We start from the raw sequence: 57,671 nt of genomic DNA on the forward strand, positions 1-57,671 counted from the left end.
AATCAGTTCGCCATTCTGTTCGGCGAGCGATTCACCGCCGCGATGAGCTGAGATTTTTTAACCGACCTCAGCACACAAAATTCCTGACACCTCCGTTTGATCTGAAGTCTCAACGGCTCGCCGGCGACCCCGCGAATGGCTCTGCACCGCGCGCTTGCAGCCGGAAGCCACCGTCGCGAATGAAGCCATTGAAAGGGTAACGAGCGCGCTTTTCAGAATTCGATGCACGCTATCCCCCTGGCTTGCTCGCGTCTGGCCTTGACTGGACGACCATCATGCCGACAGTCGTTTTACCCGGTAAAGTGAGCGTAACTTCCTGTACTCACCTGCTGCACGCTTAGGCACGTCAGAGACCTTCGGACTCAAACCGTGCGCTACGACGCGGCACCCACTGTCCGGAGCAATGCGCAATGCCGCAACCGACGATACGGCTTGGGTCCGCGACCGCCGCCAGAGACACTCTAGCCGCGCGACTCAAGGCGCGCGTCGCGCTGCTCGCACTGTTCGTCGGCTCGATGTGGGCGGTATTCTTCCTGTCGGCTGCGTTGCCGTTCCTGAATTTGAATGCGCACGGCGTGGTGCCACGTTCGCTCAGCGGCTTGCAAGGCATCCTGTTCGCCCCATGGCTGCACGCAAGTCTGGGGCACATTGCGGCCAATACCGGCGGCCTGCTGGTGCTCGGATGGCTCTGCATGTGGCCTCGCATCTCGCTCCTCTGGGAGGCGACGGCGGGCGCGATGCTTGGCGCAGGCCTCTGCGCGTGGCTATTCGGTGCATCCGGCTCCGTGCACATCGGAGCGAGCGGGCTGGTATTCGGCTATGCCGGCTACCTCGTTGCGCGAGGTTACTACACCCGCAAAATCGTTTCGATACTTGTGGCATTGCTCGTTATAAGCAGCTTCGGTCTCAGCATGCTGCTCGGCGTTTTGCCGCTCTATCCCGGCCTGTCGTGGCAGAGCCATCTCGGCGGCCTGCTGGGCGGCGTTCTTGTAGCGCGCCTTGGCTCGTCCGGCCAATCACGTGCGTGACGACGCGGCGACCACGAGACAATCCATCATCGTCCTGCAGGCACCGCACTCGGATCAGGAGGCATCGTGAAAATACTTTGCGGGTCGGCTGGCTGGACGGATAAGACGCTCATCGCGTGCAAGCGTTTCTATCCGGCCGAATGTCGAAGCGCCGAGGCACGACTGCGGTTCTATGCATCGCAGTTCCCGCTGGTGGAGGTTGATTCCAGCTACTACGGCATGCCCTCTGCGTCGAACTCAGCGCTGTGGGCGGAGCGCACGCCCGACGATTTCACTTTCGATGTCAAGGCGTTCCGGCTGCTGACTGGACATCAGACCGCGCGGGAGTCTCTGACGAAGGACATCGCGATGGCGATCCCGGAGACGGGCAAAAAGAGCCTCTACTACCGTGATATTCCGGACGAGGTGCTTGATGAACTCTGGCGGCGTTATCGCGAGGCGCTCGCGCCACTGCACCGCGCTGGCAAGCTTGGTGCCGTTCTTTTCCAGTTTGCTCCATGGCTGACCTGCGGTCCTGAAGGAAGCGCCCACGTCGAAGAATGTGCGGACCGCATGCACGGCTACACGGTCGCGGTAGAGTTTCGGAACAATTCATGGCTGGACGACAAACACGCATCCAGCACATTAGACCTGCTAAGGCGATACAAGCTCGTACACGTCATCATGGATGCGCCTGTAGAAGTCACGAACCGTGCGCACACCGTGTGGGAAGTCACCAATCCTCACCTTGCGTTCGTACGGCTGCATGGTCGCAATGCGGATACGTGGAGCCCGACCGGTGCCGCGACCGCCTCGGTACGCTTCGACTACGACTACAGCGACGGTGAACTGACCCAGTTATCCGGACCCATCCGCGATATCTCGAGGCAGGTGGCAACGACGCACGTGATTTTCAATAACTGCCGCGAAGACCAGGGTCAGCGAAACGCGCGCACCCTTATGGCGATACTTGGCCAACGAGTACGAGGGGCATGGTGAAGCCCGAAAATCTTCAGGCCGCGGGCCAACAACTGATTGGGCTGTGGTCGAATCTATAGACAATCTCATCGAAGACCCAGATCTTGTCTCCTGGAGGCCCTCGCACAGCATCTTTGGGCACCGGCGGACACAAGGGACAACTCGTTGCTGAAGGCATCCGCCGATGGAAAGAGCCGAACTACCGCCGTGGTCGAACGCAGGATACTCACGGCGACGCAACCTCACGAGACTGCCTCTCAGAGAGGCCACTGCGTATGCTGTCTGGAATGCCGCTCTTTCCGCATCTCGAAGCAGCCCATCCAGGATCCTTTACACCATGTATTGGCACCACGGCCCAGCCTGAAATGTCGCACTCACAACGGCATCACACCCTCAAACGGATAGCACCCGTCGCCGGCGCCGTTGAAACATGGCACGGCCGCGTGTTGGGGACAACGGCGGGGGGCCAACGGCGCTCACTCCGCGCTCTCCCCACCCGCCGTCTGCCTGCACACAATGGCCGTCAGCACCATTGGAATGACCGAATGAACAGTCGCCGTGCTCCCCGCGCCGGTGAGAAGACGCTTGACCGAATCCGCCGAACCGAGCACCACCACACCGTAGACCGCGCCTGGCGCAGGATTTCCGTCGCCAGCTTTGAAAAGCGGATCATCCGGCTGATATCCGAAAACGGCATGAACGCGCAGGCCGAATGCAGTCAAACCTGCGCCGCTCGTCGGGCGAAACGCGTTCACCGAGTTTGCCTCGACCCGCATTGCGGGAACTGCGATCGACTGCGTATCGACGAGACTGGTGACGAATTCGTGCGCGGTTTCTCCGCACGTCAATTGATCGTCCAGGGCATGGCTGAATGCCGGCGCTGGAACCATAGCAACGATTGCCAACAACTTCGAGAGCGGTCGCATTTGCACATTCTTCCTTAATGTGATCCTGGAAACGCTCACCGCGTTTCGCCCCCTCCGGCGGAGGTGAGCCCACGATCGGGCGCTCCATGCGCTTGGGCACTCTCAAGCATCTCCCGTGCCACTCGCGCCTGTCGCCACCTCATATTTTAAACGGCCCCAGAGGAATGCGGTTCCTTCCTTGCCCCTTCGTTGGCTGGCGATGCCCTAAGCCCGATTGTGTCTGGGCAGGACAACCACTTCCGAACGGATGGCGCACGACTGCGCGAGCACGCCGTCCTGCTACCCGACGGCACCAACACCGTGCAGCCATGCCGCCGCATACATCCCCATTCTCTCCGAATCAGGAATGACCGGCGAACGAACCCAAACGTCCGACGCAGATCCTTTAGGCATTTCAGTCGCGATGCCCCACCCTGCATAAGGCACATACCAAAATTTATCGGCCCAAAAAAATGTGAATAGCCGAAGGTTTTTTTCCCGGAAATACTGGCTTCACCTCAAGCCGATGCCGGTTCCCACACTTGTGAGGATCGCTCGTGTGCTTGCCATCAAACCGTCGTCCTCCGGGAATTCGATGAGCAACGTCACTCTACAAACCGCCGAAACGCCCGCTGCGCTCCGTCCCATTCAGTCGAGTCCTCAGATACGCACGATCGCCGCCTGCTCGATCGGCAACGCGCTTGAGATGTACGACTTCACCGTCTACAGCTTTTTCGCCATGCTGATCGGCAAGCTGTTTTTCCCGGTCGATAGCGCGTACGGTTCCCTGCTGCTCGCGGTCGGAACCTTCGGCATCGGTTTCGTCATGCGCCCGCTCGGCGCGCTGGTCATCGGCAGCTTCGCCGACCGCCGCGGGCGCAAGGCTGCGATGACGCTAACGATCGCGCTCATGGTGGGCGGCACGCTGTGCATTGCCTTCGCACCCACGTATGCAACGGCCGGGACTCTCGGCACGCTCGTCATCGTATTCGGCCGCATGTTGCAGGGTTTCTCGCTCGGCGGAGAAATCGGCGCGTCGACCGCGATGTTGATGGAATCAGGCAGCTTCGGCAGCCGCGGCTTCCGGATCGGCTGGCAAGGCGCGAGCCAGGGATGCGCCGCCGTGCTCGGCGCATTGAGCGGTGCGGTGCTCTACGCAAGCCTGTCGTCCTCCGCGCTTGAGTCCTGGGGCTGGCGGATGCCGTTTCTGCTGGGGCTGCTGATCGCGCCCGTCGGTCTCTATATCCGCACTCATCTCGACGAAACGCTGGATGGCGATGCAGCGGAATCTCATCCGCTCACGACTTTGTTCACCGAGCACGGCAGCAAGATCGTGCGCGGTGTGTTGTCTATCGTCGCCGGAACGGTCGGCATGTACCTCGTCGTGTTCTTCATGCCGACCTATCTGGTACGCGTGCTGCACCTTTCCACCTCGCTGTCGTTGATGGCCGGCTGTGTGTCGGGTGCAACGATGACGGTCATGTGTCTCGTGTCCGGCCTGATCGCCGATCGGACCGTCTCTCGCAAGCCGATTGCACTCGCCTCCGTCGTGCTGACGACACTGCTCATCTACCCCGCGTTCTGGGCGATGAACATGCATCCGAGCATTCCGCTGGCCCTTGTCGTGGTCGCCATCGTCACGGCGGCGAGCAGCTTCGGCAGCGCACCGATGTTGCTGCTGCTCATGGAGATGTTCCCGGCCAGCGTGCGGGCGAGCGGACTCTCCGTCATCTATAGCATTGGTGTTGCACTCTTTGGCGGTGCCGCGCAGTTCATCGTGACCTGGCTGCTTGCAAAGACCGGCAATCCGATGTCGCTGGCGCTCTACATGATCGCCTGCGGAATCGTCACCGTGTGCGCGATGTCCAGCCTCCCCGAGCCGCGCAAGCGCGCCTCATAACAAACGGCACGGTCCGCCTTTGGGCGGCCGGACGCCGGACTCCAGGCCGATATTCATCCCGCTGAGTCAATCAGCATTCGCGTTCGAATGAGACGCGAGGGAGCGGCTCGCCCCGTTCACCCGCGCATTGATTAAAAACACGCAAGTGGAGATTTGCAATGAAAAAAACATTGGGTGCGCTGCTCGCTTCGCTTGGCACATTAGCGTGCTCCGGGGCATTCGCCGAAGTATCTCCAGGCGCGCCAGCCGACTCGGCCGCTGTTCTGTACGCAACCGGCTCGCAAATGCAGTCGATCTTCAGATACTGGGGCGCCGGCCTGGGGCCGCAGACACTGGGTGTCGCGTCACAGCGTACCTTTGTCACGCTCTACGGGACGCTGGACATGGGCATCAACTATACGAAGGCCGGTCCATACAGCATCACGCGCGTGCAATCGGGCGGCGCACTGACGTCGAAGTTCGGTTTCTACGGACAGGAATATCTGGGTAATCAATGGACCGTGTTCTTCCGGCTGGAAAACGGATTCCTCGGCAACACCGGCGCGGTTCAGGATACGACGTCGTTCTTTAATCGCGCGTTCTATATCGGGATGCAGAATCCCATCTACGGGCAGCTGACCTTAGGCCGTCAATATACGTCGGCCGGTGCTGCGGCGCTCGGCGCGGATCCGTTCCTCGCCGTCGCGCACGAATCGGTCTATACGTATTTTCTCGGCGTCACGGATCTCGGTCTCGGTGCGAACGGCGACGCGCTCGGCCGCCTGCCCAACACGTTGCGCTATATCTCGCCGCGCTTCGGCCCATTCGGCTTCGACCTGAGCTACTCCCTCAAGGGCGATCAATCGATCGGGCCCGCCGTGCACCAACGCTCGGCAATGGTCTCTTATATCGACAAACGCGCGGTGCTGTCGATCGCTTTCGGCCAAAGCTGGTGCGACCCGTCGATGACGAGCAGTTGTGTCGGCGACACCCGAATCGCGCCGACCAAGCGCACCGACACCTATCTGGTCTCGCTGATGTACGACGTCGGCCCGTTCATCGCGCAAGGCGCCTATATCCGCTATGTGCCGCAAACCGCCGACACGGCTATCGCAAGTCTGTATCTGCTCGGTTTGCAAAAATGGTGGGGCGTCAACTTGCTGCGCGCTTCGGTTGCGTATCGCGATACGACGAAAGCTCAGGACTACGCATACGGCTCGACCATCGGTATCGATCATTTTCTGTCGAAGCGAACGTCTGTTTACGGACGCGTCGGTCTGATGCGTAACGGGCCGAACTCCAGCGTCACCTACAACTACGACAGCGGCTCGCCCGCACCCGCTCCCGGACGCACCGTGTCGAGCGTCACGCTGGGTATCAACCATCAATTCTGATCGGATGCGCGGCCCTGTCGCGCATCCATTTTGCGTCACCCTACTGAGGAGATAATCCGTGTCGAGCGAACTGGTTCACGATTTCATCGAGAGCAGAAAAGACAAGTACATCCAGCTATCGGACGAAATCTGGCAGTACGCGGAGTTGGGCTACACCGAACAGAAATCGGCTGCCGCGCATATCGCGTTTCTGAAATCGGCGGGCTTCACCGTGCGCGAGGGTGTCGCCGGTATTCCGACGGCGTTCGTCGCCGAAGCCGGCTCGGGTGGCCCGGTGATCGGCATTCTCGGCGAATTCGATGCGCTGTCCGGCCTTAGCCAGGAGAGCCTCGCGCTCAGTTGCTGCCCGTCGAACGAGATCGTCAACGGTAACGGCCACGGCTGTGGCCACCATCTGCTCGGGACAAGCGCGCATCTGGCGGCCGTCGCGGTCAAAAACGCGCTGGAGCGCAGCGGCATCGAAGGCACGGTTCGCTTCTACGGTTGTCCCGCGGAGGAAGGCGGCTGGGGCAAGACCTTCATGACCCGCGCGGGTCTGTTCGACGATGTGTCCGCCGCGATCACGTGGCACCCCGGCGTCGCGAACACGATCATGAATATCGAGAGTCTCGCGGTCAAACAGGCGTACTTCCGCTTCAAGGGTGTCGCCGCGCACGCCGGCGCGTCGCCGCACCTCGGACGCAGCGCGCTCGACGCGCTCGAACTGATGAACATCGGCACGAACTTCCTGCGCGAACACATGATCCCTGATGCCCGTGTTCACTACGCGATCACCGACGCGGGCGGCGTCGCGCCAAACGTCGTGCAGCCGAATGCGGCGGCGCTGTACATGATCCGCGCGCCGCGCAATCGTGATGCTCAGGAACTGTACGAGCGGGTCTGCAACATCGCGCGCGGCGCGGCGCTGATGACCGATTGCGAGTTGGAAATCGAGGTTCATTCGGCCTGTTCGAACCTGATGCGCAACACGACGTTGAACGAGCTGATGCACGCGAAGTTGAAGGAGTTCGGCGCGCCACAGTATGACAAGGCCGAACTGCAGTTCGCCGAGTCGATTCATCAAACGACGCGCCCCGACGAGATCGAAATGGCGGGACGAATGCTTGCCGCAGCGTGGCGCCAACCGAAGGCGCTGTTCGATGGCGTCGATGCACTCGACAACGACCGTCCGTCGAAGATGGGCGGTTCGACCGACGTCGGCGACGTCAGTTGGGTCACGCCCACGGTGCAGTGCATGACCGCATGCTTTGCGTTCGGCACGTCGCCGCATTCGTGGCAGTGGGTTGCCCAGGGCAAGAGCGCGATCGCGCACAAGGGCATGGTGCTCGCGGCCAAGACGATGGCCGCCACCGCACTGGAGTTGTACACCAGCCCGCTGCTGCTCGCGGCAGCGCGCACGGAACTGGCGGAGCGCCTGGCCGTTGAGCCGTACGTGTGCCCGATTCCTGAGAGTGTGAAGCCGCCTCTGCCGAAGGCAGCGGGCTAACCCGCCACAACGACGCGCCGTGAGCATTTTTGTCCCGCTAAGCTATGCCCTTGAAAGATGAACATGAGAACTGGGGGCACTGTGAAGTTGAGACAACTCGACGCGCTGCGTGCGGTCGCCGAGGCCGGCAGTCTGCATGAAGCCGCTCGCCGTCTGTTCCTGACGCAGCCGGCGATCAGCCGCTCCATCCGGGAGCTGGAAGTCGAACTGGGCATGCTGTTGCTGACCCGATCGGCGAATGGCGCCACCTTGACGCCATTCGCCCACCAGGTGCTAAAACGCGCACTCGTCGTGCAGCGGGAAGTCGGGCGTATCGTGGAAGACGCGCAGACAGCGCGCGGAGAACTCGGCGGGCGGCTCACGCTCGCGGTCACGCCGCCGGCGTCGACGCGCGCGCTCGCCGACTCGTTGATCGAACTGACCGCAGCGCGCCCGGACGTGAACTTGCAGGTGATCGAATGGCGCGCCGAGAATATCGCGGACGGTTTGCGAAACGGCACGATCGACGTGGCGATCTTTACGCAATACGGCGAGCCAAAAAACGCCACGTTCGAATGGATGCAACTCTACGATCTCGACGTGCAACTGACCATCGCGGCGTCCTATCAAGGTAGCGAAACGCTGTCGATCGAACAGCTTCACGCGCTTCCATGGCTCCTGCTGGATTCTCCCAACGACGAATCCGGCTTTGTCGCAACGCTGTTCGGGGCGCACGGTATGCCCCCGCCGACGCGCACGACGCGCTGTTCAGCGATGAATCTCTATCTGGACCTCGCGATGCGGATGGAGGCGATCACGGTATTTACGTCGCTGGCGATGCCATTGCTGTCCCAGCGCGTGGATGACGGCATGCTCAAATTGCTGAGCCTGAGAGAACCAATGCCCAGGATCGGCATGTACCTCGCCTATTCCAGCGGCGAACTGCTGACCGCCACCGCGCAGGATTTCATCCGGCGCCTGCGAACCAAGCTCGACGGCGATGACGAGGGACGCATGCCTGCCGGCATGCGCTACAGCGACACGCGCCTTGCCGTCGGCGTTCGCTAGGCCACGTGTCGGATCATCTCTCACGCACACCGCGCGAGAGATGATCCGACCATGAGGTGCCTGGTCGATGCTACATCGCGCTCGCAACGGCGTGCGCCGTTGCCGCCGACAACGTCCAGCCCAGATGACCATGCCCCGTGTTGTAGAACACGCCGCGCCGTTTCCCACGGCCCACCTTGGGCAACATGCTCGGAAGCATCGGCCGCAAACCCGCCCAGGGAATGACGCGCGAAGTCGATACTTCGGGAAAATATCGCCGCGTCCAGTCCACTAGCGGTGCGATGCGGTCCGAACGAATATCGCGGTTAAAGCCGTTGATTTCCGCCGTGCCCGCTACCCGGAAACGATCCGCGCCGAGACGGCTCGTCACGATCTTCGCACTGTCGTCGAGCAGGCTGACTGACGGCGCGTGCTGCTGACTGGTTTTGTCGTCGAGACAGACGGTGATCGAATAGCCCTTCACAGGATAGATATTCACGTGATCGCCGAGCATCGCCGCGAAGTCGCGGCTCTTCACGCCGGCGCAGACGACGATGCGCTCGAAGGTGAACGGCTGCGTTTCGCCTTCGAGATTGACCATCAGCGAAAAACGGCCTTCGGCAGGCTGCTCGATCGACGTGATCTGCGCGTCGTAATGGAATTCGACGCCGTGCCGTTCGCATGCCTGCGCGAGCCCGCGCGTGAACTTGTGAATGTCGCCGGTCGAATCGGACGGCGTAAAAAAACCGCCATAAAAATCGCCATGCAACGCGGGTTCGATGCGCTGCAATTCGCTTGCACTGACCGGGTTGCGCTCGAGGCCGCCTTCACGCAGCAGGTCATTCACCTTGCTCGCGGCGTCGAATTCCCTGCTGGTCTTGTAGATATGCAGAATGCCGCGCCGTTCCAGATCGAAATCGATACCTTCTTTTTCAGCGATCGAAAACAGATGCTCGCGCGCGGCGAGCGCGAGCCGCACGGTTTCGACCGTATTCGCGCGATAGTGCGGAATCTGCCGCAGGAATTCGCCCATCCACGAATACTTGTGCCACGTGGGTAGCGGATTGAGCAGCAGCGGGGCATCGCGCGTGAGCATCCAGCGCAGGCCCTTGAGCACGGTCGCCGCGCTGTTCCAGACTTCGGCATTGCTGGCGGAAAGCTGGCCGCCGTTGGCGAACGAGGTCTCCATGGCCGCGTAGCGGTGGCGTTCGAACACGGTAACGTGATGGCCGCGCTGCGCGAGCGCATGAGCGGTCGTGACGCCGGTAATGCCGGCGCCGATAATGGCGATTCGTGACATGACATGGTCCAGAGTGGTTGAGCATCGCCGATGTCGATTTCGTGTTGACTGATTCGAAATCGGCGTCGATGCCCCATCTGTCCATGTACCTGAGAGTTTCTTCCCGCGCCGGGCAAGCAGGCGGGGAATCCCCTTCGGTGGGCGCGCGTGCGCCGCTCTCCAGATGTTCCTGCTGCGCGGTCCTTTTGCCTGAGAGTTTCCGGGGCGGTTGCTCCGTCGGCGTCGTCGCGAATCCTTGACGATCTCTCCCGCGCTGCATCGCAGAACGGCTCGACAATACCGGGCAAAAATATTTACCGCAAGTCTTTCGTGCAATGGTCGGCGGTCTGGATCAATCGGTCACCGCTCATAGCGAGTGAGCAAGTGCGAACTCTCATTCACGCGCCAGTAATTCGGAAAGACCATTCGAGAGTCCGGCATTGAGCTTGGGTGGCGGTTTGGCGAAACTGCCGCTCTGAGCGCGTATCGTTGCGAGACGGGTCAATACTTGCGCCTGGCACACCCCACTCGATACGCCATCGACAACCGGCACCGGCAGAAGGTCCGCCACACTGCGCGCCAACCCTGCGAGCGGCGCGCCAGCCAGAATCAGCACGTCCGCGCCGTCTTCTTCCACCGCGCGGCGGCTCAATTCGACCAGATAGCTGCCGTGATCTTCCCGGACCGTGGCGGGGTCACGCAGCGGGCGATCGAGATGACGGATTCCCGCCAGCCGGCTCAACATGCCGTAACGGTCAACGCATTCCCGATACCAGGCGGTGATGCGCCGCGAAATCGCAATGATCCCGATCCGCTGACCGAGTTGCGCCGCGGTCATCAGCGCGGCTTCGGTCATGCCGACAACCGGCACGTCGAGTACTTCCCGCAATTCGTGCAGACCGGGGTCGCCGAATGCCGCAATCAGCAGCGCATCGTATTGGCCTTTGCGTTCCCCGGCGATGCTCGCCACGGCGTGCGCACCGAGCAGCGCCTCGAAGCGGGTTTCGATGTAGGCCACACCGCTTGCCGCTGTCGCCATCTCGATCTGCACATCGGCTGACGCGACGCGGCGAGCTTCGGCTTCGATCAGATCGGTGACGCCGCGTGAAATGTTCGGGTTGACGATCAGCAGTTTCATGATGGCTCCAGCCAGGTGTCGCCGCGCGGCAATATCGCCAACAGCAACGGTCATGGTGCGATAGCAGTATCGAGGCGCGAGCAGACGCCGCGCGCACTCATCCAAAGATGGCCTGCAGATCGACCTCAGTGTCCTCGGGCAACGAGAGATCAAGCGTCGCCTCGATGTGATCGAGGTGTCCGACCGCCGCCGCTATCGCCGCATCGAGTTCGCCCTTCTCCATCAGCCCGACGATTTCCGTGTGCTCGTGATTCGGACAGGCGGGCACGTTGGGGGAATCGAACAGCAAGATGATGAGACAGGTCAGCGAAGCGAGTTCGCGCATCAGCTTGGTCAGCGGCGGACTCGCCACCATTTCGGCGATCAGCAGATGAAATTCCCCGGAGAGGCGAATCACCGCGTGCTTGTCGCCCTTCTCGCGGGCCGCACGTTCCTTGGCGACATGCGCATGGAGACGCCGAAAATCCTCGGCCTTGCCACGCTCGACGAGGCTGCGGATCAGCGCCGGCTCGAGAATGCGCCGCGCCTGGAAAATATGGCGCGCGTCCTGCACCGACGGGCTTGCGATGAACGCCCCGCGATTCGGGATCGTGGTGACGATGCCTTCGTGCGTGAGCCGCGCCAGCACCTTGCGAATTCGCGTGCGGTTGACCTTGAACACGCTGGCGAGTTTTTCCTCGACGAGTTTGGTGCCCGGAATCAGCCGGTGCTCCATCACCGCGGTGAGGATGCGCTCATAGATCGCATCGGAATTGTCTTCCGCATCGAGGATCTGAGCGGCCGGCCGCGCCTTACGCGAGCCGACGGATTCTTTGTCGATTAGCACGCTGGGTGTTCTCCACTGACCAACGATGGTTTTGCGTCATTGCAATTGTACATTGTGACAAAAATAAACTTGATTGTGGAAACTTGCACCATTCATGTCACCAGGCACTTACAGCGAACCCAGTCCGCACGCAACAGGTGCGGAATGCGTTGATATAGCAATGTCTCAGCCTGCTCGACCCATCAACGAATGGGATTGCGCCCATTTTCCCCGCCTGCCCCATGCGCGCCGCCGCTCGCGGCTTTGAGCCCCATACAGAAGTCATGTTTGAGCTTGCCGATGTTCTCCAAGTGATTCATTGGCACACCTGTTGCTTAGTTTTGTCACAAACATATTTCATTTTGTGACAAAACGGAGTCCACCTGATGCGATTTGCCCGTTCCTCTCTCGCCGTCCTGAAAAGCGCTGCGCGCGTGCTGTTTGCACCTCTACTGGTCGCCGCCGCGCTTGCGCCCGCGGCCGGCCACGCCAAGGACGCCGAACCGATCAACCTCGGCTATGCCAAGTGCGCGCACTGCACACCGTTGTCGCTCACCCCGCAGTACGCCACCGGCGTCAAGCTGACGACAACCTCGTTCAATACGGGCAACGACGTGCTGACCGCGTTGCTCTCGAAAAGCATCGACATCGCACAGGTCACCTATCTGCACTATGTCACGGCACTCGACAAGGGCTTCAAGGTAGTCGGCGTCTCCGGCCAGATCAACGGCGGCTCGCAGGTGCTGATCGCCAACAATTTGCCGGTGCAAGCGGGCGACTGGGACGGCTTGAAGAAACTCATCATGCAGTACAAGAAGGACGGCAAGCCGTTCCGCGTCGCCGCGTCGCGCGGTAATGCGCAGGACATTCATATGCGCGGCGCGTTCCTCACGCACGGCATCGACATCAACAAGGATGTGCAGTTCATCAACATCCCGAATCCTTCGGACCACGTTCAGGCGCTGCGCCGGGGCGAAGTCGAATTGATTACGTCGGTCGAGCCGTTCGCCACGCAAATCCGCGAGGTCAAGGCGGCCAAATTTTTTGCGTTTCCGTATGACCAGGCGGCCGGCAAGCTGACCAACCTGATCGTCACGCGCCCGGATGTGATCGAGAGCAATCCGCAAGGCGTGCTCGAAACGGTTCGCGCGATCGTCAAGGTGGACGACATGATGGCCGCGAACAAACCGCTTTTCGTCGACACGATCCAGAAGGTGACGGGGCTCGACAAGACCATTGCAGCGGGTGCGGTCGACAACCTCTATCCGGACTACAAAATGTACCGCACGTCCGCCATGTCGATTGCGAAGATGATGCACGACCTGAAGTACGTGAATTCGGACGTCAGCGATGCGGTGCAGAAGAATCTCGACTACAGCTTCCTCGAGAAGGTGACCGGCAAACCCAAGACCGAACTCGGTTACTGATCGGAACGCGCACCATGCCATCCCTGTTTTCCTCACGTTTCTACAAGCGGATCGAGCGTGGCATCGTGCCGGTGCTGCTGCTGGCCGGGTGGGAGGCGTTTTCCCGCTCGGGCATCCTGCCCGCCGCGTTGCTGCCGGCGCCGTCGCAGGTCGTGCTCGCCTGGGCCGACTGGATTTTCAGCACCGACGGCAACACCCAGACCTACTCCGGCCACTGGCTCTTCGATATCGCGGCCAGTTCCGGACGCGTGTTCGCGGGCTTCGCGATCGCCACGGTGCTCGGCGTCGCCATCGGCATGGCGATAGGCTGGTCGCGTTCGATCGAATCGCTGGTCGAGCCGACACTGCAAACGCTGCGCCCCGTGCCGCCCGTCTCGTGGATTCCGCTCGCGATCATCTGGTTCGGCATCGCCAACAAGCCGGCGATCTTTCTGGTCTTCATGGGGTCGTTCTTCCCCGTGCTGCTCAGCACGATTCACGGCGTGAAAACGTGCGACCGCAATCTGCTGCGCGCAGGCGCGATGACAGGCGGGACGTCGTCGATGCTGCTGCGTCACATCGTGTTTCCCGCTGCATTGCCGAGCATCTTCTCGGGGCTGCGCATCGCGATCGGTTCCGCATGGATGTTGACCGTCACGGCCGAGATGGTCGCGGTGAAGAGCGGCGTGGGCTACGTACTGTGGGATTCGTACTACTTCCTGCGCTACGACATCGTGATTGCGTCGATGGTCAGCATCGGTCTGCTCGGGTTCGTGAGCGACTACGTCATCAAGCGGATCGGCGGGCGCGTTCTGCGCTGGCAACGCGGTTCCACTCTGCAAGCAAGGGAAGGTTGACAGCATGGCCCTCATCACAATCGACAACGTCTCTCGCACGTTCGAAGACAGCACGCGCAAGCAGGTGGTCACCGCGCTCGACAACGTAAGCCTCAAGGTCGAGCGCAACGAATTCCTGTGTCTGCTCGGCCCGAGCGGCTGTGGCAAGTCCACGCTGCTGAACATGATCGCGGGTTTCGACAAGCCTTCGTCGGGCACGGTGAGCGTCGGCGGCTCGGTGGTCACCGAACCGGGCGCGGACCGCGGCGTGGTTTTCCAGCAAGCGAACCTGATGCCATGGCTGCCGGTGTGGGAAAACGTCGCATTTCATCTGAAGATGCGGAACGTCCCCAAGCCGGAGCGCCGCGAACGCGCCCAGCGCTACATCGAGATGGTCGGCCTGAAGGGTTTCGAAAACCACTTCCCGAGCGAACTCTCCGGCGGCATGAATCAGCGCGTGGGTATCGCGCGCGCACTGCTGATGAACCCGGAAGTGATTCTGATGGACGAGCCGTTCGGCGCGCTCGACGAGCAAACCAAGATGGACATGCACGCCGAGCTGATCCGTATCTGGCGAGAGAGTCGCAGCACGATCGTGTTCGTCACGCACGGAATCGACGAGTCGCTGGCGCTGGGCACGCATGTCGCGGTAATGTCGGCGCGTCCGGGCCGCATTCGCGAACTGCTGCCGATCGAACTCGACCGTCCGCGCGATCCGACCAGCGCCGAATTCAACGACTACAAGCGCCACATCCTCGCGCTGCTGCGTCCAGAAGCGGTGACGGAGTTTGCGTGAGATGACGACCTTCATCACCGGCAGCAGCGGTTTCGTCGGTCTTGCGCTTGCCGAGCGCCTGGTCGCCGGCGGCGAAACGGTGATCGGCTTCGATCGCAGCGCGCCGCGCGCGCAAGCGTTGCAGGCGTTCGCCGCGCTGCCAGGGCGTTTCGTTGCACTGACCGGCGACGTGCGCGACGCCGACGCATTGCGCGAGGCGATGCGCATGCATCGGCCTTCGCGGCTCGTCACGCTAGCCGCGATCACCGCGGATGCACGGCGTGAACGGCAAATGCCGCAGTCCATCTTCGAGGTGAACGTGGGCGGTGTGCTCGCTGCCATCAGCGCGGCGGCTGATGCGGGCGTCGAACGCATCCTGCATGGCAGTTCCGGCTCGACGTACGGATCGAGCGGCCGCGCGCCGCACCCGCTCCTCGAAGACGTCACGCCGTTGTTGCCCGAAGGCCTTTACGGCATCTCCAAACGCGCCGCCGAGGACGCCGCGATGCGTCTTTGCGCATTGCGCGGCGTGCCGCTCGTGATCGGGCGGCTCGGCACGTGCTTTGGTCCCTGGGAAGCCGACTCGGGCGTGCGCGACACCTTGAGCGCACCGCTGCAGGTGCTGTCGAAAGCGCGGCGCGGCGAAACCGCCGTGCTGCCGCGCGCGGGCCGCCGCGACTGGCTCTATGTGCGCGATGCGGTCGCGGCGCTCATTGCGTTGCTCGAAGCGCCGCACTGGCCTCACAGCATCTACAACCTCGCGGCGGGTTTCGAATGGAGCGTCGCCGACTGGTGCGAACGGCTCGCGCAACGCTATCCGACATTCACCTGGCGTATCGCGGAGCAAGGCGAGTCGCCGAATATCGACTACTTCGCCGATTACGACCGCGCGTCGATGGACAACGCGCGGCTCATCGCCGATACCGGTTTTGCGCCGCGGTTCGATCTGAGCGAAGCGGAAGCCGACTTCCATCTCTGGACAACCTCGCTGGGCGCATGAGCGTCTGCCCGCCACCGTTCGAGTAACGTCATGACTCCACCCTCTCCCTACCCGGCCGCGCGCCTGAACATGGCCGGCAAGGCCTGCATCGTCACCGGCGCCGCATCGGGCATTGGCCGCGCGATTGCGCGGCAACTCGCCGCAAACGGCGCGACAGTCGTGATTGCCGACATCACGACGGACGTGATCGAAGGCGGCGAACCGACTGCCGCATTGATCGCGCGCGATGGCGGCCTCGCGCACTTCATCGCTATCGACGTCTCCATCACGGCCCAGGTCGAAGCGCTGGTGGCACACACCGTCGAACGTTTCGGGCGGCTCGACGTGCTGGTCAACAACGCCTGCGTCCGTCATGCAAGGCCGTTGCTGGAACTCGATGACGCGCACTGGCAACGTCTTCTCGACGTCAATCTGACGGGCGTCCTGCGCTGCTGCCGCGCCGCCGTCCGGCAGATGGTGCAGCAGGCGCCCGAAGGCGGCGTGCGCGGACGGATCGTCAATCTGTCGTCGCAGCACGGCATGATCGCCGCGCCGGGCGACCTCGGCTACGGCACGACCAAAGCGGCCATCGACTACATGACGCGCCAGATCGCTACCGACTACGCGCCGCACGGCATCGTCTGCAATGCGGTCGCGCCCGGCAAGATCCAGACCGGCGCGGGTGGCCGCGCGGTCGATCCGGAGGTCCTCGAGCGCGCAAACCGGCGCACGCCCTGGCCGCGTCCCGGCCATCCCGACGACGTGGCGCGCGCGGTCCTGTTCCTTTGTAGCGACATGTCGACCTTCACGACCGGCACCACACTGATGGTCGACGGCGGCTGGATGGCGGCATGAGCGTGACCGGTTCGCTGTGCGCGAGTCGCTCGATACGCATTCAGCGCAGTCCCGGACTCGCTTCTTCACTCCTCTCCCATTTCAATAACGGTCTATGAGTCGACGCATCCGCCTGGGCATTCTGACGCCCTCCTCCAATACTTCTCTCGAACCACTGACGCAGGCGATGATTGCGGGTCTGCCTGAAGTCTCCGTCCATTTCTCGCGCTTTTCCGTCACGCAGATCGCGCTCAGTGCCGATGCGCTAGGCCAGTTCCAGCACGAACGCATTCTCGATGCCGCACGTCTGCTCGCCGATGCGCATGTCGACATGATCGGCTGGAGCGGCACGTCCGCCGGCTGGCTCGGCTTCGCTCAGGACGAAGCGCTGTGCGCCGCGATCACGGCAGCGACGGGCGTTCCCGCGAGCACGTCCGTGCTCGCGCTCAATCGTGCGCTGAAGGCGTTCGGCATCCAACGGCTCGGCCTTGTCTCGCCCTACCTCGCAAGCGTGCAGCAAAAGATCGTGGCGAACTACGCGTCGCTTGGCATCGATGCGGGTTGCGAAAGCCATCTCGAGCTTCAGGAGAATTTTGCCTTCGCGCTGGTCGACGAGGCGACGCTCGACCGCCAGGTGGCCGACGTCGTCGCGCGCGGCGCGCAGGCGGTGGCGACGTTCTGCACCAATCTATACGCCGCGCATCGCGTTGCGCACTGGGAAGCGCAGCACGGCGTGCCGGTGTTCGACACTGTCACCACGGTCGTGTGGGACATGCTGCGCCGCTGCGGCATCGATACACGACGTCTCGCCGGCTGGGGCCGGCTCGTTCAGGAAATTTGAAATGCAAGACTTCGATACCGTCATCCGTAACGCCCGCGTAGTCACGGCCGCGGACATTTTCACCAGCGACATCGGCATTCGCGACGGCCGCATCGCTGCGCTGGGGCTGCAACTCGGTGCCGGCGCGCGCGAAATCGATGCGGCTGGACGACACGTGACGCCGGGCGGCATCGACAGTCACGTCCATTTCGACCAGCCGACCGGCGACGGTTCGGTCATGGCCGATGACTTCCTCTCCGGCACCACGTCCGCAGCCTGCGGCGGCACGACGACGGTGATCCCGTTCGCGTGCCAGCAGAAAGGCCATACACTTCGCGAGGCAATCGACGACTACCATCGGCGCGCGGGCGGAAAGCCCGTAATCGACTACGCGTTCCACCTGATCGTCACCGACCCGACGCCCGAGATTCTGCGTAATGAGTTGCCCGCTCTGATCGCCGAAGGCTACACGTCGTTCAAGATCTATATGACTTACGACGCGCTCAAACTGAGCGATCGCGAGATTCTCGACACACTGTCGGTCGCGCGCAGCGAGGGCGCGATGGTGATGATTCACGCGGAAAATGCCGACTGCATCTCATGGCTGACCGAGCGGCTGCTTGCCGCCGGTCACACCGCGCCTCGCTATCATGCGACGTCGCGGCCCATGCTCGTGGAGCGCGAAGCAACGCATCGGGCCATCGCGTTTGCCGAACTGGTCGACGTGCCGATTCTGATCGTGCACGTATCGGGGCGCGAGGCGGTCGAACAGATACGCTGGGCGCAAAGCCACGGTCTCAAGGTGTATGGCGAAACCTGTCCGCAATACCTGTTTCTGACCGCCGATTCCCTCGGCTGCGACGACAGCTTCGAAGGCGCAAAGTGCATCTGCAGTCCGCCGCCGCGCGACAGGGCCAACCAGCAGGTGATCTGGGACGGACTCGAAAACGGCTCGTTCGAAGTGTTCTCGTCCGATCACGCGCCCTTTCGCTACGACGGTCCGGACGGCAAGAAAGCGCATGGCGAAGCAGTCTCGTTCGACAAGATTGCCAACGGCATTCCGGGCGTGGAGACGCGCATGGCTTTGCTGTGGTCCGAAGGCGTGCGCACGGGCCGCATCACGCCGCAAACCTTCGTTGCACTGACCTCGACCAACGCGGCGAAGCTTTACGGCCTTTACCCGCGCAAGGGCAGCATTGCGATCGGCGCTGACGCCGATGTCGTCATCTGGGACGAGAGCCGCACGTTCCCGGTGGAGAATGCAAGGCTGCATCACAACGTCGATTACACGCCGTATGAAGGCATGCATCTGAGCGCGTGGCCTGCGCTGACCCTGTCGCGAGGCGATGTGGTGTGGGATGGTGAAAAGCCATGTGGCGAGGCCGGCCGCGGCGAGTTCCTGCCATGCGCACGGCCCGATCCGGCCAAGCCCCGCCGCCGCAAGACCGAACTGCCGCTGTAGCGCAGGCAGCCTCGAAGCTTGCCGGAGCCATTCAGCCGGCAAGCGCAGAACCCGATTGCGTCGCGCGCGAGGCCAAAACCGGCCTTGCGGCGCCGATAGCCGACGCAGAAGTGGGATGCCACGGGCGGCCGGGCGTTACTTCGGCTGCTATGTCCGCGCCACTGTGTCGGGCGATTTTTCCGACCGTACGCTGGCGAGTGATGCGCACCTTCACACCTGCGATGCAGACACCCGTGGGTTTGATCATTGTGCCCTATCGCGCGAGGAAGCTGGCAATGCAAGGGGCTTCTGTTAATCCGTCATCCCGCATAGGCGGCTTTCAGCGTGGCGATGTCGAGCTTCACCATTTTCAACATGGCCTCGAAAACGCGCCTGGCCTTTTCCGGATCGGGGTCGGCAATCATCCTGAGTTGATCGGTTGGCGTGAGCTGCCACGAGACGCCGAAGCGGTCTTTCAGCCACCCACACGCCTCGGGCGAACCGCCGCCCTCGAGAAGCGCTTCCCAATAACGGTCGAGTTCCTCCTGATCATCACAGTTGACCATGAGGGATACCGAGTGGTTGAACGCGTCGGATCCGTCGGCGCTCATCGCGATGAAGGGCTGCCCAAAGAGAACAAACTCGACGACCTTCGTGGAGCCGCCGCTCGGCACCGGTGTGACCCGAGTGATGCGCGAGTCTGGAAAGATCGCCGCATAGAAGGCGGCGGCCTCCTCGGCTTGTGTGGAGTACCAAAGAAAGGGAGTGATCTTTTGAATCGCCATGGCAAATCTCCTGGCAGTGTTGGAAGGCGCAGCACCGGCCGCGTGCCACTAGTAGGACGACGAAGGAAGGCCATCACAATCGACACGGCGAGAATGAAAGTTTCATTTCAGCTCAAGGATCGGACCGGAGAAGCCATCTACGATCCTTGGCATCGGGTTGAGACCAGGCACTACGTGGTCCGTGACGAAGACGCGTACCAAGGCCGCGTCTTCGGAGCCTGCGGAGAACGCCAGATAACGGTCTCCGAAAACACAACGCCCCGTTGTCCCTCTTACCGGAGGCCCCGGGGCGTTTTCATTCGCTCAAGTCACTCTGCGATGCGTTTGAAACTGACGTAGTAATCGTCGGTGTAGTAGCAGTCGCCGGTCTGCTTGCGCGGTCCACCACATATGATGCGGCGCTGCCCGCGATCCTTCGAGCCGGGCGTGCGAACTGTGTATGTGTGGTAGTAGCCGCGCTCGTGCTGCGGCAGCAATGCCGCACTGTTGCGGAACAGGACGCCGTCTTCGCCAAACGGGTAAGGGCCGCCCGCTTTGATCAGACGCAGTGTTTCGGCTGCTTCCCCAGGCAACTGCGCCTTGGTGACGGTGGCCAACGCGCCCGATGCGGCAGGTGCGACGCTCGCGGCCTGCCCTGGCTGAGCCGGCGCCTGGCCCGCGGATGCGCCGGCTTCCGGCGTAGCGTTTTGCGATCCGTCCTTGCCGCATGCCCCGAGGATCGCGCTCAAGGCGAGGATGCAGGAGAAAGCCCACGCTCGCTTCATGAAACGGTGTCTCCGGGTTGACCAGCATTCGACGACCACGAACGATCTAAGGGTATCTCCAACGGCAGAGTGAATCAATGTCCGGCCGGAAATAGAAAGTGCTGGCGCCGCTGGCTCATTCGCTTGAGCCGATCACGGCGCAATGGCCGCAACGATAGCGGGCACGAGGGCCACGCTTGCACACAGCGGCGGACCGACCCAGCCAGCACGGCCGTAAAAACTGCCGAATTCATCGGCTATGCACAATCCATCAGCATATCGTTCTGACTGCGCCTCGAATCGCCGACCCCGCCCCGCCGCGCCACGAGAGTTCGTAGTTTTCAGACGGACGGAATGACAACACACTCCCAAAACTACGTGAAGGCCAATTGTCGGACGATTTAATCGCTTCTAGAATTGACCCACGTCTTGCGCTCGACGGCCCGCATTCCGATCGAGCGCGAGCCAGCTCCGTCCAGACTCGGCAAGCGTCTGAGGAGCGGCAAAGAGGAACATGAAGTTCCAGCGGAAAATCTATCAATGAGCGAAACGGGCGACGAGCAAACCGCTTTATTCACCTTCGGCGATACCCAACTCGATCACGAAGACGCACAGGCGGCGACGCAGACAACGCTGATTTCCGGCGGCCACGGGCTGGCCGGCATCGGCCGCCAGTTGCTCGAAGCGCCCGGCAGCGAGGAGCGGCAAGCGCTCATGCGCGAGGTGATTCAGCGCGCGGGGTTCGACTCGCTCTGTTATTGCCGCATCGTGCGGATCGGCGAATTCGTCAGCCGCGCCGCGTGGTTCGACACCTACTCGCCACCCGGCTGGGCCGAGCGTTACGGACACGAGCAGTTCTTCGGCATCGATCCACGCGTGACCTATGCATGCCGCTTCGAATGGCCGTTCGCGTGGGATCTGGAGTCGATGTTTTCCACGCCGATGGCCGAGCGCTGCGAAGTCTTCGCGCGCCGCTTCACACACGCGATGAAGCAGGCAGGCCTGCATAGCGGCGTGAGCTTCGGGCTCGCCACCGGCAACGCGCTCGAGCACTGCATCGTCACGCTGTCGAGCGCGCAAACGGGCCGTACCAGGATCGCCGACACCACGCTCGGCGAAGCGTACGCGATCGGTGTGGGCCTGCACGCGTTCATCGAGGCGCGCGCGCACAGCCTGATGCCATCGCTGACGGCGGAGACGCTCAACGACGTGCAGCGCTCGATCCTGCGCTTCGTCACCCAGGGCTTGAGCGATCGCGAGATGGCCGAATCCCTGTCGATGTCGGCGCACAACATCGGTTATCACTTGCGGCAACTGAAGAAAATCTATAACGCGCAGAACCGCGTGCAGCTTGCGTATATCGCGGGCTGTATCCTCGGCGACTGACGCAGTACGCTCGCGGCCGCTGCCTCGCAGACGGCCGCACCACCACTTGGCTACGGGAAATCCGGCGGCGCCGTCCGCCGCGGCCGAGGTGTGTCCATAACGACAACAGGGGGAGCGTATGACATTTGGAATGGCGGTTCTCAAGGAGCCTGCGGGCCTCGCGGTGTGCCGCATGGCGATGAGCGGCTACGATCCCGAGCGGTCGGCGCCGGCGAGCGAAGCGGCGGGCAGCGCGCAGGCCGCCGATACCCCGGACATCTGCTACTACGACGAAGCGGAGTTGCTGGGCACGATCCGCCGCGACGAGTTGGGCGGCGAAACCCACATCGCGGCGCAGCTCGGCGCCGCCCGCAATCTCGACGAGAGAATGCGGCTCGTGCGCGGCATGCTGCGGCTGGTCGGCTTCAGCGAACTCGGCTATCTGACCGTGAAGCTCGACCCGCAGGGCCGCCCGGAACGGCTGTACGTGCCGCGCAGCTACCTGTCGGTGAATCTCGCGCCGCACTATTTCGCAGCCGGTTATCACCGCCACGATCCGCGCTTTAGCTGGGCGCTGGCCGACAACTCCCCGCACGTGTGGGATATGCGCCGGCTCGTCGAGGCGTGGCGCCGCGCGGGCTCACCGCCGGGCATGCGCGCGATGTTCGACGAAATGCGCGACGGCGGCATCGGCAGCGGCCTGATCTTCGGCCTGCCGATTCCGCACACGCGGCTGCGCTCGATCATCAGCTTCGCCGCGCCGAGCGAGCACGCAAGCTGGATCACGGACAGCGTCGTGGTGCAGTCCCTCACACTGGGCCTGTCGGTTCATCAGCGCTTCTCGGCGTATGTGCGGGCGATCAACCGGCGCGAATCGGCCGCCGAATTGTCCGAGTTGCAGATGCGCATTCTCGGCTTTCTCGCAGCCGGCCTGTCCGACAAGGAGATCGCGTTGCGCATGCACACCACCGCGCACAACGTCGACTACCATCTACGGCGGCTGCGTCAGAAATGCGGCGTGACCAATCGCACGCAACTGGCGTTTCTGGCGGGACAGTTGCCGACCTCGTGAAGTCACCGCGCGCCCGGATGAGGCGTCGCGTCGCCACCATCGTGCGCACGCCGATGCATGTCCGCGCCGGCCGGCCGTGTGCGCGAAGCTTCGCGGATCACCCTTCACGTATCGTCGCCGGTGGCCCACTTCAGCACTTGCACGACCTCGCGGAAATGCGCACGGTCGATGAAATGCCCGAGCGGCACCTCCTCGTACAGCGTTTCGGCGAGGCCCGCATTCGCTACGGTCGGCCGCAGCAGGTCCCGCGCGACCGCGCGAATTCTCTGCGCGGCCTCGCCTTCGCCGCGCGCGACCACCATCGGCAGCGACGGCGCGCCGGTATAGCGCAGCGCCACCGCGACCCGCGCCGAATACACCACCGCCGATGCGCTGCCCACCACGTCCTGCAGCGAATTGAACTGCAATTCGCGCGCGAGTTGCGTGCGGCGTGAGCCCATCTGCGGATCGCCTTCGGTTTCGCGGTACTCGCGGCGGATTTCATCGGTGCTCATCCTGAGCTGGCGCATGTGCTGCCAGCGCTGGTGAGCGTAGTCGAACGCGGCGAGCGCCGCGTACACCACCGCGGCCCAGCCGAACAGCGAGGCGAGCAACTTGCCGGCGATGCCGAGAATGTGCGCGGGTGCGGTAAAGCCGGCCTCGATCACCGCGCCGAGCGAACCGCGGATCACCGCGTAGATGATCGCGGCAAGCGCGAGCGTCTTGACCAGTTGCTTCGCCAGGTCGATCAGATTGCGCAACGAGAACATCCGCGCAAGTCCGGCGGCCGGATTGAGCCGGTTCAGGTCGGGCCGGATGCGCTCCCATGCCATCAAGCCGCCTACTTGCGCGAGCGCGGCGGCCGCCGCTGAAATGCCGGCCACGGCGCTCACCGCGAGTACCAGCATCGCCAAGGCGCGCACCGCCGCGCTGATCAGCGGCATGAGCAGCGCGCCGGGATCGGGCGAGGCAATCAGTTGCGCGGCGGCGTCGAGCAGCGAGTGCACGACGCGCAGACCGATCGGTCCGCCGCCAATTAGCAGCGCCAGCAGCGCGATGAACTGCACGGCCGCGACGAGATCGGCGCTGCGCGCCACCTCGCCTTTGCGGCGTGCTTCGCGCAGCTTGCGCGCGGTGGGTCGGTGGGATTTTTCGGCCATGCGGGCAAGGCGTTCAACGCGCGCGCATCGCTACAACGTCGCGCGCAATAGCGCAAAAAGCGGGCTATCCGGTGCAAGGAAGGCTTGCAACGAGCCGTACACGAAGTACAGGAACAACGCCATCATCAGAAACGCCAGCGAGCTCTTCACCGGCTGCGACAGCATGAACACATTCATCTGCGGCACCGCGCGGCCGATCAGCCCGAGACCGAGTTCGGCGAGCACCAGCACGAGGATCACGGGCGTGGCGAGTTTGACGGTGGCGCGCAGCATCGAGTCGGTCGCGCGGATCGCGAACTGGTCGAGCACGCGGTGCGCATTCGGCGTCAACGCGTCGACCGGCCACAGGCGGTACGACTCCAGGAACAGCGTGAGCATCAGATGCAAGCCTCCGCCCGTGACGAACAGCGTGATCGCGAGAAAGTTGAGGAACGCGCCGCTCGGGCCGCCCTCGGCGCCCGACACCGGATCGAAGAACGCTGCGTTGCCCGAGCCGGTCTGGAAGTCGATCAGATGGCCGACGCTTTCGATCGCCCACAACACCGCACTGAACGTGAAGCCGAGCAGCACGCCGATCAGCGCCTCCTTCGCGAGAATCAGCATCCACAGGAGCGGAGGAATCGCGGCGAGTTCGGGCACATCGACGATCGGCGATGCAAACAGCGCGATCACGACGATCAGGCCGTTGCGCACGAGTCCGGTGAGCACGCGTTCGCCGAACACCGGCACGATCAGCATCATCGGCAGCAGGCGCGGCATCACGAGCAACAGCGGATGTAGCGCGGCCTGAATCGCGGCGAAGCTGTTATCGCCCATCGGTGTCCCGGTCGCCGCCGCGGGGACTCCACGGTTCATCGTTCGCCGTGTGCGCGTCGTCCAGCAGGCTCGCCGCCGCCGTGCCATGCCGGCGCAATGCCGCTTCGTCCGCTTCGTCATCCTCACGGGCTTGCTGCGCGCGCAGCGCTCCGCGGCCCGTATCGTTTGCGACCCGTTCGAGCTTGTCGAGACTCGCCTGCGCGCGATTGAGCCGTGTCTGCAGCTGCGCGAGCCGCCCCTCTTCCTGCCGATGCCGCTCGCCCGCACGCTGCGCCTCTTCATGCGCGAGTCCGGCCGCGCGCATTCGCGAGAGGTCCTCGAATACGGTGTCCTGCAGCGCGCGCGGCGACATGCGCGCCTGTCCTGCGTCGCTCGTCACGCGCTGCGCGAGCGCATGACGGGCCGCCAGTTCACGCACCATCCGCGCGCGCGCATCGGCGACCGACTGCGCCGTCTGTTCGGTCACGCGATGCTGGCGCATCCTGTCGATCGCCGCCTTGCGATGGCGAATTTCGCGCACACGGCGCAAGGCGTCGAGCGTGGCCTTAATGGCGTCGGGCGATGTCATGGAGCGTCGCTAGCGTTTCGTCGAACGGCGCGAGCGCGTCGGCGCGCTGCGAGAAAAAAGCTTCGAGCGGCGCCTTGGCGCGCAACGCGGCGTCCGCGAGCGGATCGGCGCCCTCGCGGTATTCGCCGATCTGCACCAGCAACTCGATGTCCTGATACTTCGATAGCAGCTCGCGCACGCGAGCAGCGTCGCTCACATGCGACCTGCCTGTCACTTGCGACATCACGCGCGACAGGCTCGCGAGCACGTCGATCGCCGGATAGCGGTTCGCGGTCGCGACCTTGCGCGACAGCACGATGTGGCCGTCGAGAATCGAGCGGACTTCCTCCGCGATCGGATCGGTTTCCTCATCGCCTTCCACCAGCACCGTGTAGAACGCGGTAATCGAGCCGCGTTCGCCCTGCCCCGCGCGTTCGAGCAGTTGCGGCAGCACCGAGAACGTGGACGGCGGGAAACTGCGCCGCGTCGGCGGCTCGCCGGAGGCAAGGCCCACTTCGCGCTGCGCGCGCGCGAAACGCGTGAGCGAATCGACCAGCAGCAGCACGCGCTTGCCCTGATCGCGGAAATACTCGGCGATCGCGGTCGCCACATGCGCGGACTTCACGCGCTCCATCGCGGGGCGGTCCGACGTCGATGCGACGATCACGGCCTTGCCGCGCGCCTCCGGCGACAGGCTGTGTTCGAGAAACTCGCGCACTTCACGGCCGCGTTCCCCGACCAGCGCGATCACGATCACGTCACATTCGGCGCCCCGCGCGATCATGCCGAGCAGCGTGCTCTTACCGACGCCGGACGGCGCGAACACGCCGATGCGCTGGCCCACGCCCACGGTCAACAGCGCATCGATCGCCCGCACACCGGTGGCCAGCGGCGTATCGATGGTTTGCCGCAGCAGTGGATTGACCGGCTCGTTGTGCGCGGAAACCAGCGTGCCGCCGGCAATCTCGCCGCGTCCGTCGAGCGGCGCGCCGAGGCCGTTCAGCACGCGTCCGCGCAAGCTGGCGCCGACCGCGAAACGATGGCCGCGTCCCGACGGAATCACTTCGGTCGAAGGCGACAAGCCGTCGGTGGCGCCGAGCGGCGTCAGCAAGGTGGTCTGGCGCGCGAAACCGACTACTTCCGCGAGCATCGGCGGCGCGCCGGGCGTGCGCAGTTCGCAGATTTCGCCGAGCCTCGCATGCACGCCGGAGGCATTCACCAGCAGGCCGACCGCGCGGCTCACCCGGCCGCGCATGCGCACCGGGTTGAACTGATCGAGACCGTGTTCGAGTTCGGCGGCGAGCGCATGGCGATCGAGGCCGGGTTCGGCATCGAAACCGTCGCGTGCGAGCCCGCCCAACGTATCGGTCAGGCTATCGGGCGACGGCGCGGCTTCGCTGTCCGCGCCGCTGAGCGGATCGAACGGCGCGTCGCTCATGACGTGCGTTGCCGGATCGCCGCGCGCAGCGCGTCGATCTGCGCATCGAGACCAACGTCGAGCGTACCGGAGGGCGTCTCCACGATGCATTGCTCTTCACTCAGCCGGCTGTCCGTGACGATGCGAATGGGCGACGCCGTACCGGCCCCCGCCGCCATTCGTTCCGGCCACACCTGCTGCAACGCGGCCGCCACCGCGTCGCGGCGCGTGGGCGCCACCCGCACCACCAGAAACGCCTCGTCGCGCACCAGCGCATCGATGCGCCGTAGCGCCGCTTCGTACAGCACGTGCGGATCGCTCTCGCCGACGATCGTACGCACCGCCTTCACGACGATGCCGGCAATCGTGTCGCGCAAGCCGTCGAGCGTGCGAGCCGCATCGAGCGCGGCGCCGCAGGCCTGCTCGGCGTACTCGCGCTTGCCCTGTTCGACGCCTTGCGCATGACCTTCGCGCAATCTGCGCTCGTAGCCCTGCTGCGCTTCGTCGAGCATCCGTTGGCGCTCCGCCTGCGCGGTGGAGAGCAGCGACCCCGCGTCGAGCAGCGCCGAATACTCGCTCTGCTTGAGCACCTTGCGCTCGGAGAGTATCTGCAGGTTTTCGCTGGTGATCAGAAAAGCCAGTCCCATTGCGCGAGCCTCTCGGGTATAAGGCATAGAAAGATCAGTTCAGCCAGATGCTGCCGATGCACCGGACTCAGTCCGTACGCCGGCTGCTCGCTGACGCCGCGGGCAAATTTCAGGCGCATGCGTTCGATGATCGCGTCGCCCTCCGGCGCGACGAAGTCCAGCAGCAGACGCGCGCCGCGCTGACGGATCGCGTCGACGGCGGCGCGCGGCGTCTGGCGAAACGGTTCGAGGCTTTCGCCGATTGCATCGAACGGCGGCGCACGATCGAGTACGAACGGCATCGCGTTGTAGCCGAACGCGTCGACCAGCGCCGAATGCGTGCGCCAGTTCGGCGCCTCCTGCAGCCACGCGCGATGCAGCATCAAACCGCAGTAGGCCGCGAGCGTCGTCAAGGCGCTGCGTTCGATCAACGCGATACGCGAGACCAGGGTGCCGAAGCCGAAGGCGTAGCGATCCGCGAGTCCGCTTTGCGCGAGCAGATGGCGCGCCAGCAGCGCGCGCCCGCGCACGCCGAACGCCGTGAAATCGCGGTAAGGGGCCGGCCAATCCAGCGGCAGCCAGCTCGGATCGATATAGCGGTCGAGCCGCAGATTGAATTCCACCGCAAGCCGATGCAGCCGCGCGGCGCGCGCCGGGTGGTCGGCGTGTGACGCGGCGCGGCTGCTTTCGCGCGGCGCTTCGCGTGCCGTATCGGCGTCCATCTCACTCGCCCCGCGTGGACGAACCCGTCGCCAGCGACGAGCGCGCGCCCATCGCATTGGCGATGCGCGAGCCGAACACACCGCGCCGCGCGCCGATCAACACCACCACCCCGAACGTGAGCAAAAGCAGCAGTGACGCGAGCCACGCGAACGGCGTGCGCAGCATCAGCAGGTTCGCCAGCCTGTCGCCGCCGAGTCCCGCCGGACGCTGGCTGGCCGCACTGTCGGCTTGCAGCAACAGCGACACGTTGTCGTACGAAAGGCCTTCGATGCTATGCGCCACGAGCTCCTTGACCATCGGCGCGGTCGCGTGAAGATCGATGCCGGGCCGGTACTTGATGTACACCGCCGCCGACGACGGCTTGATCTTGTCCGACAGCGGATCGTTCTCCGGAATCACCACCTGCACATGCGCGACCACCACGCCGTCCACGTCCTCGAGCGTGCGCGCGAGTTCCTGCTGCACGCCGTAGATGTAGCGCACGCGCTCCTCGGCGGGCGTCGCGACGAGTCCCTGTTGCTGGAACACCTGGCCGAGACTCGCAAGCGGCTGGCGCGGCAGACCGTGCGTGCGCAGCACCTTCAACGCGTCGCCCATCGAGCCGCCGTCGACGTTCACCTGCCATGCCGACGCGCCGTCGCGGCTCTCGACACTTTCCTTCGACGCGCCAATGCCCGCGTCGGCCAGCACCGAAACGACCTGATTCGCGTCCTTCTCGTCGAGCCCGGACACCAGCTCCTGCTCGCAGCCGGCCAGACACAACAGCAACACGGCCGCGCCGAGCCATCCGACAATTCTCGTCATCGCCTTTTCATCCTGTGCGCGGGCCTGCCGTGCTGACGCACGCGGGACGTCCGCGTTCGCTTATGCGCGGGCACGCCTTGCGATGCACTGGGGCGCACCCTTCAAACGGCCCGCGTTCGGCCCTGCGTTGAGCCACGCATTGAGCCCTGCGTCTAGCCTTTATCCGGCGTCAACACCGAGCGCGAGCAATTGTTCGCCGCCTGCGCGGCCGACAGTGCGAACTGGCAGCCGTTGGCCGTCATCGACAGATCCCAGTTGTATTCCATCATGCGCGCCATATCCATGCCCCAGTCGCCGGTGGGGCGCAGCGCCTCGTGACGAATGTTGGCGAGATCGCTGAAGTGCCGCCCCAGGCCGTCGAGGTAGTTCACCACGCCGCTCGCCGATACCGGTGCCGACGCCGTGGCCGCGTCGACACTGCGCGCGCCGCCCATCTGCGCGGCGAATTCCTGGCCTTGCGCGGCGGGCGGCGGCCCGCCCTGAGGCTGCGCGGACGCGGTCCATTGCGCCTGCTGCGCGGACTCGGCGGCCGACTTCTGCACTACCGCTTCAGCGCCGACCGGCGCTATCGCTGATCCAGTCATGTTTCAGCTCCGTGCTTGAAAACTGCATTTCAGGTCATGCCCGACTGCTGTTGCGAGGCGAATGCCTGCAGCCCGCGAGGGCGGCTTCGCCACCGCGGGTACGTCACCCGCGTGAACGCAGCGCCGCCGCTTAGCCCTGTTTGCCCCGCGAGACCTCCTTCAGCCCAGCCGGCCCGCGCTCGAATTGGCACCCCCTTCCGCCGAACTCATGTTGTTCAACACGCTGATGGTCTGGGCGTGCGCCTGCCCGACCATGCCGATCGACTGCATCTGCATTTGCTGTTCGAAGAGTTTCTCCTCGAATGCCTGCATCTGCGACGTGTTGTCCGGCAAATTCGACGAAGGGTTGGTGCCGGTGCTGGTTACGTTTGACGTGGTCATGATCGCTCCTTTGACTAACGAAATGCCGCTCGCGCGGCGCCTTGCCCTCGCACGCCCGACTGCGGCCTGCGAGACACTCCTGGAAATTCGCTCTGCCCGGTGCTGCAGAAAACGGGTGCTACGAACTCGGCATCGCGACACCCGCCGCGGCGGGTGCGGCCGAGGACGCCGCCGGCGACGATGCCGCGCCCGGCGACGGGACCTCATGCGGCCCGAGCGCCACCACGAACCGCGTGCCGTTGCGCTCGAACGTGACGCTGCCCGATCCGATCGACGCCACCATCAAGCCGCTCGGCAAGGTCGCGCCTTCGAAGAAATGCCGCCCGTCGCGCGTCACCACATAACGCGTACCGGTGTCGTCGCCGTACACGCCGGCGATGTCCACGGGCACCGCGCTGCCGCTCGCCGCGATCAGCGGGCCGCCCGCGTTGTCGTCATAGACGACCTGGTCGGTCACCTCGACCGCCGGCTTCGCGTCGCGCTTGAAGTTCTGCACGCGCTGCCACACCGCCCGCGTCGCGACGCCGCTGATCGTCATACGCCCGCGCCCCGTGTAGGCCACCTTCAGTTGCGTATCGCTCAGCGTCTGCTGCGCTGTCGCGAGCAGATCGTTGACGACGTACACATCACCTAGCGTCACGCCGTCGAAGCCATCGACGATCGCCGCCACCCGCGCACGGTCCCTGGCGTCGCGCACGTAACCGTCCACCGCGATCGCGTTGCCCTGCCCCGGCTCCACCGTCAGCTCGGGAAACTGCCGCAACGCGCCTTCCACGTCGCGCATCCGCTCGAAGCGGCTTTGATGCGACCACCAGAACGAGCCGCGCGTCGCGACGGCCACATAGCTGCCGGCCGCGATCGCGAACGCGCTCCACAGCGCCAGCAGCGCGAACATCAGGCGGCGGCTGCCGAGCCCGCCGAGCCACGCCGGCAACACCACCGACAGCCAGTGATGCGATTCGCCGTGACGCTTGCCGCCGACCGCGCTCGCCGCGCCCGCGGGCACCACTTGCGCGCCGGCCAGCCGCTCGATGCCGAACTTCACGTGCGCGACCGTCACCGTGTCGCCGGGCATCAGCGCGCGCCGCATCTGCGCGAGCGGCGTGCCGTTCAGCAGCACCGGCGCGCCGCCCTGGTTCTGCACCGATACCGCTATCGACCCGACGTGCAGACACAGTTGCCGCGCGGCGATCTCACGATCCGGCAGAATCACTTCGCAATCCGCGCCCGTGCCAACCCAGTTTTCACCGAGCTTGAGCAACAGCGTGCGGCCCGACATCGGCCCGTTCAAAAAACACAGTTGCCATCCGGACGCGTCAGGGGTGCTGCTGACCATTGCTGTCTCCCGCACCGGGCGCGGCAGGCGGTGCTGCTTGCGGCGGCATCGGTGTCGGCGTCACCTGGGGCGTCATGACCGGCGCAGTCGTGACCGGCGTGGCGGCCTCCGAAGCTGCGTTCGCACCCGCTCCATTCGCCGCCGCCGAACTCGCCGGCGCGGGCGGCGGCGCGATCGTCTGCGCGCGCGCGGTCAGCGAATCGTTCGACGGCGGCACCACCACGTTCTGCATCAGATCCGACGTGTAGTTCTCCGGCGCGCCCGTCGCCGCGTATTCAGCCGCGGGCGTGACCACGCGCGGCGTGATCATGTAGAAGCGCTCCATGTGCTGGCCGTTCTTGTTGGTGTACTTGAACAGATGGCCGATCCACGGAATATCGGAGAGCAGCGGAATACCGGTCTTGTCGAAGCTCTGCTCATCGCTGTTGAAGCCCGCGATCAGGAGGCTCTTGCCTTCGTCGATCATCGCCTTGGTGACGATGTTCCGCTGCAGGATCACCGGCACGTTCGACACCTGCTGGTTCGTCACTTCGCCATCCTGAATGTCGAGCGACATCATCACGCGCTGCGTGCCATCCTCCACGATCAGCGGCGTGACCTTCACGCTCTGGCCAGTCGTGATGCCGTACAGCGACGAGTCCTGGAAGCCCTGCACCTGCACGTAGAACTCCGTGAGGTTTTCGAGCACCGCCTCGGTGTTGTCGAGCGTCAGCACCTTCGGCTTCGAATACAGCTTGGCGTCGCCGGTGCGGGCCAGCGCGTTGATCCGCGCAAGCAGATAGTCGCGCAGCGACCCTCCTATCGACGCGGTCAGCGCGAGGCCCACCGGCGTGGTGGTGCCGGTTTGACCCGCCTCGGTGGTGCCGGCCGCGAAGGTGAGCGGCGGATTGGCGCCGTTGCCGAACTGGAAGTCGCCGTGACTCGTATGCAGCCGCCAGTCGACCCCCAACTGATCGAGCGACTGAAGGCTGATATCCATGATCGTCAGATTGATTTCAACGATGCGCGGCTTCACGTCGAGCTGCTGGATCAGCGGCGCGTAGCGTCCCATGTGATCCGGCGTGTCGCGAATCAGCACGGCGTTGATAGCCGGATCGGCTTCGATTTGCGGCAACTGGTCGGCGCCGCCGGACGCGTTGAGATCGCCGCCGGGGCCCTGACTCTGACCTTGGCCCTGTCCGTAGCCGTCCATATAGCCGCCGGCATTGCCGCCATTCATGCCCGCGAGCGGAATCTCGATGCGCGGCACGTTGATCGTATCGCCCGAACTCAGCTTGACCTGGCGGGTGGGACCGCCCAGGCGCATCGCGCCCGCGCTCGGCGCGTTGTTGCTCGCGCCGCGCCGGTAGAGCTTGCGCAGAATCGTCGCGACACCCGGGATCGTCACCTCCTTGCCCGAGCGATTGATCACGAAGTCCGCAGCCCAGTTGTACTTCAGCCGATACGCGCGGATCTCCGCGTGGTCGGTGCTCGACGCGCCGTTGCCCACCGAGTCGATGGCCTGACGCACCAGTTCCACGTAACGGCGCGGCCCGGACACGTAGACCGTGCTGTCGCGATCGCTGATCTGCAACGGGAAGCGCCTGTCGGTAATCTGCATCGACTGCATCGCCGCGGCCAGGTTCGACGCCGAGCCGCGCGGAATCGGCAGCACCTGGGTTTGCGCGTCGGACGCGCGTTCGATGTACAGAAACGAGCCGTCGTAGTACCACGTCAAGCCGTAGGTCGCGCAGACGCTATTGAGCGTGCGTGCCGGCGTGTCGTTGAAGCGCCCGCTGATGCTGCCTTCCACCTTCCCGTCTATCACCGCCGTGGTGCCCTGGGAGGCGGCGAGTTCACGCAGAAAATCGGCCAGCGGCCGGCCGTTCGCGACAATTTCGAAACTGCGGTTGCGCCACTGCAATTCCGCTGCGTGCGCGCGCGAAAGCGGCACCAGCAGGCATAGCGCGAACATCAGCAATAGCGTGCCGCGCATGCGTATCACGAGAACCGGATGGATTGTCTTTTTCAAGTGAAAGCCCTGTGGCGAGTTGATCACGACATACCTGGCAAAACGACGAACACCCGTTCGAGCGCCTGGCGCGCGAAGATCAGCAACTCGCGTCCAGCCCAGCCCGCCAGCACGATTACCGTCACCATCACGACGATCATCCGCACCGACGTGCCGATGCTCGAGTCCTGCACCTGCGTGACGGCCTGTGCGATCGCGACGAACACGGCCGTGCCGGTCGCCACCAGCACCACGGGCAACGACAGCATCAACACGAGCAGCAACGCCTGGCGCGTGATGTCGAGAATCGCGGCAGCGCTCATGCGGTTTCTCCATGATTCGGGCCTGGGTCCGGCCCGGGTTCGGTTCGAAGTCAGGGTCGAGGCTCACCGCGCGCTTCATGCCGGGTTCTTCACCCAGCCGATCGTATGCAGCCGCACGTCCTCTTCGATCTCCTGGTACGACAGCACCGGGACATCGGGCAGCACCGGCTCGATCATCGACTTCACGTAAAAGCGCACCGCCATCGGCACCAGCACGCCGACACGGCGCTCGCGACCATCGCGCGCCGCGCTGCGCAGCGACTCCATCACCGCGCGGGTCTGTTCGCCGACGTTGTCCTTCACCTCGCGCGCGAGGCCGAGAAACACGCCCTGCGGCGTCTTCGTGATGGCCGCCTGCACGCGGTCCTGCAAGCTCTGTTCGAACAGCACGACGTCGAGGCTGCGGCTCACGCCGCAATAGCGGTCGGTGATCATCCGTTTCAGATCGACACGCACCTGCTCGACGAGCGCGATGGTGTCGTCGGGCTCTTTCGGTGCCCACGTAATGAGGCTTTCGAAAATCACTCGCAAATTACGGATCGGAATGTGTTCGAGCAGCAAACGCCGCAGCACTTCGGTGATCCGCTGCAACGGCACGAGGCGCGTGAGTTCGGCGATCAGCTCCGGATGATCGCGGCGCGCCAGATGCACGAGCGCCTGGGTTTCCTGAATGCCGATCAGCGCGGCAGGATTGGCGCGCACGATCGACTCCAGGTGCTGCGCGAGCACCTGTTCATGCGTGAGCTTGCCGCTATTGCCCGTCTGCGTCGCGGCGCCGCGCGTTGGCGGCGTATGAGACCCGAGCCACACGGGTTGCGTAAATGGCCCGAACGGTTCGCCGGCTTCGCGTCCGAGATCGGCGGGCAGTGGCGAGCCGCCGTCCCACAACAGCAACCCGGGCCGCAGATAGCCGGTCGACGCGATCACGTCCTGCAACAGGATCCTGTAGCTATGCTGCGCGAGCGCCGGATCGAAGCGTAAATTCATGCGCGGAAACACCGGACCGAGATCGACGTCGACGCGCGCTTTCGCGTCGGATAGCGCCGCCTGCAATTGCACCAGGTTCAGATGCGCGCGCAGATCCCGGGCGAACACGACCGCAAGCAGCGCGGTCATGCCGAGCGGATGCACCTGCGAGCCGCCCGCGCCGAGGCCCGCCTCGCTATCGGCGGGCGCATCCGCGAGCGTGATCAGATTCAGCGCCGGGATGGTTTTGCGCCGCCGCATCAGGAACACGCCGCCCGAGATCATCGAGCCTGCCAGCAGGAGAAACGACCACTTCGGGAAACCCGACACCGGCACGAAGGCCAGCACGATCACGCCCGCAATCAGGATCGCCCGCGGATGATTGGCGATCTGCGTGCCGATCTGTTCGCCCAGGTGCCGCTCCTGCGCATCGCGTGACGCGACCCGCGTGGTCACCACGCCCGCTGCGATCGACACCAGCAGCGACGGAATCTGCGAGGCCATGCCGTCGCCGACCGTTAGCACCGCATAACGGTGCAAGGCCTGCGACACGCTCATGTCATGCATCAGCGTGCCGACTGCGATGCCCGCCAGAATATTGATGAACGCGATGATGATGCCGGCGATCGCATCGCCCTTGACGAACTTCATTGCGCCGTCCATCGCGCCATGAAGTTGCGATTCCTGTTCGAGCAGTTCGCGGCGGCGCTTCGCCTCGTCAGACGTGATGATGCCGGCGCGCAGATCGGCGTCGATACTCATCTGCTTGCCTGGCATCGCGTCGAGCGAAAAGCGCGCGCCGACTTCCGCGACCCGCTCGGAACCCTTGGCGATCACGATGAACTGCACGATCGCGATCACCAGAAACACCACGCCGCCGACCACGAAGTTGTTACCGACGATCAGCCGTCCGAAGGTATCAATGACATGTCCGGCATTCGCCTGCAGCAGAATCAGCTTGCACGACGCGATATTCAGCGCGAGCCGCAGCAGCGTGGTGAACAGCAGCAAGGCGGGAAACGAAGAAAAGCTCACGGCAGAAGGCAGATACGTCGACACCGTCAGCAGCAGGATGCTCAGCGCCAGGTTTAGCGAAATCAGGCCGTCGAGCACCACGGTCGGCAGCGGCAGAACGAACAGCGCGATCACCGCCGCGACGAAGAGCGCGAGCAGCAAGTCGTAGTTGCGCGCGAGCGGCAAGCGCGCGCCGCGTTCGCGCCAGCCCACGGCTTGCGCGCCGTTCCAGAGCTTGTTGACCGTATCGAAAGGCATGAACGTGTGTCCTTCGCAAGCGCGCCGCTGTCGAGCGCGGCGTGCTGCGAGAACAGCGCTCCATGAAAGCCAATGGTGCAGTCAGTTTAATGACGGCGCGTCGTGCCGGCACCGGGAAAACTCGTGGGATCCGGTGGTTTGAACACGCTCATTTCGCGTCGCACTACGGAACGTTGTAGTGTTCCGCGTCCGCGTTCGACATTACATTGGGATCACGCATCCGGACATGGAGGAGAGCTTGAAATCGAGCGAATGCGCCGAGGAGAGCTACGTGATGCTGGACGGCAGGCAGCGCTGTATCGCCGACCTCGCCAGCAAGCCGTTGCTGGCGGCGCGCTCCGCCGTCGCGAACGAGCTGAGCGGCGCGCGCACGCCGGCCCAGCGGCGCCTGCTGATCAGCGCGATGCTCGGCGCGATCGGCTTCGACTGGCTGTGCTACTGGCGGCTCGCGCGCGCCGGCGATCTGATCACGCGCGCGCTTTATGTGCGCGAGTACGCCGCGCCGGGCTGGCCCGACCGCTACGTGGCGCAGCGCTATATCGAAGTGGATCCGCGCATCGCCTTTGCGTGCCGATACGAATGGCCGCTGGTGTGGGACCTCACGTCGCTCGCACAAGCGCCTTACGGCAAGTCCGCGCAAAGCGTCGAGCCGCGTTTGCGGCACCTCCTCGACGACGCACATGAAGCCGGCATGCGCAGCGGCATCACGTTCGGGCTCGCGAGTCCTTCGAGCCCGCATCAGAGCGTAATCAATTTCAGCTGCGCCAATCTGTCCAGACACTGGATCGGCGACCGCGTGATCGGCCAGGCTTATGCGCTCGGTCTCGCGCTGCATGAATATCTGCTGAGCCACGCCGCCATGCCCGACGACGCGCCGCCGCGCGCGAAGCCTATTTCGCAGGTGCAGCGCCGCATTCTGAGCGCGCTGACCCAGGGCATGAGCGACCGGCAGATCGCCGATCAGTTGCAGATGTCCACGCATAACGTCGACTACCACTTGCGGCTTTTGAAGAAACGCTACGGCGCACAGAACCGCGTGCATCTCGCGTACCTGGCCGGCCAGCACGACGCGCGATGAACGCCCCCGCGATGATGCGCGAAGCCCAGGCGTTCGGCGGCGATACCGCGTTGCACGCGCTGACGGCGCGCGCGGCAACGATCAGCTTGCTGGGCGACACGACGCTGTTGCCGCGGCTTGTACCGGAAGCCGCGCGCGCCTTGCGGCGCGCCTATGCATGGCCGCGCCCGTTCGCGCTCGAAGCCGGCGGGGCCGCCTATGCGTTGCACTGGGATTTCAACGCGCGGCTCGCCGAGGGCGCGCCGCGCCGCTACCGCTTTCGCCTCGGTCCGGCATCCGGCTGGCTGCTGCTCGAGCCGCTCGCCGAACGGGAGTTGATCGGCGACGCCGCCGATCCGGCCGTGCCCGATGCGATTCGCTGCGCACTGGTGGCCGATGCGTTAGCGCCGGTATGCAACGCGCTCGCACGGCTGACCCGCCACGAAGCCATGCTGCTCGCGCCCGAACACGCCGAAACACCGGCTGAAACAGACGGCGTCGCCGAGCTTCGTTTCTCGGTCAGCAAGGTGGGGCAGAACGGGGGCGCCGACTGGCGCACGCATGGCGCGCTGCAGTTCGACGACGCGCGCTTTCTCGCGCTCGCCTGCCCCGCGGATCCGCCGCCGCCCACGCTCGGCCCGCACGATTTCGACACGCTCACGGTGCCGCTGTCGTTCTGCATCGGGACGACGCGGCTCACGCAACAGGAACTGAAAGGCCTGCAGCACGGCGACATCATCGCGATCGAGCGCTGGAAGTCCGCCGGCGCGGGTCTCACCTGTCACGCGACGACGCGCGGCACACCCGGCATCAGATTGAACGCGTGCGTGCTGGGCGCCGCCATCACCATCGAACAGATTCAGGGGACAGCCGTGACTGCAGCCACGCCAACGCCGGATCAACACGCCTCACCGGGCGACGAGGACAACCCCGCCGCCGCGCTGCCGCTCGATTCGCTCGAAGTCACGACGAGCTTCGAACTCGAACGCCGCACGCTCACGCTCGCGCAACTCAAGGCATTGCGCCCGGGCTTCGTGCTCGAACTCGATCAGCCGCTGAATCAGGGGGTGATCCGCATCCTCGCGAACGGTACGCTGGTGGGACACGGTCATCTGATCGCGGTCGGCAACAAGCTCGGCGTGCGGGTCGCGGAACTTGCGCCGGGGGCCGCGCAATCCCCCGCGCCCGCCCACGCCTCCACGCAAGCTCATCCGACGGACGACCGGCACGATGGGTAATCTGCCGAATCCCGTCGCGATGGTGGCGCTGCTCGCGGCGCTCGGCATCGCTCCGTTCGCGGCATTGATGGTGACAAGCTACACCAAGCTCGTCGTCGTGTTCGGCCTGTTGCGCAGCGCGCTCGGCATCCAGCAGGTGCCGCCGAATATCGTGCTGAACGGCATCGCGCTGATTCTCTCGGTGTACATCATGGCGCCGGTCGGCATGGATATCGGCGACAACCTGAAGCAGCAGAATTTCTCGGTCGGCAGTCAGATGAACGTACAGGACGTGCTGCAACTGTTCGACGCCGCCGCGCCGCCGCTCAAGGCATTCATGATGCAGCACACGCAGGAGCGCGAACGCAGCTTCTTCGTGCGCTCGGCCACCAGTGTGTGGCCCGCCGCGCGCGCGAAGAATCTGCAACCGGACGACCTGCTGGTGCTGGTGCCCAGCTTCACGCTGAGCGAGTTGATGAAGGCGTTCCAGATCGGCTTCGTGCTGTATCTGGTGTTCGTGGTGGTCGATCTGGTGGTGGCCAATGTGCTGCTCGCGCTCGGCATGCAGATGATCGCGCCGACGACTATCTCCGTGCCCTTCAAGCTGTTGCTGTTCGTCACGCTCGACGGCTGGTCCGTGCTGATTCACGGCCTGATTCTGTCGTATCGCTGAGGCCGGCACCGTGACGCGCGCCGTACACCGGCTCATGCGGATAGCGGCCACGGCGCTCGCCGCCATGATGCCGCTCTGCGCCGCCGCGCAGCAGACCCAGGCAGTCCGGCAGAGCGATGCCGCCTCGGCCAGCTTCACCGAACTCGCGCGGACCTGCGCGCCGCATGTCGACACGCAGACCCTGGCGGCGGTGGTACGCGTCGAGTCGAGTTTCAATCCCTATGCGATCGGCGTGGTCGGCGGCCATTTGCAGCGCCAGCCGCGCAGCTACGCGGAAGCGGTCGCCACCGCGCATGGGCTCGAGGCGCGCGGCTTCGATTTCAGTGTCGGGCTGGGGCAGATCAACGTGCGCAATGTGCGGCGCTTCGGCGAAACCCTCGAGACGATTTTCGAGCCGTGCCGCAACCTGCGAGCAAGCGGTGCGATTCTCGCGCAGTGCTTTGCACGCTCGGCGAGGCAATCGCGCGACGAGCAAGGCGCGCTGCGTGGCGCGTTTTCCTGCTACTACAGCGGCAATTTTTCGACGGGTTATCAGCACGGCTATGTGGCGCGCGTGATTGCCAGCGCTTACACGAATGCGCGGCAAGCGGCGCACGGTTCGGATGCGGCAGCATTGCCGATACCGGTGGTGCCCGCTGCGGGCGCCGGTGCGCCGGCGGCTCGAACGGCTCGCGCGTCCGAATCGACGCCAACCGCCGCGGCCATGCAGCGTGTCTCGCAAGCGCAAGCGTCGAATGCGCAGCCGGTATCCGCTTCACCTGCAGGCGTCGCGCAGCGAGCCAGAAGCGCTTCGCGCGCATCCGCCGCCACGCAGGCATGCCGGGCGGCGGACGCGCGGCAATCCATCACGATACGTTGCGCCGATAATTCCAACCGCTGGTGCACGCGCTGCCTCGGCATGACGACGCTCGCCGCGCATTAGCGTCGGACCATGCCGGTAACACAACAGCAAGAGCGGCATCGGTCGACTCAATTCAACCGCAAACGTCCCGCCAGATAGGCCAGTTCGGCGCGATTGCCTACACCATACGTTTTGCGCAACAGCCGCAAGTGGTAATCGACGTTATGCACGCTCGTATGCAGCCGCAACGCAATCTGCTTGTCCGACAGACCGGACGCGACGGACAGCAGAATCTCGCGCTGCCTCTCGGAGATCGCCGTCGCCGTGGACTGCCGCGCGATGGTGCGCCGATAGCCGGCGGCAAGCTGATGAAGCGATAAGCAAAGGCTGAGCGTCTGCGCGAGGATGCTGCTGTCGATCCAGGTGTTGCTGGGGTTCATCGACGTGAAACTGACGATCACCTGCAGATCGGTCGACGGAACCGGCAGGCCGAGCATGATGCCCGAACGCATGCCGTCGGCGTCCATCTCCTGCAGGAAGCGATTGGCGCGCGGATCGCGTCCACGATCGCGGCATGCCCTGTTCAGTTGCGAGAGATCCCATACGACCGGCGGCGCATGCACGCGGCCGATCACGAGACGGGGATCGACTTCGAAATAGCGCTCCTGGAAGTAGTTGCCGCGAAATTGCGCGGGTATCAGCCCCTCCATCATGAACGCGCGCGCCACCCTGTCGCCGACGACCTGCAGCGTCACGTAGGCGACCGTATTGAAGCCGATGATCCGCATGAGCCCCGCGAACAGCCGCATGCGCTCCGCCGGCGTGGCCGCCGACGCAAGCTCGCGGATCAGATGCGATTGCGCATCCGGGCGGCGCGCGCTGCGATCCGCCGCGAGATCGCGATCCGTATGCCAGATCAGTTCGGGCGGCGCGGCGGCGGGCTGTTCACCGGCCACACGGTGTTCAGGATCGGTCGGCTTCGGCTGTACCGAAGAAAAGCCATGCATTGGACTGCTCCGGTGAACCTGAGAGTCAGACGGCGCACGGTCCGCCCGCATCACACTCTCTCAGCATATCTTCGTGAATTGAAAGTAACATCGTCGGACTTCCAGGCGCTTGTCGAGTGAACCATGTTTGATACCGTGCTTCTGCGATCCTTCGTGACCGTCGTTCAGGAAGGCGGCTTCACGCGCGCGGCGAACCGTTTGCATCTGACCCAGTCCGCAATCAGCGCACACCTGCGGCGGCTCGAGGAACAGGCCGGAAAAAACCTGCTTTTTCGCACGACGCGCTCGGTGACGCTGACGCCCGACGGCGAATTGCTGATGGGCTACGCCCGCGCCATCCTGGCGCTCAATCAGGACGCGCTCGCGCAACTGACCCGCGTATCCACCCAGGGTCCGGTGCGCGTCGGGCTGTCCGAGGACATCGTCACCGCGCCGTTAATGGCGGCGCTGCACGCGTTCGCGAACCGCCATAGCGGCGTCACGGTCGACGTCAGGGTCGGCATTCCCGCGCACCTGCTGCAGACCATGGACGAAGGCGAACTCGATCTGGTGATCGGCGGACGCTGCCACGACGGGCGCCCCGGGCGTCTGTTGTGGCGCGAGCCGCTCGTCTGGGCCTTCGCCGAAGGCGCCGCGCTCGCACCCGAATTGCCGGTGCCGCTCGCGCTGTTTCCCGAGCCCTGCCCCTATCGCGAAGCGGCATTGACCGCGCTGGCGCAGGCCGGCGTCGGCTGCCGCATCGCGATGGTCTGCCCGAGCAGCGCCGGTTTGCGCGCCGCGGCGCTGGCCGGGTTCGCGGTGATGCCCGCCGTGCGTGGCCAACTGGGTCACGGACTTCGGGCACTGACCGGCGAGCCACGGCTGCCCGCGCTGCCCAAGGTCGAATTCACCGTGTTCGCCGCGCCGCATGCCGCGCCCGCCACCGTCGATGAAATCTGCAACGCGGTACTGCCGACGCTTGGCGATCCGAACTAATTCGGCCTCGCGGCACTTGCCCGGCTGCTGCCAGCATGACGCATCAAAAATCGCGCGCCAACGTGCGCGCGGCGCTGAGTGCGGCGGCGCGGTCCGGCTCGCCGTCCGCTCCGAAAAGGGTTTTCTCCACCACGACCGACTGTACGTCCGTCACGCCGACGAACTTCAGCCACATCTCCATGTAGGGCCGCTGCAGGTCGTATTCGCGCGCCGGTGTGAAAGACCCCGGCGACGCGTAGTCCAGCCCGCGTGCATACACCACGGCCGCCTTCCTGCCGGCCAGCTTGCCGCCAAATCCGTTGCCGTCGAACGTGAACAGCACGTCTTTCTGCGAAATCACATCGATCAGATGCTTCAGGCGATACGGTATGCCGAAATTCCAGAGCGGCACGCCGAACAGCAGCTTGTCGGCCTCGTGAAACGGCGCGGCAAGCGCTTCGATTTGCCGCCACGCCGACGCCTGTTGTGGCGTCAGCGTGGCGCCGCTCAAACCGGCGTACTTCGCCGCCAGCGTCTCGCCATCGAACTCGGGCAGCGTGAGCGCCCAGATGTCCATGGTCTCGATCGCGTCGCCGGGATGCGCCGTTCGATAGGCGTCGAGAAACGCATTGCACACTTCTATGGATGCCGAATGCTGCTTGCGCGGCGAGCATTCGATGTACAGCAGCTTGGTCATAACCCTACGCTCCGCTCCTGGATGAACCCGAACACCGGGATCGGGACGACAGCGTCGCCCGATGCGTAGAGGGTATGACCTGAGTCCGGTCCAAACAAACGAAGAAAAGCGGCTCGATTAAGTGAGTTTGATGATGAATGGCGTCTGGCCCCATGAGGGGATTGCCTGAAGCGCACTATCTGAACATCTTTGCGATGAAATTAAAACTACGGATCTTCGCTGAAACAGGCGATTGAAACGGCGCACGACAAGCGACCGCCCGTCATGCGGGACGCGAGGGGCGCGCGACGAACCGTACGAAGCCGCGCGCTAGTGTTGCGGCAACGGCACGTTCACGTGGTCGCCCGGCACGATCAGGTCGGGATCGCGCCCGTCGCGCGGCTGGCGCGCGCTGAAGGGGTTGCCGTCGAGCAGCGCCCAGTCGAACTGCGGATTCGGCGGCTCGAGCCTCGTGAGCGGTTCGCCGTTCGCGGCGGCGATGCCCCACAGCGTATCGCCGGGATGGACCGTCACTATGCGCACTTTGGGTGTCGGGGTGGGCATGGGGGTGGGCGTGGGTGTCGGAGCAGGCGTAGGCGTCGGCGTCGGCGTTGCCCCCGACGGCCCACTGCCCGGCTTCTTTTTCTTGTCGTCCGGCGGCACCGGCGCGCTCTGGTTCTGGAACAGCGGCGCGGCGACCCCGATCACGCTCGACGCGAGCGACCCGATCCCGAGCGCGAGCAGCACGGCAGGCTTTTTCCGGAATTTCGAATGCGACTCGACGCGCGCCGGCAGGCTGTCGTCCACGTTCGTCAGCTTGACCGGCTTCCTGCGCGCGCTGACGGTGGGACGGCTGGCATCGCGCGTCTTTTCGAGCAGACTGTCGCTCAGATCGCCGGGCTCCTTGCGCGACACGACGTAGGCATCGGTATCGAGGAACTTGCCGTGCGAGCCGGTCACGGTCAGCGACTCGGTGCTGACTCTCTGGCGCGGCAGGAACCCGCCGTTGCCATCGGCTTCATGCCAGTACAGGCCGCCGTCCGCCGAATATTTTGCATACCCAACTATATCGCCGGTTTCCAGCTTGCCGGCAGTCGACGGACGGAACACGTAGATGTGGTCGCCGCCCCGCGCGACGTAGTTCGGATAGTTCGCAAGCGCAACATTGAGCCCGCTGGTCGCGAGATCGGTGACGATCGTCATGGGCGATCCATGACGTTGAGCGGTCGCTACCGCATCGGTGAGATAACCGGCCACGAACATGTTGGTGCTCAGGGGCGTCAGCACTTTGTCCGAGAGCTTCCTGATCCTGGAAGACGGCTCGTGCGGCACACCGCCCGCCCGGGCACTCGATATATCCAGCGAACCGTCGACAATCGAACTGCCGAAGCCGATGGTGTTGAACACCGCGCCCCATTTGCCGAGGCCGCCGGCGGTGCTGATCTTGTGCACCGATAGCAGCATGCTGCCGCCCCAGGTCGCAATCACCGTCATCCGGATGCCGCCGCCCAGGCGGGTCGCCGAATGCAGACGGCTCACATCGGTCGTGGCAATGCCGCTTTCCTGCTTGACGATGTCGAAGTAGTCGTCGAGCGCGGTGTTCACCGTGTCCTGCGTGACGCCGGTTTGCGCTTCGCTTTTCGCCTGCTGCACGATGCCGAGCAGCGTCGACGTATGCGCCCTGACGCGCTCGATGGTCGCATCGGGCAGCCTGCGGGCGCGCATCCCTTTGCTCAGGAAGTTGAAGTGCGAGTTGATGATTTCGCACGCGTCATCCAGCCGGCCGTTGCGGATTTCCTCCAGCACGTGTTGCTGGAAGTCCTTGCCGAGCTTGAAGATGTTCATGAAGTAGCGCAAACCGGAAGAAGCCGGCCCGAGATACGGGTCCAGGAAACGCACGCTGCCGGCCCGGTCGTACAGGAACGCGCTGGTGCCTGCAAGACCGAACAGCCCCACGGCGCTCGCGGCAGTCTGCAGGTTCTGCACGGCCGAGCGATCGGACGCCTGGAACCACGTCACCTTGCCGTTCTTCACCTTGAAGTAGCCGAGCGGCGGACCCGCGCCGTCCGGCGCATAGGCGTACAGCCGCTCCTTCTTCGACACCTCGCCGTCGGCCACCATCTGCTTTGCCTTCGGCAAACGGAATTCATTGGCGTGGTCGAGCGGCGTTTGCAAAGCCTCGCGGACCGAGCCGGTGCGCTTCACGAAACGCAGTCCCTTGTAGTCGGCGGACAGGCTCAGATCGGCGGCACGCTCCGATGTCTGGACCCACGTCACCTTACCGTCCTTGCCCGCCTTGAAATAGCCGAGCGGCGCACCGGCACCGTCGGGCGCATAGGCGTAGAGGCGTTCCTGTTTCGGCACGTCGCCCGCCGTGCCCCACTGCTTTGCCTGCGTCAGCGTGATTGCGTTCGCCGGGTCGAGCGGCGCCTTCAGGCCCTTTCTGAGCGAACCTTCCCGCTTGACGAAATGCAAGCCGTTGAAGTCGTCGGTCAGAGCGGGACCCTCTTTGCTCGCGGGCAGCGAGATCGGCTCACGCGGCTTCAACGATTCGGGCTTCGGAAAGAACGCGGCGGTCACCGGCGCATTGTGTCCCGTTGCCGCCGCACCGCGTCGCAAGCGCTGCGCGGCCAGCACCGCCTGGGTGATGCGGCGGCGGAATAAACCCGCTTCGCCCTCAGGCAAGCCCGTCGCTTTTTTCCAGCCGAGGCGGCCGGTCATCACGACCTGGGGCGGCGCCTCCTGATACGCAGCCGGCAAGGCGGCCGGAGCGAACGGTTCGTGCGTGTATGGCGCGGCTTTTTCGCGCGCCGCGATCTGCCTCCTGATGTTGGCGATCACCACTCGCGCGGTTTTTTTGCGTTGCGTGAGACTGCCTTCGCCGTGCTCCTTCACCACGTCGAGAATCTTTTGCTCGAGCCCGTGATTGTCCAACTGGTCCTTGAGGAAATCGACGCTGCGGCGGTACTCCCAGTCGCTCATCGAGCCGTAGGCCGGCGCGGTCTCGTCGCCGTTCTTGAGTTCGTCGAGCGCGCCTGCCACGTCGCTCAGCGGCTTGAACGGCGTCTGTTCGCCCATGTTGTCGAAACCCATCGCCGAGTCGAGGTCGATGAAGAACGCCGCCGGTGCGCCGTCGGCGGTAGTGAGCCCGATGTTGCCGAAGGTTTCACGGCTCGCCGGCATCGCGCTGCTGCGGTTGCCCGCCACCGACACGTTCTGCAACGCGATATGGCCCGCCGCCGTCGCGAACACGCCGTTGGTCATCGAACGCTCGGGGTCGCCGAGCACGGCTTTCGCGTTCGTGGAGGACACGTCGATCTCGGCAAACGGCGTCATGATGCCGTAGTGCAGGACGCGGGTGTCGGGGTGCCTGAACGTGACGAGCCGCATGTCGGTCGCGCTGCCGTCGCCGTACATCGCGCGCATCAACTGACTGGTGGCGACCGCATTGCGGGCGCGCCCCTCGCCGGTGTCGCCCGCAACGCTCGCTTTCCACATCTGCTTGACGAGCCACAAGCCATTTGGGAGACCGAACTTTCCGGTGGTGTCGCGCATCACGCTGCCGGGCCACAAGCCGCCCTGCTTGGTTTTTTCGTCGACCAGGCCGTGTTGCTCGACCGCCTTGGTCAGCGACGAAGGCCGGCCGGAGCGCCCCTCCAGATTCGCGCGCGCGGCCTGTTTCGACGCCGCGCTCTGTTTCGCCCCCGCGCTGCGTTTCGCGGCGGCTCCGCCCGCGCCGCTTTCGGCCGCGCCGGCGACCGGCCATACCGGACGCCCGCCCACTATGCCGATCGCGCGCACGCCATTTCTGTTCACGGCGGCGAAGCCTTCGGGCAAGCCGTATTCGTCGATGCCGACGAGCTTGCAGGTGGTCCGGCCGGTGGCCGGATCGCGCTGCGCGACGGCGAACATGTCGACGCCGGCGGGCTTGACCTGCTCGCCGTCGGCGGTCGTGACACGCACTTGCGTGTCGAGCGCATAGCCGAGGTCCGACATGCGCGCGGCTTGCACGGGCGTGCCGCGCTCGACCGAATCGCGATTGGCTTTGACACGTGCGAGGAAGCGCTGCAACGTGGACGCCGGCCCGGTTTCGGCGGACAGGCTGGCGGCGTCTACGTACACGTAGTTCGACGGCGCCTCGCTTTGCAGATGATCGAACACACGCGTGAGTTCGGCTTCGCCGAGATGGACCAGCGCGTTCGCTGCGTTCGCGGCTCTGGTCGCGTCGGCCGGCGTCACCTCGTCGCGCTTTGCGGACTCTGTACCGCCGACAGCATCGCGACCGGCGTCGGGTTCCGTCTGCGTCACCGCTTCGGTCAACACGCCCGGCGCGGATTGCGCCGCGTTCTCGACGTTGCCGTTTGCCTCTTGCACCGCCTGCGAACTCGTGGCCTGTTCACGCTGATAGCCATGAATCTCCGGCACGAAGTCCTGCTCGGGCGCCTCGGGCAGATGCAGGTACAGACGCGTCGCCACCTGCGGGTCGTTGGCTGGCACGGCGATATGCCCGGCGGGCGGATGCAGGAGCAGCGCGCCCGTGCCGCGTATGCTGTTCTCCGTCATCGATGCGATCACCGGCGCCTGCAGTTCGTACGCCAGTTCGCGCGCCCATGGAAAACCGCCTGAGCCGAGGTAGCACCCGGTCAGCAACACGCCGTCGCCGGGTTGGTAGGCGGGATCGTTCATCAGTTTGCGCACGAACGCTTTCGGCGAGATCGTCTGGTTGTTCGCGCTCACCGCAGTGGTATTGTCCTCGGCGAAATTGGCGGGTGTCGAACCATGCGATTCCGCGATGCTGAAACCGGACACTTTCAGATACTTGCGCGCCGCCGCGTGTCCGAGCAGGTTGACCACACGCGAGCCCGGCACCGGGCGCAATTCGAGCGCGTTCAACCTGATCGGCTGCGCGCCGCCCGGCGAGAATTTGCCGCTCACATCCGGCTCGATCTCGAAGCGCGCCAGGCGTCGCGCCGGATTCGGATCGACGCGCCGCCAGCCTTGCGCGTCGCTCTCGCCAAGCCGTCCATACACTGGCGCCTGAATCAGGTCGGAGAACTGCTGCAGCAGCGCCGCGTCGCTGCCGCTGTGCGCGCCGTCGAGCGCGACCGGCGTGCCGGGCGCATAGCTGAACTGCGCGAGTTCTTCCAGCGCGACGGTCATGTCGAGCGCGCTCGCGGCCGAGCCGCTGCGCGGATCGACGATCGCGCCTTCGCGCGTCGGCACGCCCCATACGTAGACCTCGGCGGGCGCGCGGGCGCGGGTCATCGGCTGATCCGCGCCGGCGCCCCAAACGTGGGTCACCAGACGCGGTTCGACATCTTGCCAGTCGACGGCCTCGTCTCGTGGGGTCGCGGGTAAGGCCGATGCATCGGCATTGCTTCGCGAGCCGTCAGCGCTCAGGGCGCGTTGCGGTTCGTCGCGCGCAGCGGTCGCAGCGGGTTTCTCGCCGCCGAAACGCAGATAGCCGGCCTCCGGATCGAGCGCGTCCAGTTGCAAACCGGGATTGCGCAGATCGACGCCTGAACCGTCGGCCGTCACGAACTCGGCCTTCACGTCGGTCAGGCCAGCGGCTTCGAATTGAGCGACGGTGTCGTCGATCGCGGCGCGCGGGTTGGGCTCATCGAGCAAGCCGCTCGCCTGCCTCAACGTGACCGAACCACCGGGCTGCGTCACGCGCGCGACGTCGCCGAGAACGCCGGGGCGCTGCGTCAACGCATCGACGAAGCGGGAGCCGAGCGCGACCGAGCGATAAGTACCATCCGGAATCGGCGAGAAATCGAACGCGGGATTGTCGAGCGGCAGGTCGGTGACTTGCGGCGTGGGGCGCTGCGTCGCTCGTTGCGTCTTCGGCGTGGTTTGTTGCGTCGTTTGTTGCGTCGTATCCTGTGCCGCTTCTTGCGCCGTGCGGCCAGCTTGCGGTTCGAAATCAGCCGGGCGAGCGCTCGCCGCCCCTGTCGCATCGGCAAGCGCCTGCGCGCCGGCCGGCCGGTTCACGGGCTCGGCCCGGAATGCCTTCATCAATACCTTCGACGAGTCGACCTGACCGGTCAACGCGCTGCTGCCGCGTACCGTGACCGTGCCGTCGGGCTTGATCAACAGAATGTCGGGCGGCGCCCACACGGTGACCGGCCGCTGCGCGCGCTGCGCGAGCTGTTCGGCGAGCCGCTGCGCGAACGTGCTGGTGGAGCGGCCATGCGCGCGCGCCGACGCGCGCGTCGGGTCCGCGTTCGTCGAGCCCGAATAGCACGAATAGAGCGTCACATCCTGGCCGTCCGCGAGCAGCGGCGCGAGGCCTGCCGCCACATCGTCGACCGTGACCGGCAAACCGTCCGGCCCCTGCATCTCGTTGGCCGAGATGCCATGGCCCAACACCACGTGATGATCGGGCGGCGCCATCACGCCGCTCGCGCCGCGCGCATGCAACGGATCGCCAGGCGGCACGAGCGAGGTGTCGACCGGGCGCAGAAACTCGGGATGGTCGCCGGCGGCAATGCCGGTTACGTCGTTGTAGCCGTCCTGCCATACCGGCGCCTTGCCTTGTGGACGAGTCGTCAGAATGCCGGCGCCGCCCGGCATGACGGTGCGTTGCGTGTAGTCGAGGTTGGTGCGGTGAATGACCGTGCGTCCGCCGCCGTCGAAATAGCTGTCGTCCAGTGGGCTTTGCCGCCCTCCCGCCGTCTCGCTGCCGGTGGTTGCGCTGCCTTGCGCGGCATCGCCGTCCGCCTGCGCGTTCTGCTGCCGCGCGGCCCATTCGTCGCGCGTGAAGATCGCGGTGGGTTCGAGCACGAACGGTTCGGCCGCGTCGGCGGATTGGGCGAGTTGGGTGCCGGACACCGTCTCGGACTCGCTAGTCGGCGACAAGCGCGGTGTATGCAGCACGCCGTCGTCGACCTGGATCGTGTGCGGCGAAGGTGACAGCACGCTTTGCGGCATACCAGCGCCGGCGTTCGCTTGCGCGTTGGCCTGCGCATTGGCCTGGACCGTGCGCGCATCGGCCTGGCGGCGCGCGTGCTGATCCGCTTCGCGCTGGGTGTCCGCATGACCGCGAGCGGCGACGAAGCCCACGCCCATCAAGCCCGCCGACGACGCGAATTGCGCCCAGTCCTCGCCGGTCGCCGCACCGTTCGACGTCGCCAGCCGATGCCCCTGCAACACCAGCGAACCGAGGTTCGTCGTCAGCGCGCTCACGCCGATGCCGCGAAGCGCGAGCGCGGCGGGATTGGCCACGCGCAGCGACGCCACCCGTCCGAGCAGTTGCACGAGCCGCTCCAGATGCAGCCGTTCGAGCGGCGTGAGCCGCGCATTCCAGCGGGCGAGCGTGGCGGCGTCGAGCGACAGGCCGAGCGGCGCTTCGGTCGCACGCGACACGCTCCTGAAGAGGCTCAGCGAACGCGCGCGCGCCGCCGGCGAACCGGCGACCCAACGTTCTAGCGCAGCCGGAGCGGCCTCGAACTCGCGCAGCGAGCGCGCGCCGTTGTTGGCGGCGCTGGCTGCCGCCGCTTGCGCCGGCGTGGCGTCGTGCGCCAGTTTGACAAAGCCCGTGGCATCGGCGAACGCGCGGTCGGACATGCCCACGCGCGCCATGATTTTGGCGGTGCGGCCCGCCAGTCCGCCGACGCCCGCGACGCCGCCAAACGCATTGGCGCCCAGCGCCAGCCAGTTGGCGCCGCTGCCCCAGCCGCCTTTGGTGATCGCCATGGTGTGCAGCGTCTGAACCGTGCCGACCGCCGCGCTCACCGCGAAGTACGCGTCGGCGAGATCCGATAGCACGATGAGCCACAGTGCCGCGGTCTCCGGCTGCACCATCGTGGTCAGCAGGCCGGCGGCAACCGTGACACCAATCTCCAGATCGACCTTCAGATGGTCCCAGTCATACCAGTGATCGTCCGGCTTGTAGGTGGTCCAGTAAGCCTGGCCGCTCAGCAACGCGCCGTCGCTGCCGAGCACCCAGTGCGGCTGCGCCATCAGCAGGCCCTTGTCGAGCCCGGTATGCGCCTGCCAATCCGAATAGCCGTGGCGCACGGTCGTATCCGCCGGCCCGACCTCGATTTCGTTGCCGCGCGCGTCGATGCCTTCCATCACCGCGGCTTGCAGCGTCGCCGCGTCGTCCTTGCCGGGCTCGCGCTGGTTCCACCACTGGATCGACAGCGACGTGAGCGCGACCGGCGCAAGTCCGCTCGGCCGGCTGACGCCCTCGCCCGTCATCAACTTGTTGACGATCTCGCCGAGCGTGGTGTGCTTGTGGCTGGTTTGGTCGTACACGACCTCGTTGGGGTCGTACTCGGCGAACTGGCCGAGCGCGAGCGCCTGTTCATCCTGCAAGGAGCCGGGCGTATGCGTCGGGCCGTTGCTGCTCTGCGCCGCGCCGACCGCGTTGAGCAGGTCGTCGTAACTGGTCACCACCTGCATGCCGTCCTGCGCGCCCAGCCCGGCCACATGGTTGCCGGCCGTCACCACGGGCGTGGCTGTCGGGCCGGTCGGCAACGGCGCGTCGGCTGCCAGCTTCACCTTCGGATCGTTGACGTCGATTGGCTTGACCGGTTTGCCGGCGTCCTTGAAGCCGGTCTCGCGCGCGATTTCCTTGCCGACGTCGCTGTTCGGATCGTCGTCGAGCATGTCCTGCGCGAGCTGCATCGAACCGTCTTTCCTGTCCTTGACGTCGCCGAGCCCGAACCCCTGGCCTTCCACGACCGCGACTTCCCCCGCGGCGATCACGGTCTGGTTGTAATCCGACGACGTATCGATGCTGCCGAAGCCGCCCTTGTCGAGCGGCTTTTTCATCAGCGCTTCGATGCCTTGGCGCAGCTGCGTCATCTGCGGATTGGCGGCGCCGCCGCCGGCTGCATAGATGCGTGACACCGCGTCGAGATCGTTGGCCTTGGCCGTCCATTGCAGCACGTCGTCATGGTTGGCGTCGCCCGCGAACTTCGCCTGGTAGAGCGCGGCGGCGAGATCTGCGCTCGTCGAGGCGTGCATGAAGTCCGCGACCGCATTCAACCTGTCTTGCGGATCGTCCTTGCCGCGCACCAGCGAATCGATTTGAGAAAAGAGCGCCTGCGTCTGCGGATCGCGCACCGCGCCGTCGAGCAGTTGCGGATAAAACACCGTGCCGGCATAAGCGGACAGTTGTTTGCCTTCGGCGGCGAAGCGTGTCTTCGCGTCATCGCTGCCGTCGTTGCCCGCGGTGCACGGAAGGAACGCCCCCGCATCGACGATCGTCTTCAGCGCATCGCTTTGCAAGCCGGTGATGGTCGCGTCGCCCATCACTTCGTCGTAGAGCGGGTCACCTTTTTTCATGCCGCCGAGCTGCCGGCTCAACGCATTGGCGGCCGCGACATCGCCCGCGCCCGCGCCGCCGCTGTGCTGCTGCGCGTAGCGCGTCTGCTGGATCACCTGCTGTGCGCCGAGCGCGAGCTGCAACTGGTTGAACGCGGCATCGAGCGCCTTGCTTTGCTTCGAATCCTCGCCGGTGTATTGCGCCGCTTCGATCTGCGGCGCGAGCACCTGGGTTTCGAGCGCGAACTGCGCCTTCCACATCATGTCGATGTAGTCGGGATCGGTTTGCCACGCGCTGTCGGTGGGCGCGCGGCCGGCGGCGGCGTTCAGCGCAACGCCGAGGTCGTCGTGATAGGTTTGCAGCGCTTTGGCCTCGGCCTGCCGCAACGTGGCGTTTTTCGGATCCTTGTCCAGCGCGGCCTGCGCGTTCTGATACTTCTGGTAGTCGTCGTTCACCTTGCCGGCGGCGCTGTGTAGCGCCTTTTCGTCCGGCTTCAGGTCATGCGTCATGGCCTGGGTGGCCTTGTCGAGCGCTTCCGGCTGCAAGACGCCGAGCGCCGCCAGTTCCTTCGACGCCGCCTGGATCGGGTCGCTGTCCTTGCCGGTGGGGTCCTTGTAGTAAGCCGACAGATATTTCGGCGCGTCCGCGGTGAGCGCAGCTTGCGCAAGCGCATTGTCGGCGTGGGCCTGACCGCCGAGATAGGCACGCGTCGCGACAAGCGCCGCTTTCATGCTCATGCCTTCGCTGAGCAGTTGCGACAGGTAATCGGAGGCCGACACCGTGCCGGGCGCCGGATCGCCTTTTTTCAAAGGCGCATCGGGTGCGGCCGCCACCTTGCCGCCTTGCACGGCATCGGTCGCGCCGCTGAGCGTGCGGGCGTCGAACAGCTGCATGGTCGACAACTCGCTCGCAGCTTGCGCGACGGGGTCGATCGTGTCGACCTTGGTGCCGGCTTTCAGCTTGCCGGCGTTGTCGGTGAGCCACTGACTGCCGTCGGCCTGTGCTTTTTGCAACAGCGCGGCCTGCGCCCAGGTGGCGTCGCTGATTTCCGGATGGTCCTTGCGCCCTTGCGCGAGCGCCTTGTCGAGACTTTGCTGATCGACGGGACCACTGCCGAGTCCGCTGCTCAACGCCTGCTGAGCCTTCGCCAGTTGCTGCGCGTCCTGCGGTGCGGTTTGCACCGGCGCGGGACTCGGCTTCAGTTCGAGCGGCGCCTCGAGCTTTTTCGCGAGCGCGCTGTTCGGGTCGCCGTCGATGAGCGCCTGATAGGCCGATAGCGACGAGCCGTCCACCCGCGCGAAACTCACCGTGTCGAACGACGTTTGCGCGTAGGTGGCGCCCGCTTTCTTCAGCCGCTCGATCTCGTTCAACTGCGCGTTCAACTGCGTTTTCAGCGCCAGCATGACCGGCTGCGCGTCGGCGCTTTTCGGGCCGCCGAGCGCGTCGACGATGTTACCGAGCGGGCCGTAGAACTTGTCGCGGTCTGCGATGGATTCACCCATCGTCGGCGTGTCGATCTGCCCGCCGTTCCTGGTCAGACTGTCGATCTTGCCCTGCAGATTCTGCCGGTACAACGCGACGGCCAGCTCCGGCGACGCCTGCTTGACGCTCGTCAGCAGGTTCGCGATGTCCCGCAGGTTATCCGGCGTGCCGACCTGCTGGATGTCGTGCTTCGTGACCGCGGAACCGAGCGTCGACTTGAGCAGATCGTCGTATAAGACCGTGTTCCGATAGCCGGATAGCGCCTCGCCTTCGGCCTTTAGCGTGTCGGTCGCGTTGCCGCCGTGCGCGCCTTCGACGTCGTGCAACGCGGCGGCTTGCAGCGCCTTGGTGCGCGCGTCGCCGGTGACTTCGGCGTAGAGCGGATCGTCGCTCTTCAGACCTTGCAAACTCCGCGTCAGTGACTGCGCTGCCTTCAGATTGCCGGGGGCCGCGCCCGAGCCGCGCGCCGCCTCGGCTGCGTCGAGTATCTCGGCGGCTTTCAGGGCGTGCAGCACGTCGGCATCCGGCGGCGCGTCGGTTACGCTCTTTGCGGTATTCGCATCCGTCACGGCCTGTTCGGCCTGCCAGCGCCGGTCGATCTGCAACAGGTCGCCGCGCCAGTCGTCGCCGGTCTCGCCGACGGCGGCGTTCAGTTCCTGGGAGAGCGCCTCGTGGTAGGCCGCTTCGTCCTCGGCGATCTGTTGCGCCGATGCATGGCTCGCCTTGTCCTTCTGCAAGCTCGCGTACGCGCCTTGCGCCGCCTTCGCGGCGGCCGGCAGAGCGGCGGCGGGTTTGACGTCGACCGTCAACGCCTTGAGCGCCGCCTGCTGCACCGGGCTCGTGAAAATCTTCAGATCGGCCAGTTGTTGCGCGGCGGTTTTCAGTGGGTCGCCACCGCCGTTGCTCTTCGGGTCCGCCACGATCTGGTCGCCCTTGATCGCGAGCGCCGCTTCGTCGAGCGCCGTTTCGTTCTGCTGGTTGCCGCCTAGCTGCACGCGCGCCGCGTTGACCGCCTCGGGCAACGTCATACCGCCGTCGAGGCCCTTCTGAATCGCCACGCGCGCGTTCGTCGCGCTGACCGGCGCGCTCGCGGCGTTGCTCTCGACGACGAGCGGACTATCGCTCAGGGATTTGGCCGCGGCGTCGAGCGTGGCGTTATCGAATGCGTGCGTGAGACCGACCTGGCTGGCCGCTTCGGTAATCGCGTCGACTTTCGGCTCGTGCGCCTGCGGCGCGTGCTGATGCGCCGCGTTGTATTGCGCCTGCATCAGGATCACGGCGCGCGCGAGCGCTTCGCGGGTCAGTTGCGCGTTGGCTGCTTCGGCCTTCTTGACGGCGTCCTGCAACGCCGATGCATCGCCCGGCGACTTGTCGCCCAACGCCTTTTGCACCGCCTGCTGCGCGGTGGACACGTCGTGCGCCGTCGGCGGGGGCGGTGGCTTGGGTGCTACGCCGCCGCCTCCGTCCATAGCCATCAGCATCGTCGTTCTCCGGGTCGAGCGGCACCGCCGCACCATGCCGGGCGCGCGCGCAGCAGCCAAGCTGCCCGCACGGCGCCTTCTGGAGTCTCAGGCTAGGCGATAGGTTGAATGCCGTCCATACAGGAGATTCGTAGTCCCGCCGTGAATCGTGGGGCGCGCGCTGAAGGGGCTGAAAGCGCGCCGCCAGCCGGCGCGAAGTCACGGCGTTTGCAACGTCCCGTCTTTCAACCTCGTCTGCGTCCACGTCGTGACGCTGTTCTCGCACGGATATTTCGCCGCCTCGGCTTCGTCGATGTCGACGCCGAGCCCCGGCTTGTCATTGGCGTAGACGTAGCCGTCACGGAACGCGGGCAGACCCGGGAATACGTCGAGCAATGCGGCCCTCGGGCCTTTGAGATCCTGGATCACGAAGTTGGGCGGCTCGGTCCCGGACCACTCCTGCACGCCGAAATTGCGCGAAGCCAGATCGATGTGGATGTTCGCCGCGTGCGCCATCGGCGACATGTCGCCGGGTCCATGCCATGCGGTCCTGACGCCGAATTGCTCGGCGAAGATCTGCAGCTTTCGCCCCGCGGTAATGCCGCCGATCTGACTCAGATGCACCCGGATGTAATCGATCAGCCGCTCGGTGATCAGAAAGCGCCATTCGTGCGGATTGTTGAAGAGTTCGCCCTGAGCCAGCGGCGTAGTCGTCTTCGCGCGCAGCTGCCGCATCCATTCGCCTTCTTCCAGCGGGATCGCGTCTTCGAGGAAGAACAGATCGTACTGTTCCAGTTCGCAGGCGAAACGGATCGCTTCGACCGGTTTCAGACGTTCGTGCACGTCGTGACACAAGGCGACATCGAAGCCGATCTTGCTGCGAATGCCGTCGAACAGTTTGAGCGTCTCGCGCATGTACTTCCTGCTGTCGAGATATACACCGTCGGCCGAACCCGACGGCGCGCCCGAAGGTGCCTTGCCATAACCGCCACCGCCATAGCCGCCGCTCTGACAGCGAATGTGCGTGATGCCCTGCTCACGATACTTCTGGATGTTCTCGCAGAGTTCGTTGAGGTCGCGGCCATCGGCGTGCCGGTAAATCGGCACGCCTTCACGGCACTTGCCGCCGAACAGCTGATACAACGGCATATTCGCCAGCTTGCCCTTGATGTCCCACAACGCCATGTCGACGCCGGAGATCGCGTTGTTCTCGATCGGCCCGTTGCGCCAGTACGCGTTCTGATGCATCAGTTGCCAGAGTTCCTCGATGGCCTCGGCGTCGCGACCGATCAGCAATGGCCGCAGATACTCCTCGATCAGGCACTTCACCGCGACGTGCCGGTAGGCGAACGTCGCGCATCCGAGACCGACCAGACCCGGCTGATTCGTCTCCACCTTCACGACGATCAGGTTGATGCCTTCCGGCGCGGTCAGGACGACCTTTACATCGGTAATCAGGGTTGCCATTTTCAGCCTGCTAAAAACGAATCAAGGAAAACAAAGCGGCCCACGCGGTGCTTCACGTGCGATGCAACGACAACGGCGCCTCGTGTTTGGCGCGCTGATCGGAACGCGCGGGCACGGTGATCATCAGGATCACGGAGAGCAGCAAGCCGGCCGCCATAAAGATGTAGGAAGCCGCCGGGCTGCCGGTCACGCCGTTCAGATAGCCCACCACCCACGAACCCGCGAATGCGCCCAAAGCACCACATGCATTGATCAGGCCGATCGCGCCGCCAAGCACGTTACTCGGAATCAGCTCAGGCACCAGCGCGAAGAACGGGCCATACGGTGCATACATCGTGGCACCCGCGACCACCAGCAGCGCGAACGAGATCCAGAAATGCGAGCCGCCGATCAGGTACGAGGCGACGAACGCAACGGTGCCGACGAGCAGCAAAGGCCATACGAACAGCTTGCGGTTACGCGTCTTGTCCGAGAGCCACGACGCGAGCAGCATCAGAATGATTGCCGCCAGATAGGGCACCGCCGCGAGCCAGCCGACCGAGACGATATCGATCGTCGACGCGGCCTTGAGAATCGACGGCAGCCACATGATGAAGCCGTACACACCGATGCTCCACAGCGCGTGAATCGCGCAGAACTTCATCACGATCGACGAACGGAATGCCGACTTGTAGTCGCGCACCGGTGCGATATGCGCCTGCTCGGCCTTCAGGCGTGCGTCGAGTTCGATCTTTTCCGCGTCGCTCATCCACGGGGCGTCGGCCGGACGATCTTTCACCGTGAACCACCACACCACGGCCCAAACGAGCGCCGGTGCGCCTTCGAAGACGAACATCTCGCGCCAGCCGAAGCTGCGCACCAGATAGCCCGACACCACCGACATCCACAGCACCGTCACGGGGTTGCCGAGAATCAGGAACGTATTGGCGCGCGAACGCTCGCTGCGCGTGAACCAACGGCTGATATACATCAGCATCGACGGCATGACGGCGGCTTCCACCACGCCGAGGATGAATCGCAGCGCCATCAGCATGGGAATGTTGCTGACCATGCCGGTGGCCGCCGCGCACACGCCCCACAGAATCAGGCTGAAAAAGATCAGTTTCTTGACGCTGTTGCGCTGCGCATAGATCGCCCCGGGCACCTGAAACAGGCAGTAGCCGAGAAAGAACAGCGAACCGATCAGCGACGACGTGCCGTGCGTGATGCCGAGGTCTCTGTCGATCCCGGCCGCCGCGGCAAAGCCGTAGTTCGCGCGATCGAGATAGGCGAGGCTGTAGGTGATGAAGATGATGGGCATCAGATACCACCATCTTTGGGGTGCTACGGGCTTGACGCTTTCCATGATGTCTCCGGATCGGGTACGGCGCATCCAACAATTGACTACGCGATTGACTGCGCGCGAGTTGTTTTCTTGTTCTGCTGTGCTCGCGCGGACCTGCGTTCGAAACGGCTTCAGAGCACGGCCAGCCAGCCGCCGTCCACGTAAATGATCTGGCCGTTCACATAGCTCGAGGCGGGCGACGCGAGATACACCGCCGTACCGACGAGTTCTTCCGGCTTGCCCCAGCGTTGTGATGGGTTGCTGCTCTTCACCCACGCGTCGAACGCCGCGTTCTCGATCAGCGGCTTGTTCATGTCGGTCAGGATGTAGCCCGGACCGATCGCGTTCGCCTGGATGTT

At 64.8% G+C, this 57,671-nt stretch carries 45 protein-coding genes and 1 riboswitch (1 of these 46 running past the window's edge); of the genes, 20 read left to right on the top strand and 25 right to left on the bottom strand.

All coding sequences use genetic code 11. The features are described 5' to 3' along the window. Nucleotides 1-410 precede the first annotated feature (410 nt). Complete coding sequence (locus tag ACZ9H4_RS28115) at nucleotides 411-1,028, top strand: rhomboid family intramembrane serine protease (RefSeq protein WP_476121957.1); 618 nt, start codon at nucleotides 411-413, stop codon at nucleotides 1,026-1,028. A gap of 66 nt (nucleotides 1,029-1,094) precedes the next feature. Beyond that, the gene (locus tag ACZ9H4_RS28120) at nucleotides 1,095-2,006 is read left to right on the top strand and encodes a DUF72 domain-containing protein (protein WP_476121959.1); all 912 of its coding nucleotides are present in this window, start codon (nucleotides 1,095-1,097) and stop codon (nucleotides 2,004-2,006) included. Between the two features lie 455 nt (nucleotides 2,007-2,461). Here ACZ9H4_RS28120 and ACZ9H4_RS28125 read toward each other — a convergent pair whose 3' ends face one another. After that, complete coding sequence (locus ACZ9H4_RS28125) at nucleotides 2,462-2,911, bottom strand: hypothetical protein (RefSeq protein WP_408144674.1); 450 nt, start codon at nucleotides 2,909-2,911, stop codon at nucleotides 2,462-2,464. A gap of 574 nt (nucleotides 2,912-3,485) precedes the next feature. Here ACZ9H4_RS28125 and ACZ9H4_RS28130 point away from each other — a divergent pair. The 4 genes from ACZ9H4_RS28130 to ACZ9H4_RS28145 all read left to right on the top strand — a co-directional run bounded on the left by ACZ9H4_RS28130 (nucleotide 3,486) and on the right by ACZ9H4_RS28145 (nucleotide 8,696). Next, nucleotides 3,486-4,790 (top strand): MFS transporter, encoded by a 1,305-nt coding sequence (locus tag ACZ9H4_RS28130; RefSeq protein WP_476121962.1) that lies wholly within the window; start codon nucleotides 3,486-3,488, stop codon nucleotides 4,788-4,790. A gap of 158 nt (nucleotides 4,791-4,948) precedes the next feature. Next, nucleotides 4,949-6,163: a porin gene (locus ACZ9H4_RS28135; RefSeq protein WP_476121964.1), complete on the top strand. Its 1,215-nt coding sequence runs from the start codon at nucleotides 4,949-4,951 to the stop codon at nucleotides 6,161-6,163. A gap of 58 nt (nucleotides 6,164-6,221) precedes the next feature. Next, nucleotides 6,222-7,649, top strand: a complete 1,428-nt coding sequence (locus ACZ9H4_RS28140; protein ID WP_408324725.1) for a M20 family metallopeptidase — start codon at nucleotides 6,222-6,224, stop codon at nucleotides 7,647-7,649. Between the two features lie 81 nt (nucleotides 7,650-7,730). Then, complete coding sequence (locus ACZ9H4_RS28145; RefSeq protein ID WP_408144680.1) at nucleotides 7,731-8,696, top strand: LysR family transcriptional regulator; 966 nt, start codon at nucleotides 7,731-7,733, stop codon at nucleotides 8,694-8,696. Between the two features lie 70 nt (nucleotides 8,697-8,766). Here the strand turns inward: ACZ9H4_RS28145 and ACZ9H4_RS28150 are convergent, their stop codons facing one another. The 3 genes from ACZ9H4_RS28150 to ACZ9H4_RS28160 form a co-directional block, all read right to left on the bottom strand. Further along, nucleotides 8,767-9,975: a D-amino acid dehydrogenase gene (locus ACZ9H4_RS28150; RefSeq protein WP_476121966.1), complete on the bottom strand. Its 1,209-nt coding sequence runs from the start codon at nucleotides 9,973-9,975 to the stop codon at nucleotides 8,767-8,769. Nucleotides 9,976-10,142: 167 nt separating this feature from the next. Then, nucleotides 10,143-10,236, bottom strand: a riboswitch (glycine riboswitch). A gap of 112 nt (nucleotides 10,237-10,348) precedes the next feature. Further along, on the bottom strand, nucleotides 10,349-11,092 hold the full coding sequence (locus ACZ9H4_RS28155) for an aspartate/glutamate racemase family protein (protein ID WP_476121968.1): 744 nt from the start codon (nucleotides 11,090-11,092) through the stop codon (nucleotides 10,349-10,351). A 97-nt stretch (nucleotides 11,093-11,189) separates the two neighbouring features. Further along, the gene (locus ACZ9H4_RS28160) at nucleotides 11,190-11,918 is read right to left on the bottom strand and encodes a GntR family transcriptional regulator (RefSeq protein WP_408153574.1); all 729 of its coding nucleotides are present in this window, start codon (nucleotides 11,916-11,918) and stop codon (nucleotides 11,190-11,192) included. Nucleotides 11,919-12,283: 365 nt separating this feature from the next. Between ACZ9H4_RS28160 and ACZ9H4_RS28165 the strand changes: the two genes are divergently transcribed. The 7 genes from ACZ9H4_RS28165 to hydA all read left to right on the top strand — a co-directional run bounded on the left by ACZ9H4_RS28165 (nucleotide 12,284) and on the right by hydA (nucleotide 19,009). After that, on the top strand, nucleotides 12,284-13,324 hold the full coding sequence (locus ACZ9H4_RS28165) for an ABC transporter substrate-binding protein (RefSeq protein WP_408144688.1): 1,041 nt from the start codon (nucleotides 12,284-12,286) through the stop codon (nucleotides 13,322-13,324). 14 nt (nucleotides 13,325-13,338) lie between these two features. Further along, nucleotides 13,339-14,160, top strand: a complete 822-nt coding sequence (locus ACZ9H4_RS28170) for an ABC transporter permease (RefSeq protein ID WP_408144690.1) — start codon at nucleotides 13,339-13,341, stop codon at nucleotides 14,158-14,160. Nucleotides 14,161-14,164: 4 nt separating this feature from the next. After that, nucleotides 14,165-14,935 carry an ABC transporter ATP-binding protein gene (locus tag ACZ9H4_RS28175; protein ID WP_408324733.1) on the top strand — a complete coding sequence of 257 codons (771 nt, stop codon included), beginning with the start codon at nucleotides 14,165-14,167 and terminating at the stop codon, nucleotides 14,933-14,935. Between the two features lies 1 nt (nucleotide 14,936). Continuing rightward, nucleotides 14,937-15,914, top strand: coding sequence for an NAD-dependent epimerase/dehydratase family protein (locus ACZ9H4_RS28180; RefSeq protein WP_408144694.1), 978 nt, complete (start codon nucleotides 14,937-14,939; stop codon nucleotides 15,912-15,914). Between the two features lie 30 nt (nucleotides 15,915-15,944). Continuing rightward, a complete protein-coding gene (locus ACZ9H4_RS28185; RefSeq protein WP_476121972.1) occupies nucleotides 15,945-16,748 on the top strand; it encodes an SDR family NAD(P)-dependent oxidoreductase in 804 nt (267 codons plus the stop codon). Nucleotides 16,749-16,842: 94 nt separating this feature from the next. Next, nucleotides 16,843-17,568, top strand: coding sequence for a maleate cis-trans isomerase family protein (locus ACZ9H4_RS28190; protein ID WP_408144698.1), 726 nt, complete (start codon nucleotides 16,843-16,845; stop codon nucleotides 17,566-17,568). Nucleotide 17,569: 1 nt separating this feature from the next. Continuing rightward, on the top strand, nucleotides 17,570-19,009 hold the full coding sequence (gene hydA / locus ACZ9H4_RS28195; RefSeq protein WP_476121974.1) for a dihydropyrimidinase: 1,440 nt from the start codon (nucleotides 17,570-17,572) through the stop codon (nucleotides 19,007-19,009). 299 nt (nucleotides 19,010-19,308) lie between these two features. On the opposite strand, the gene ACZ9H4_RS28200 is transcribed toward hydA, so the two are convergent. Together ACZ9H4_RS28200 and ACZ9H4_RS28205 are read right to left on the bottom strand one after the other, a co-directional pair. After that, the gene (locus ACZ9H4_RS28200; protein ID WP_408144702.1) at nucleotides 19,309-19,773 is read right to left on the bottom strand and encodes a VOC family protein; all 465 of its coding nucleotides are present in this window, start codon (nucleotides 19,771-19,773) and stop codon (nucleotides 19,309-19,311) included. A 308-nt stretch (nucleotides 19,774-20,081) separates the two neighbouring features. Next, nucleotides 20,082-20,537 (bottom strand): ribonuclease, encoded by a 456-nt coding sequence (locus ACZ9H4_RS28205; protein ID WP_408144704.1) that lies wholly within the window; start codon nucleotides 20,535-20,537, stop codon nucleotides 20,082-20,084. Between the two features lie 519 nt (nucleotides 20,538-21,056). On the opposite strand from ACZ9H4_RS28205, the gene ACZ9H4_RS28210 reads away from it, so the two are divergent. Together ACZ9H4_RS28210 and ACZ9H4_RS28215 are read left to right on the top strand one after the other, a co-directional pair. Beyond that, nucleotides 21,057-21,902 carry an autoinducer binding domain-containing protein gene (locus ACZ9H4_RS28210; protein ID WP_476121977.1) on the top strand — a complete coding sequence of 282 codons (846 nt, stop codon included), beginning with the start codon at nucleotides 21,057-21,059 and terminating at the stop codon, nucleotides 21,900-21,902. Between the two features lie 118 nt (nucleotides 21,903-22,020). Further along, nucleotides 22,021-22,953, top strand: a complete 933-nt coding sequence (locus ACZ9H4_RS28215; RefSeq protein WP_476121979.1) for a helix-turn-helix transcriptional regulator — start codon at nucleotides 22,021-22,023, stop codon at nucleotides 22,951-22,953. A 104-nt stretch (nucleotides 22,954-23,057) separates the two neighbouring features. On the opposite strand, the gene ACZ9H4_RS28220 is transcribed toward ACZ9H4_RS28215, so the two are convergent. The 13 genes from ACZ9H4_RS28220 to sctV form a co-directional block, all read right to left on the bottom strand. Further along, a complete protein-coding gene (locus ACZ9H4_RS28220) occupies nucleotides 23,058-24,092 on the bottom strand; it encodes an EscU/YscU/HrcU family type III secretion system export apparatus switch protein (RefSeq protein WP_476121981.1) in 1,035 nt (344 codons plus the stop codon). Between the two features lie 30 nt (nucleotides 24,093-24,122). Continuing rightward, on the bottom strand, nucleotides 24,123-24,947 hold the full coding sequence (gene sctT / locus ACZ9H4_RS28225) for a type III secretion system export apparatus subunit SctT (protein ID WP_408153590.1): 825 nt from the start codon (nucleotides 24,945-24,947) through the stop codon (nucleotides 24,123-24,125). After that, complete coding sequence (locus tag ACZ9H4_RS28230; RefSeq protein ID WP_408324741.1) at nucleotides 24,898-25,476, bottom strand: hypothetical protein; 579 nt, start codon at nucleotides 25,474-25,476, stop codon at nucleotides 24,898-24,900. The genes sctT and ACZ9H4_RS28230 overlap by 50 nt, the downstream gene beginning before the upstream one ends. After that, a complete protein-coding gene (locus tag ACZ9H4_RS28235; protein ID WP_476121984.1) occupies nucleotides 25,454-26,893 on the bottom strand; it encodes a FliI/YscN family ATPase in 1,440 nt (479 codons plus the stop codon). The genes ACZ9H4_RS28230 and ACZ9H4_RS28235 overlap by 23 nt, the downstream gene beginning before the upstream one ends. After that, nucleotides 26,890-27,519 (bottom strand): type III secretion system stator protein SctL, encoded by a 630-nt coding sequence (sctL, locus tag ACZ9H4_RS28240; protein ID WP_408144717.1) that lies wholly within the window; start codon nucleotides 27,517-27,519, stop codon nucleotides 26,890-26,892. The genes ACZ9H4_RS28235 and sctL overlap by 4 nt, the downstream gene beginning before the upstream one ends. Further along, nucleotides 27,501-28,220 carry a SctK family type III secretion system sorting platform protein gene (locus tag ACZ9H4_RS28245; protein WP_476121986.1) on the bottom strand — a complete coding sequence of 240 codons (720 nt, stop codon included), beginning with the start codon at nucleotides 28,218-28,220 and terminating at the stop codon, nucleotides 27,501-27,503. Before ACZ9H4_RS28245 ends, sctL begins: the two co-directional genes overlap by 19 nt. 1 nt (nucleotide 28,221) lies before the next feature. Further along, nucleotides 28,222-29,025, bottom strand: coding sequence for a type III secretion system inner membrane ring lipoprotein SctJ (sctJ, locus tag ACZ9H4_RS28250; RefSeq protein WP_476121988.1), 804 nt, complete (start codon nucleotides 29,023-29,025; stop codon nucleotides 28,222-28,224). 152 nt (nucleotides 29,026-29,177) lie between these two features. Continuing rightward, nucleotides 29,178-29,609: a hypothetical protein gene (locus tag ACZ9H4_RS28255; protein WP_476121990.1), complete on the bottom strand. Its 432-nt coding sequence runs from the start codon at nucleotides 29,607-29,609 to the stop codon at nucleotides 29,178-29,180. Nucleotides 29,610-29,768: 159 nt separating this feature from the next. Further along, nucleotides 29,769-29,990 (bottom strand): hypothetical protein, encoded by a 222-nt coding sequence (locus ACZ9H4_RS28260; protein ID WP_408144724.1) that lies wholly within the window; start codon nucleotides 29,988-29,990, stop codon nucleotides 29,769-29,771. Nucleotides 29,991-30,108: 118 nt separating this feature from the next. Next, nucleotides 30,109-31,326 (bottom strand): FHA domain-containing protein, encoded by a 1,218-nt coding sequence (locus ACZ9H4_RS28265; protein WP_408153596.1) that lies wholly within the window; start codon nucleotides 31,324-31,326, stop codon nucleotides 30,109-30,111. After that, complete coding sequence (gene sctC, locus ACZ9H4_RS28270) at nucleotides 31,307-33,301, bottom strand: type III secretion system outer membrane ring subunit SctC (RefSeq protein WP_408324830.1); 1,995 nt, start codon at nucleotides 33,299-33,301, stop codon at nucleotides 31,307-31,309. Before sctC ends, ACZ9H4_RS28265 begins: the two co-directional genes overlap by 20 nt. Before the next feature lie 59 nt (nucleotides 33,302-33,360). Beyond that, the gene (locus tag ACZ9H4_RS28275) at nucleotides 33,361-33,639 is read right to left on the bottom strand and encodes a flagellar biosynthetic protein FliQ (RefSeq protein ID WP_408144728.1); all 279 of its coding nucleotides are present in this window, start codon (nucleotides 33,637-33,639) and stop codon (nucleotides 33,361-33,363) included. A 75-nt stretch (nucleotides 33,640-33,714) separates the two neighbouring features. Further along, nucleotides 33,715-35,877 carry a type III secretion system export apparatus subunit SctV gene (gene sctV, locus ACZ9H4_RS28280; RefSeq protein ID WP_476121993.1) on the bottom strand — a complete coding sequence of 721 codons (2,163 nt, stop codon included), beginning with the start codon at nucleotides 35,875-35,877 and terminating at the stop codon, nucleotides 33,715-33,717. Between the two features lie 238 nt (nucleotides 35,878-36,115). Between sctV and ACZ9H4_RS28285 the strand changes: the two genes are divergently transcribed. The 4 genes from ACZ9H4_RS28285 to ACZ9H4_RS28300 all read left to right on the top strand — a co-directional run bounded on the left by ACZ9H4_RS28285 (nucleotide 36,116) and on the right by ACZ9H4_RS28300 (nucleotide 39,746). Further along, complete coding sequence (locus ACZ9H4_RS28285; RefSeq protein ID WP_476121995.1) at nucleotides 36,116-36,955, top strand: helix-turn-helix transcriptional regulator; 840 nt, start codon at nucleotides 36,116-36,118, stop codon at nucleotides 36,953-36,955. After that, entirely contained in the window at nucleotides 36,952-38,172 is a 1,221-nt protein-coding gene (sctQ, locus tag ACZ9H4_RS28290) for a type III secretion system cytoplasmic ring protein SctQ (RefSeq protein ID WP_476121997.1), read from the top strand. Before ACZ9H4_RS28285 ends, sctQ begins: the two co-directional genes overlap by 4 nt. Beyond that, nucleotides 38,165-38,824, top strand: a complete 660-nt coding sequence (gene sctR, locus ACZ9H4_RS28295; RefSeq protein WP_408144736.1) for a type III secretion system export apparatus subunit SctR — start codon at nucleotides 38,165-38,167, stop codon at nucleotides 38,822-38,824. Before sctQ ends, sctR begins: the two co-directional genes overlap by 8 nt. A gap of 64 nt (nucleotides 38,825-38,888) precedes the next feature. Beyond that, nucleotides 38,889-39,746: a lytic transglycosylase domain-containing protein gene (locus ACZ9H4_RS28300; RefSeq protein ID WP_476121999.1), complete on the top strand. Its 858-nt coding sequence runs from the start codon at nucleotides 38,889-38,891 to the stop codon at nucleotides 39,744-39,746. Nucleotides 39,747-39,793: 47 nt separating this feature from the next. Here the strand turns inward: ACZ9H4_RS28300 and ACZ9H4_RS28305 are convergent, their stop codons facing one another. Then, the gene (locus ACZ9H4_RS28305; RefSeq protein WP_476122001.1) at nucleotides 39,794-40,672 is read right to left on the bottom strand and encodes a helix-turn-helix transcriptional regulator; all 879 of its coding nucleotides are present in this window, start codon (nucleotides 40,670-40,672) and stop codon (nucleotides 39,794-39,796) included. Nucleotides 40,673-40,795: 123 nt separating this feature from the next. Between ACZ9H4_RS28305 and ACZ9H4_RS28310 the strand changes: the two genes are divergently transcribed. Beyond that, nucleotides 40,796-41,647, top strand: coding sequence for a LysR family transcriptional regulator (locus tag ACZ9H4_RS28310; protein ID WP_408144741.1), 852 nt, complete (start codon nucleotides 40,796-40,798; stop codon nucleotides 41,645-41,647). 43 nt (nucleotides 41,648-41,690) lie between these two features. Here the strand turns inward: ACZ9H4_RS28310 and ACZ9H4_RS28315 are convergent, their stop codons facing one another. The 5 genes from ACZ9H4_RS28315 to ACZ9H4_RS28335 form a co-directional block, all read right to left on the bottom strand. Then, on the bottom strand, nucleotides 41,691-42,323 hold the full coding sequence (locus tag ACZ9H4_RS28315; RefSeq protein WP_408144743.1) for an FMN-dependent NADH-azoreductase: 633 nt from the start codon (nucleotides 42,321-42,323) through the stop codon (nucleotides 41,691-41,693). A gap of 309 nt (nucleotides 42,324-42,632) precedes the next feature. Further along, nucleotides 42,633-54,536, bottom strand: a complete 11,904-nt coding sequence (locus tag ACZ9H4_RS28320) for a hypothetical protein (protein WP_476122004.1) — start codon at nucleotides 54,534-54,536, stop codon at nucleotides 42,633-42,635. A 204-nt stretch (nucleotides 54,537-54,740) separates the two neighbouring features. Then, nucleotides 54,741-55,988 (bottom strand): enolase C-terminal domain-like protein, encoded by a 1,248-nt coding sequence (locus tag ACZ9H4_RS28325; RefSeq protein WP_408144746.1) that lies wholly within the window; start codon nucleotides 55,986-55,988, stop codon nucleotides 54,741-54,743. 52 nt (nucleotides 55,989-56,040) lie between these two features. Further along, nucleotides 56,041-57,333 carry an MFS transporter gene (locus ACZ9H4_RS28330; RefSeq protein WP_408144747.1) on the bottom strand — a complete coding sequence of 431 codons (1,293 nt, stop codon included), beginning with the start codon at nucleotides 57,331-57,333 and terminating at the stop codon, nucleotides 56,041-56,043. Nucleotides 57,334-57,443: 110 nt separating this feature from the next. Further along, nucleotides 57,444-57,671 carry the final stretch of an SDR family oxidoreductase gene (locus tag ACZ9H4_RS28335; RefSeq protein WP_408144748.1) on the bottom strand. 540 nt of this gene lie beyond the right edge of the window, so 228 of the gene's 768 nt are visible here — the last part of the coding sequence; the start codon falls outside the window, past its right edge — the gene reads right to left on this strand; the stop codon is at nucleotides 57,444-57,446.

The sequence above is a fragment of the Paraburkholderia sp. TE9906 genome (assembly GCF_056279605.1).

Coding starts and splice junctions, on each gene's coding strand:
- ACZ9H4_RS28115 (WP_476121957.1), top strand. CDS start 411: ATGCCGCAACCGACGATACGGCTTGGGTCCGCGACCGCCGCCAGAGAC.
- ACZ9H4_RS28125 (WP_408144674.1), bottom strand. CDS start 2,911: ATGCGACCGCTCTCGAAGTTGTTGGCAATCGTTGCTATGGTTCCAGCG.
- ACZ9H4_RS28130 (WP_476121962.1), top strand. CDS start 3,486: ATGAGCAACGTCACTCTACAAACCGCCGAAACGCCCGCTGCGCTCCGT.
- ACZ9H4_RS28135 (WP_476121964.1), top strand. CDS start 4,949: ATGAAAAAAACATTGGGTGCGCTGCTCGCTTCGCTTGGCACATTAGCG.
- ACZ9H4_RS28150 (WP_476121966.1), bottom strand. CDS start 9,975: ATGTCACGAATCGCCATTATCGGCGCCGGCATTACCGGCGTCACGACC.
- ACZ9H4_RS28155 (WP_476121968.1), bottom strand. CDS start 11,092: ATGAAACTGCTGATCGTCAACCCGAACATTTCACGCGGCGTCACCGAT.
- ACZ9H4_RS28165 (WP_408144688.1), top strand. CDS start 12,284: ATGCGATTTGCCCGTTCCTCTCTCGCCGTCCTGAAAAGCGCTGCGCGC.
- ACZ9H4_RS28170 (WP_408144690.1), top strand. CDS start 13,339: ATGCCATCCCTGTTTTCCTCACGTTTCTACAAGCGGATCGAGCGTGGC.
- ACZ9H4_RS28175 (WP_408324733.1), top strand. CDS start 14,165: ATGGCCCTCATCACAATCGACAACGTCTCTCGCACGTTCGAAGACAGC.
- ACZ9H4_RS28180 (WP_408144694.1), top strand. CDS start 14,937: ATGACGACCTTCATCACCGGCAGCAGCGGTTTCGTCGGTCTTGCGCTT.
- ACZ9H4_RS28185 (WP_476121972.1), top strand. CDS start 15,945: ATGACTCCACCCTCTCCCTACCCGGCCGCGCGCCTGAACATGGCCGGC.
- ACZ9H4_RS28190 (WP_408144698.1), top strand. CDS start 16,843: ATGAGTCGACGCATCCGCCTGGGCATTCTGACGCCCTCCTCCAATACT.
- hydA (WP_476121974.1), top strand. CDS start 17,570: ATGCAAGACTTCGATACCGTCATCCGTAACGCCCGCGTAGTCACGGCC.
- ACZ9H4_RS28200 (WP_408144702.1), bottom strand. CDS start 19,773: ATGGCGATTCAAAAGATCACTCCCTTTCTTTGGTACTCCACACAAGCC.
- ACZ9H4_RS28205 (WP_408144704.1), bottom strand. CDS start 20,537: ATGAAGCGAGCGTGGGCTTTCTCCTGCATCCTCGCCTTGAGCGCGATC.
- ACZ9H4_RS28210 (WP_476121977.1), top strand. CDS start 21,057: ATGAGCGAAACGGGCGACGAGCAAACCGCTTTATTCACCTTCGGCGAT.
- ACZ9H4_RS28215 (WP_476121979.1), top strand. CDS start 22,021: ATGACATTTGGAATGGCGGTTCTCAAGGAGCCTGCGGGCCTCGCGGTG.
- ACZ9H4_RS28220 (WP_476121981.1), bottom strand. CDS start 24,092: ATGGCCGAAAAATCCCACCGACCCACCGCGCGCAAGCTGCGCGAAGCA.
- sctT (WP_408153590.1), bottom strand. CDS start 24,947: ATGAACCGTGGAGTCCCCGCGGCGGCGACCGGGACACCGATGGGCGAT.
- ACZ9H4_RS28230 (WP_408324741.1), bottom strand. CDS start 25,476: ATGACATCGCCCGACGCCATTAAGGCCACGCTCGACGCCTTGCGCCGT.
- ACZ9H4_RS28235 (WP_476121984.1), bottom strand. CDS start 26,893: ATGAGCGACGCGCCGTTCGATCCGCTCAGCGGCGCGGACAGCGAAGCC.
- sctL (WP_408144717.1), bottom strand. CDS start 27,519: ATGGGACTGGCTTTTCTGATCACCAGCGAAAACCTGCAGATACTCTCC.
- ACZ9H4_RS28245 (WP_476121986.1), bottom strand. CDS start 28,220: ATGGACGCCGATACGGCACGCGAAGCGCCGCGCGAAAGCAGCCGCGCC.
- sctJ (WP_476121988.1), bottom strand. CDS start 29,025: ATGACGAGAATTGTCGGATGGCTCGGCGCGGCCGTGTTGCTGTTGTGT.
- ACZ9H4_RS28255 (WP_476121990.1), bottom strand. CDS start 29,609: ATGACTGGATCAGCGATAGCGCCGGTCGGCGCTGAAGCGGTAGTGCAG.
- ACZ9H4_RS28260 (WP_408144724.1), bottom strand. CDS start 29,990: ATGACCACGTCAAACGTAACCAGCACCGGCACCAACCCTTCGTCGAAT.
- ACZ9H4_RS28265 (WP_408153596.1), bottom strand. CDS start 31,326: ATGGTCAGCAGCACCCCTGACGCGTCCGGATGGCAACTGTGTTTTTTG.
- sctC (WP_408324830.1), bottom strand. CDS start 33,301: ATGCGCGGCACGCTATTGCTGATGTTCGCGCTATGCCTGCTGGTGCCG.
- ACZ9H4_RS28275 (WP_408144728.1), bottom strand. CDS start 33,639: ATGAGCGCTGCCGCGATTCTCGACATCACGCGCCAGGCGTTGCTGCTC.
- sctV (WP_476121993.1), bottom strand. CDS start 35,877: ATGCCTTTCGATACGGTCAACAAGCTCTGGAACGGCGCGCAAGCCGTG.
- sctQ (WP_476121997.1), top strand. CDS start 36,952: ATGAACGCCCCCGCGATGATGCGCGAAGCCCAGGCGTTCGGCGGCGAT.
- sctR (WP_408144736.1), top strand. CDS start 38,165: ATGGGTAATCTGCCGAATCCCGTCGCGATGGTGGCGCTGCTCGCGGCG.
- ACZ9H4_RS28300 (WP_476121999.1), top strand. CDS start 38,889: ATGATGCCGCTCTGCGCCGCCGCGCAGCAGACCCAGGCAGTCCGGCAG.
- ACZ9H4_RS28305 (WP_476122001.1), bottom strand. CDS start 40,672: ATGCATGGCTTTTCTTCGGTACAGCCGAAGCCGACCGATCCTGAACAC.
- ACZ9H4_RS28310 (WP_408144741.1), top strand. CDS start 40,796: ATGTTTGATACCGTGCTTCTGCGATCCTTCGTGACCGTCGTTCAGGAA.
- ACZ9H4_RS28315 (WP_408144743.1), bottom strand. CDS start 42,323: ATGACCAAGCTGCTGTACATCGAATGCTCGCCGCGCAAGCAGCATTCG.
- ACZ9H4_RS28320 (WP_476122004.1), bottom strand. CDS start 54,536: ATGGCTATGGACGGAGGCGGCGGCGTAGCACCCAAGCCACCGCCCCCG.
- ACZ9H4_RS28325 (WP_408144746.1), bottom strand. CDS start 55,988: ATGGCAACCCTGATTACCGATGTAAAGGTCGTCCTGACCGCGCCGGAA.
- ACZ9H4_RS28330 (WP_408144747.1), bottom strand. CDS start 57,333: ATGGAAAGCGTCAAGCCCGTAGCACCCCAAAGATGGTGGTATCTGATG.